Source organism: Xanthomonas sp. NCPPB 2866 (assembly GCF_041475745.2).
GTDB lineage: Bacteria > Pseudomonadota > Gammaproteobacteria > Xanthomonadales > Xanthomonadaceae > Xanthomonas > Xanthomonas arboricola.
The window spans coordinates 972,675-1,029,655 of sequence record NZ_CM192975.1; the positions used below are offsets into that span (position 1 = coordinate 972,675).

Annotated in this window: 49 protein-coding genes, 1 pseudogene and 1 riboswitch (1 of these 51 only partly in view); of the genes and pseudogenes, 27 read left to right on the forward strand and 23 right to left on the reverse strand. The window is 66.6% G+C overall.

Annotated features, from left to right (window positions below):
* Positions 1-113 precede the first annotated feature (113 nt).
* Positions 114-1,484 carry an alpha-amylase family protein gene (locus tag ACCQ04_RS04085; RefSeq protein ID WP_024938324.1) on the reverse strand — a complete coding sequence of 457 codons (1,371 nt, stop codon included), beginning with the start codon at positions 1,482-1,484 and terminating at the stop codon, positions 114-116.
* Between the two features lie 383 nt (positions 1,485-1,867).
* On the opposite strand from ACCQ04_RS04085, the gene ACCQ04_RS04090 reads away from it, so the two are divergent.
* Positions 1,868-2,413 (forward strand): DUF2058 domain-containing protein, encoded by a 546-nt coding sequence (locus ACCQ04_RS04090; RefSeq protein ID WP_226426798.1) that lies wholly within the window; start codon positions 1,868-1,870, stop codon positions 2,411-2,413.
* Positions 2,414-2,470: 57 nt separating this feature from the next.
* The gene (locus ACCQ04_RS04095; protein WP_226426797.1) at positions 2,471-3,028 is read left to right on the forward strand and encodes a DUF3228 family protein; all 558 of its coding nucleotides are present in this window, start codon (positions 2,471-2,473) and stop codon (positions 3,026-3,028) included.
* Between the two features lie 261 nt (positions 3,029-3,289).
* Here the strand turns inward: ACCQ04_RS04095 and ACCQ04_RS04100 are convergent, their stop codons facing one another.
* From ACCQ04_RS04100 to ahcY, 3 genes are all read right to left on the reverse strand, one after another.
* Complete coding sequence (locus tag ACCQ04_RS04100; RefSeq protein WP_115043109.1) at positions 3,290-3,595, reverse strand: hypothetical protein; 306 nt, start codon at positions 3,593-3,595, stop codon at positions 3,290-3,292.
* Between the two features lie 16 nt (positions 3,596-3,611).
* Positions 3,612-3,860 (reverse strand): SHOCT domain-containing protein, encoded by a 249-nt coding sequence (locus ACCQ04_RS04105; protein WP_226426796.1) that lies wholly within the window; start codon positions 3,858-3,860, stop codon positions 3,612-3,614.
* Positions 3,861-4,187: 327 nt separating this feature from the next.
* Complete coding sequence (gene ahcY, locus ACCQ04_RS04110) at positions 4,188-5,630, reverse strand: adenosylhomocysteinase (RefSeq protein ID WP_016902210.1); 1,443 nt, start codon at positions 5,628-5,630, stop codon at positions 4,188-4,190.
* A 31-nt stretch (positions 5,631-5,661) separates the two neighbouring features.
* Positions 5,662-5,775: riboswitch (S-adenosyl-L-homocysteine riboswitch) on the reverse strand.
* Positions 5,776-5,964: 189 nt separating this feature from the next.
* On the opposite strand from ahcY, the gene ACCQ04_RS04115 reads away from it, so the two are divergent.
* The 7 genes from ACCQ04_RS04115 to ACCQ04_RS04145 all read left to right on the forward strand — a co-directional run bounded on the left by ACCQ04_RS04115 (position 5,965) and on the right by ACCQ04_RS04145 (position 18,744).
* Positions 5,965-8,439 carry a S9 family peptidase gene (locus ACCQ04_RS04115; RefSeq protein WP_372358771.1) on the forward strand — a complete coding sequence of 825 codons (2,475 nt, stop codon included), beginning with the start codon at positions 5,965-5,967 and terminating at the stop codon, positions 8,437-8,439.
* Positions 8,440-8,838: 399 nt separating this feature from the next.
* Positions 8,839-11,553: a phosphoenolpyruvate carboxylase gene (gene ppc, locus ACCQ04_RS04120; protein ID WP_226426794.1), complete on the forward strand. Its 2,715-nt coding sequence runs from the start codon at positions 8,839-8,841 to the stop codon at positions 11,551-11,553.
* 124 nt (positions 11,554-11,677) lie between these two features.
* On the forward strand, positions 11,678-12,250 hold the full coding sequence (locus tag ACCQ04_RS04125) for a TetR/AcrR family transcriptional regulator (RefSeq protein ID WP_016902213.1): 573 nt from the start codon (positions 11,678-11,680) through the stop codon (positions 12,248-12,250).
* The gene (locus ACCQ04_RS04130) at positions 12,247-13,284 is read left to right on the forward strand and encodes a DUF4105 domain-containing protein (protein WP_054591390.1); all 1,038 of its coding nucleotides are present in this window, start codon (positions 12,247-12,249) and stop codon (positions 13,282-13,284) included. Before ACCQ04_RS04125 ends, ACCQ04_RS04130 begins: the two co-directional genes overlap by 4 nt.
* 44 nt (positions 13,285-13,328) lie before the next feature.
* Entirely contained in the window at positions 13,329-15,305 is a 1,977-nt protein-coding gene (locus ACCQ04_RS04135) for an esterase/lipase family protein (protein WP_255618449.1), read from the forward strand.
* A 325-nt stretch (positions 15,306-15,630) separates the two neighbouring features.
* Positions 15,631-16,833, forward strand: coding sequence for an OmpA family protein (locus tag ACCQ04_RS04140; protein ID WP_345778018.1), 1,203 nt, complete (start codon positions 15,631-15,633; stop codon positions 16,831-16,833).
* Between the two features lie 684 nt (positions 16,834-17,517).
* On the forward strand, positions 17,518-18,744 hold the full coding sequence (locus ACCQ04_RS04145; protein WP_226426792.1) for a histidine-type phosphatase: 1,227 nt from the start codon (positions 17,518-17,520) through the stop codon (positions 18,742-18,744).
* Positions 18,745-19,434: 690 nt separating this feature from the next.
* Here the strand turns inward: ACCQ04_RS04145 and metK are convergent.
* On the reverse strand, positions 19,435-20,646 hold the full coding sequence (metK, locus tag ACCQ04_RS04150) for a methionine adenosyltransferase (protein WP_024938312.1): 1,212 nt from the start codon (positions 20,644-20,646) through the stop codon (positions 19,435-19,437).
* A 448-nt stretch (positions 20,647-21,094) separates the two neighbouring features.
* On the opposite strand from metK, the gene ACCQ04_RS04155 reads away from it, so the two are divergent.
* Together ACCQ04_RS04155 and ACCQ04_RS04160 are read left to right on the forward strand one after the other, a co-directional pair.
* The gene (locus tag ACCQ04_RS04155) at positions 21,095-21,901 is read left to right on the forward strand and encodes a UDP-2,3-diacylglucosamine diphosphatase (protein ID WP_226426791.1); all 807 of its coding nucleotides are present in this window, start codon (positions 21,095-21,097) and stop codon (positions 21,899-21,901) included.
* A 233-nt stretch (positions 21,902-22,134) separates the two neighbouring features.
* Positions 22,135-23,223 carry a metal-dependent hydrolase gene (locus ACCQ04_RS04160; protein WP_167763043.1) on the forward strand — a complete coding sequence of 363 codons (1,089 nt, stop codon included), beginning with the start codon at positions 22,135-22,137 and terminating at the stop codon, positions 23,221-23,223.
* 59 nt (positions 23,224-23,282) lie between these two features.
* Here ACCQ04_RS04160 and ACCQ04_RS04165 read toward each other — a convergent pair whose 3' ends face one another.
* The 4 genes from ACCQ04_RS04165 to ACCQ04_RS04180 form a co-directional block, all read right to left on the reverse strand.
* Positions 23,283-24,110, reverse strand: coding sequence for a class I SAM-dependent methyltransferase (locus ACCQ04_RS04165; protein ID WP_024938309.1), 828 nt, complete (start codon positions 24,108-24,110; stop codon positions 23,283-23,285).
* 28 nt (positions 24,111-24,138) lie between these two features.
* Positions 24,139-25,137 carry a tRNA dihydrouridine synthase DusB gene (gene dusB / locus ACCQ04_RS04170; RefSeq protein WP_016903835.1) on the reverse strand — a complete coding sequence of 333 codons (999 nt, stop codon included), beginning with the start codon at positions 25,135-25,137 and terminating at the stop codon, positions 24,139-24,141.
* Positions 25,138-25,528: 391 nt separating this feature from the next.
* Positions 25,529-26,485 carry a ribokinase gene (locus ACCQ04_RS04175; protein WP_039523617.1) on the reverse strand — a complete coding sequence of 319 codons (957 nt, stop codon included), beginning with the start codon at positions 26,483-26,485 and terminating at the stop codon, positions 25,529-25,531.
* Between the two features lie 78 nt (positions 26,486-26,563).
* Positions 26,564-27,862, reverse strand: a complete 1,299-nt coding sequence (locus ACCQ04_RS04180; RefSeq protein WP_054591385.1) for a NupC/NupG family nucleoside CNT transporter — start codon at positions 27,860-27,862, stop codon at positions 26,564-26,566.
* Positions 27,863-28,732: 870 nt separating this feature from the next.
* On the opposite strand from ACCQ04_RS04180, the gene ACCQ04_RS04185 reads away from it, so the two are divergent.
* The 6 genes and pseudogenes from ACCQ04_RS04185 to ACCQ04_RS04210 all read left to right on the forward strand — a co-directional run.
* Complete coding sequence (locus ACCQ04_RS04185) at positions 28,733-29,701, forward strand: potassium channel beta subunit family protein (protein ID WP_046345736.1); 969 nt, start codon at positions 28,733-28,735, stop codon at positions 29,699-29,701.
* Between the two features lie 328 nt (positions 29,702-30,029).
* Positions 30,030-30,269: a hemin uptake protein HemP gene (hemP, locus tag ACCQ04_RS04190; RefSeq protein WP_024938306.1), complete on the forward strand. Its 240-nt coding sequence runs from the start codon at positions 30,030-30,032 to the stop codon at positions 30,267-30,269.
* 156 nt (positions 30,270-30,425) lie between these two features.
* A complete protein-coding gene (locus ACCQ04_RS04195) occupies positions 30,426-32,657 on the forward strand; it encodes a TonB-dependent hemoglobin/transferrin/lactoferrin family receptor (protein ID WP_226426789.1) in 2,232 nt (743 codons plus the stop codon).
* A 5-nt stretch (positions 32,658-32,662) separates the two neighbouring features.
* Positions 32,663-33,295 carry a ChuX/HutX family heme-like substrate-binding protein gene (locus ACCQ04_RS04200; RefSeq protein ID WP_226426788.1) on the forward strand — a complete coding sequence of 211 codons (633 nt, stop codon included), beginning with the start codon at positions 32,663-32,665 and terminating at the stop codon, positions 33,293-33,295.
* A 27-nt stretch (positions 33,296-33,322) separates the two neighbouring features.
* Positions 33,323-34,246, forward strand: coding sequence for a DUF6607 family protein (locus ACCQ04_RS04205; protein WP_184457066.1), 924 nt, complete (start codon positions 33,323-33,325; stop codon positions 34,244-34,246).
* Between the two features lie 117 nt (positions 34,247-34,363).
* A pseudogene (locus tag ACCQ04_RS04210) lies at positions 34,364-34,492 on the forward strand (DUF6607 family protein); the annotation flags it as partial.
* 374 nt (positions 34,493-34,866) lie between these two features.
* Here ACCQ04_RS04210 and ACCQ04_RS04215 read toward each other — a convergent pair.
* From ACCQ04_RS04215 to ACCQ04_RS04245, 7 genes are all read right to left on the reverse strand, one after another.
* Positions 34,867-35,220: a DMT family protein gene (locus tag ACCQ04_RS04215; protein WP_024938302.1), complete on the reverse strand. Its 354-nt coding sequence runs from the start codon at positions 35,218-35,220 to the stop codon at positions 34,867-34,869.
* A gap of 186 nt (positions 35,221-35,406) precedes the next feature.
* Complete coding sequence (locus ACCQ04_RS04220; protein ID WP_046345740.1) at positions 35,407-36,291, reverse strand: ABC transporter permease; 885 nt, start codon at positions 36,289-36,291, stop codon at positions 35,407-35,409.
* A complete protein-coding gene (locus ACCQ04_RS04225; protein ID WP_102252746.1) occupies positions 36,288-37,127 on the reverse strand; it encodes an ABC transporter ATP-binding protein in 840 nt (279 codons plus the stop codon). The genes ACCQ04_RS04220 and ACCQ04_RS04225 overlap by 4 nt, the downstream gene beginning before the upstream one ends.
* Positions 37,128-37,130: 3 nt before the next feature.
* A complete protein-coding gene (locus ACCQ04_RS04230; protein WP_226426787.1) occupies positions 37,131-38,177 on the reverse strand; it encodes an ABC transporter substrate-binding protein in 1,047 nt (348 codons plus the stop codon).
* Positions 38,178-38,262: 85 nt separating this feature from the next.
* The gene (locus ACCQ04_RS04235) at positions 38,263-39,180 is read right to left on the reverse strand and encodes a TauD/TfdA dioxygenase family protein (protein ID WP_226426786.1); all 918 of its coding nucleotides are present in this window, start codon (positions 39,178-39,180) and stop codon (positions 38,263-38,265) included.
* Positions 39,181-39,374: 194 nt separating this feature from the next.
* On the reverse strand, positions 39,375-41,858 hold the full coding sequence (locus ACCQ04_RS04240) for an ABC transporter permease (RefSeq protein ID WP_184457059.1): 2,484 nt from the start codon (positions 41,856-41,858) through the stop codon (positions 39,375-39,377).
* Positions 41,855-42,454, reverse strand: coding sequence for an ABC transporter ATP-binding protein (locus ACCQ04_RS04245; protein ID WP_024938296.1), 600 nt, complete (start codon positions 42,452-42,454; stop codon positions 41,855-41,857). The genes ACCQ04_RS04240 and ACCQ04_RS04245 overlap by 4 nt, the downstream gene beginning before the upstream one ends.
* 109 nt (positions 42,455-42,563) lie before the next feature.
* Between ACCQ04_RS04245 and ACCQ04_RS04250 the strand changes: the two genes are divergently transcribed.
* From ACCQ04_RS04250 to ACCQ04_RS04260, 3 genes are all read left to right on the forward strand, one after another.
* Complete coding sequence (locus ACCQ04_RS04250) at positions 42,564-43,232, forward strand: arylesterase (RefSeq protein ID WP_181106135.1); 669 nt, start codon at positions 42,564-42,566, stop codon at positions 43,230-43,232.
* Between the two features lie 104 nt (positions 43,233-43,336).
* The gene (locus tag ACCQ04_RS04255) at positions 43,337-44,050 is read left to right on the forward strand and encodes a response regulator transcription factor (protein ID WP_002811889.1); all 714 of its coding nucleotides are present in this window, start codon (positions 43,337-43,339) and stop codon (positions 44,048-44,050) included.
* A gap of 144 nt (positions 44,051-44,194) precedes the next feature.
* The gene (locus ACCQ04_RS04260; protein WP_226426785.1) at positions 44,195-45,466 is read left to right on the forward strand and encodes a sensor histidine kinase; all 1,272 of its coding nucleotides are present in this window, start codon (positions 44,195-44,197) and stop codon (positions 45,464-45,466) included.
* A 235-nt stretch (positions 45,467-45,701) separates the two neighbouring features.
* On the opposite strand, the gene ACCQ04_RS04265 is transcribed toward ACCQ04_RS04260, so the two are convergent.
* Positions 45,702-46,403 carry an SGNH/GDSL hydrolase family protein gene (locus ACCQ04_RS04265; protein ID WP_226426784.1) on the reverse strand — a complete coding sequence of 234 codons (702 nt, stop codon included), beginning with the start codon at positions 46,401-46,403 and terminating at the stop codon, positions 45,702-45,704.
* A gap of 318 nt (positions 46,404-46,721) precedes the next feature.
* Between ACCQ04_RS04265 and ACCQ04_RS04270 the strand changes: the two genes are divergently transcribed.
* The 7 genes from ACCQ04_RS04270 to ACCQ04_RS04300 all read left to right on the forward strand — a co-directional run bounded on the left by ACCQ04_RS04270 (position 46,722) and on the right by ACCQ04_RS04300 (position 52,054).
* Positions 46,722-47,102: a diacylglycerol kinase gene (locus ACCQ04_RS04270; protein ID WP_184381326.1), complete on the forward strand. Its 381-nt coding sequence runs from the start codon at positions 46,722-46,724 to the stop codon at positions 47,100-47,102.
* A gap of 263 nt (positions 47,103-47,365) precedes the next feature.
* Positions 47,366-47,986, forward strand: a complete 621-nt coding sequence (locus tag ACCQ04_RS04275; protein WP_024938291.1) for a LemA family protein — start codon at positions 47,366-47,368, stop codon at positions 47,984-47,986.
* 383 nt (positions 47,987-48,369) lie between these two features.
* Positions 48,370-49,266, forward strand: coding sequence for a TPM domain-containing protein (locus ACCQ04_RS04280; protein ID WP_046345748.1), 897 nt, complete (start codon positions 48,370-48,372; stop codon positions 49,264-49,266).
* The gene (locus ACCQ04_RS04285; RefSeq protein WP_024938289.1) at positions 49,266-49,757 is read left to right on the forward strand and encodes a TPM domain-containing protein; all 492 of its coding nucleotides are present in this window, start codon (positions 49,266-49,268) and stop codon (positions 49,755-49,757) included. The genes ACCQ04_RS04280 and ACCQ04_RS04285 overlap by 1 nt, the downstream gene beginning before the upstream one ends.
* 54 nt (positions 49,758-49,811) lie before the next feature.
* The gene (gene lgt / locus ACCQ04_RS04290) at positions 49,812-50,702 is read left to right on the forward strand and encodes a prolipoprotein diacylglyceryl transferase (protein WP_024938288.1); all 891 of its coding nucleotides are present in this window, start codon (positions 49,812-49,814) and stop codon (positions 50,700-50,702) included.
* Positions 50,699-51,493 carry a thymidylate synthase gene (locus ACCQ04_RS04295; RefSeq protein ID WP_226426783.1) on the forward strand — a complete coding sequence of 265 codons (795 nt, stop codon included), beginning with the start codon at positions 50,699-50,701 and terminating at the stop codon, positions 51,491-51,493. The genes lgt and ACCQ04_RS04295 overlap by 4 nt, the downstream gene beginning before the upstream one ends.
* A 66-nt stretch (positions 51,494-51,559) precedes the next feature.
* Positions 51,560-52,054, forward strand: a complete 495-nt coding sequence (locus ACCQ04_RS04300; RefSeq protein ID WP_226426782.1) for a dihydrofolate reductase — start codon at positions 51,560-51,562, stop codon at positions 52,052-52,054.
* Between the two features lie 207 nt (positions 52,055-52,261).
* Here ACCQ04_RS04300 and ACCQ04_RS04305 read toward each other — a convergent pair whose 3' ends face one another.
* The 6 genes from ACCQ04_RS04305 to lptD form a co-directional block, all read right to left on the reverse strand.
* Positions 52,262-53,221, reverse strand: coding sequence for a symmetrical bis(5'-nucleosyl)-tetraphosphatase (locus ACCQ04_RS04305; RefSeq protein ID WP_226426781.1), 960 nt, complete (start codon positions 53,219-53,221; stop codon positions 52,262-52,264).
* 28 nt (positions 53,222-53,249) lie between these two features.
* A complete protein-coding gene (gene apaG / locus ACCQ04_RS04310; RefSeq protein ID WP_039523655.1) occupies positions 53,250-53,633 on the reverse strand; it encodes a Co2+/Mg2+ efflux facilitator ApaG/CorD in 384 nt (127 codons plus the stop codon).
* A 36-nt stretch (positions 53,634-53,669) separates the two neighbouring features.
* Positions 53,670-54,458, reverse strand: coding sequence for a 16S rRNA (adenine(1518)-N(6)/adenine(1519)-N(6))-dimethyltransferase RsmA (gene rsmA / locus ACCQ04_RS04315; protein ID WP_047125971.1), 789 nt, complete (start codon positions 54,456-54,458; stop codon positions 53,670-53,672).
* Between the two features lie 116 nt (positions 54,459-54,574).
* Positions 54,575-55,543 (reverse strand): 4-hydroxythreonine-4-phosphate dehydrogenase PdxA, encoded by a 969-nt coding sequence (gene pdxA, locus ACCQ04_RS04320; RefSeq protein ID WP_226426780.1) that lies wholly within the window; start codon positions 55,541-55,543, stop codon positions 54,575-54,577.
* A 4-nt stretch (positions 55,544-55,547) separates the two neighbouring features.
* Entirely contained in the window at positions 55,548-56,948 is a 1,401-nt protein-coding gene (locus ACCQ04_RS04325) for a peptidylprolyl isomerase (protein ID WP_046345755.1), read from the reverse strand.
* Positions 56,945-56,981 carry the final stretch of an LPS-assembly protein LptD gene (gene lptD, locus ACCQ04_RS04330; protein WP_184457048.1) on the reverse strand. Its footprint extends 2,396 nt past the window's final position, so 37 of the gene's 2,433 nt are visible here — the last part of the coding sequence; the start codon falls outside the window, past its right edge; its stop codon occupies positions 56,945-56,947. The genes ACCQ04_RS04325 and lptD overlap by 4 nt, the downstream gene beginning before the upstream one ends.

Genomic DNA, 56,981 nt, shown 5'->3' on the forward strand with positions numbered 1-56,981 from the left:
TGTTGCAGCATCCACAACACCGGCGATAAGCCGGTGTTTTTTGTGTCAAAGGCCGGGTGTCTTTACGATCGGGCTTCAACCACGCTGCGGACGCCTCGTGCTGGCCAGACAGCTCAGCGGCGCCACATGCGTGCACCGCGCGCCGGCAGCGTGAAGGTGTAGGAGCCGCTGGAAATGCGCACCACGCTGCCCGAGCCCAGTGCATCCACATAATCCGCATTCCAGTACAGCACGCTGCCATTCATCGCCACGGTGGTGGTGACCGGATTGCCGCACTTGTTGATGCCGACGATGCCCAGGCTGCCGCGCCGGAACAGCACATGGCAGGAGCTGGACGACAGCACCTGCATGTCGCTGCCCTGCACGCCGTTGTGGAAGCCGATCATGCGGCGCAGGTCGTCGCGCAGATAGGCGTTGACCCAGCGGTTGTCGCCGCTTTCGTTGTTGTCGGTGTAGACCATCGGCATGCCGCCGTTGCGGCCGATCAGATACGCGTATGCCAGCGTCTCGTCGACGGGGTCGAGGATGGCGTAGCGGAAGCCGGCATTGTTGGGGATGTCGTGGGTGACGGCGAAGGTCACCGCGCGATTGCCCGGCAACGCCTGTCCGGTGGACGCGGGATCCACCAGCTGCTGCAGGCTGGCGCCAATGGCGAATGCATTGCGCACCGCGTTGAACAACGGGAAATCGTAGGCCGCATGCGGCGTGGACTGCAGGTACGGCGCCAGGAACTGGTCGTAATCGCCATTGCCGCTGCCGCCGCCGGTGATCACTTCGCCGAACACATACACGCCGGAGCGAATGCCCGCATCGAAGACCCGATTGAGATGGTCGAAGCTCATATGCTTGGCCGCATCGACACGGAAGCCGGTCACACCCAGGCCCTTCAGCGCTTGCAGATAGGCGCGCTGCTGCTGCACCACCCAATCGTTGCCGACCAGGTCGGGCAGGCCCGGATCGCTGCCGCCACCGCAGATGCGATAGGTGCGCACCTGGTAGGCGTCGTTGTAGTTGGTGATGCACTGGGCCGGACCGAAATCGCTGGCGCTCAGGAAATTCGATTGCAAGGTGCCGAACAGACGCAAGGTATCGTAACGACCTGGATTTGCAGCGTATTGTGCGAGCACGGCGCTGCCGGGGTAGTTGAGATCCGAGCGTGTCGCGGCCTCGTTGGCCATGTGGTTGAGCACCACGTCGGCATAGGTTTCCACGCCGTTATTGGCCAGCGCCTGCACCATGCGCGAGAACGCGGCGGTGTCGCCCAGCGGGCCATCGATCACGCGCAGATCCTGCGGCTGGTAGCGTGCCCACCACGCGCTGCCTTGCGAGCGATAGGCGGGAGCGACCAACACCTTGCGATAGCCGGCATCGGCAATCTGCTTGGCGCGTGCTTCCACGGTGGCATACGGCCAATTGAAGGCATGCAGGATCACATCGGCCTGCACATTGGCGGTGGTCAGCAGCAGCACCAGCGCGGCGAGCAGCAGCCGCGAGCTGCGTTGAAGCCGTGAGGGTGGGGGTGGAGTGTGCGTATCGCGCATCGGATGGATCTCCAGTCGGTAAGCGCGAGCACACGCATGCTGTGCGATGCCCGCATCAAGGCCTCCGGCCCCTGTTCCGGAAAGCGCGCGCACGGCGTGCAGCGCGCGGTGATGCTAAGCGTGCATCGCGGCGCAACATCGCTGTTGTGCATACGTATTCAATGCGAGTACCCGCGAAAACCCCGATGCAGGTCGCGCTTTGCGCGGTGCGGGTGGATCGCGGTACCGCGGTACGGCGCGGTGCTGCAGCCGGGGCGGGCTTGGGCAGTCAGGCTGGGTGGCGCGGGGCGCGGTAAACTGGGCGCACATTCACCGGTTCCCCTCCCATGCGCAATCCGCTGCAAGAACAACTGCTCAAGGCCGGCCTGGTCAAGAAGGCCCAGGTGGACAAGGTCGCGCGCGAGCAGAACAAGCAGCGTCATGCCAAGGGCGCGGCCGTGGCACCGGCCGAGGTCGACAAGGTGGACGCGGCCCGGCTACAGGCCGAGCGCGCCGAGCGCGATCGCGCGCTGGCCGAGGAACGCAAGCTGCAGCTGCGGCGGCAGGAAGTGCTGGCCCAGGTCCGGCAGATCGTGGAGACCAACAAGGTCAAGCGCGATGGCGAGATCGACTACCGCTTCAACGACGGCCGCGTCATCCGCAGCGTGCTGGTCAATCCCACGCTGCGCAGCCAACTGGCCAGCGGGGCGCTGGTGATCGTGCGGCATGGCGATGGCTTCGAGCTGATTCCGCGCTCCGCCGCCGACAAGGTCTACAGCCGCGATGCGGACACTGTGGTGCTGGATCATGGCCGTAGCAGCACGCCTTCGGCGCCGGACAGCGACGACGACTATTACAGCCAGTTCAAGGTGCCGGACGATCTGATCTGGTAAGTGGTCGCATGGCAGGGCTGCAGGCTACCCTGGCGTTCTTTGCCACCCACCACCGTCATGTCCATCGTTCTCACACCGTTTGCCCGCACCCGTCTGTTTCCCTGCGATGGTCGTCGCAACGCCATCCAGGACTGCACGCCCGAGCAGTTCATCCAGCGGCTCAATGAAGAGGCGCCGGTGCGCGTGATCGAAGGCTATGCGCCGTTCTGCCAGCTGCATGTGCACCGCAACTGGACCTCGACGCGCTGCCTCACTGCACCGATCACCGACGACAACCGCCACCAGCTGCGCTCCGGCTACGAGGCACGCAGCACGCAGGAGTTACCGGTGCTGGTGCGCTGGTTCGAAGGTGTGGAGCCACCGGTGGCGACGTATCTGCTGCCGATCCTGTATAGCCGCGATCAGCTGGCCAAGGAGGGCGCGCCGATCGACGCCGACTGGGGCGTGGTCGGTTGCCTCTACACCACCGAGCCGGAAGAAATTCCAATGGCGCCCATCACCATGCTGCGCAATGCACTGGGCGTGGACGAGGGCGGCTCCGGTGTGGCACTGGACCGCGATGCGTACCGGCGCAGCGTTGCGTTCTGGGAACGCAATGCGAACTGGCGGCCGTAGCGCGCGGATAGCCACGGCGTGTCGTGCAATTCTTCCGCGTGGCAGGGAACGCAGCGCTGCTCTTGAACTCTGGCGTGGCGGTGCGGTGCCGCTCGCCACCGCGAGCGCTTGTTTTCGTCGAGCACAAACGTAGCTGCAGGTGGGACTGCAGAGCCGAGCTGCGTCTGCAGTTTTCGGACTTGCCGCAGCGCAACATTCTCAAGCGCGGCATTGCGTGGATTGCACCGGATCAGCTGCCGGCACCCCTGGCGCAGATGCGTGCTAGCCGACGCCGAGCACGGGCATGTCCGGGGCGACCCATGCGACGGTAGTGATCGTGCCTTGCACCAGTCCCCGATCCCTGAGCTGCGCGAAGACGGCCGCAGGCGGCCAGCCCGCAGGTGCGTCGGCAAAGGGAATCTGCAGTGATTGCAGCAGGCTGAGGATTTCGGCAAGTTCCTCAGAGCCCTTGAAGCTCAGACTGATGCGGTCTTGCATCGAACTGCCGCGCATCAGCAATCGCTGGCGCAGGGCACTGTCGCAGATCACATGGACATGTTGATCCAGGACAGCGGAAACATGGTTCATGCGTTGCAGCCGCTGCTCAGATCTCGCTGAGGATATGGCTGCGGCGCTGTTGGTACTCCGCATCGGTGATCAACTGCTGAGACCTCAGCGTGTCCAGCTCCAGCAGTCTGGCTTGAGCGCTCTTTTGCGCTGCTGACCCTGTCGTTGCCACAGTCGATTTGCGCGACGCGCGCTTTGCGACCCAGACGATCAGGCTGATCACGGCAGCAATGCTGCAGAAGAAGAAAAGAACGATGATCCAGTGCCAGATGCTGAAGCCGCCCATGTTGGTTCCTTTTGACGATGGGTGTTACCTAGTGGTTGACCGGTCTTGCTGCCACGCAGGTAAGTCGCAAGCCTTGGCCAAGTATCGCACACGGCAACAGCTGCCATGCCGACGGCAAGGCTACCCGGCGTGCTGGATTCAATGGTGCCTTGCTTGAGGCGTTGCATCCATGCGATGCATGTCGATGCCGCATGGCACGAACGCAAATTGGTCGCCATGTGGGTCCGCTTGCACGCGGGGCCATCCAGCATCCTGCAAAGAAACGGGCGCCTTGCGGCGCCCGTTCTGTTCAAGCGGTGACATGCGGGCAATCAACCGCCCGGTTGATCAGTAGCGGTAATGATCCGGCTTGTACGGGCCGGCCACGTCCACGCCGAGGTAGTCGGCCTGGTCCTTGGTCAGGGTGGTCAGCTTGACGCCGATCTTTTCCAGGTGCAGACGTGCCACTTCTTCGTCCAGGTGCTTGGGCAGGATGTAGACCTTCTTCTCGTAGCTGTCGCGCTTTTCCCACAGGTCGATCTGCGCCAGGGTCTGGTTGGCGAACGAGTTGGACATCACGAAGCTCGGGTGGCCGGTGGCGCAGCCCAGGTTGACCAGGCGGCCATCGGCCAGCAGGAAGATCGCATTGCCGTTGCCGAACACGTACTTGTCGACCTGCGGCTTGATGTTGATCTTTTCCACGCCCTTGAGTGCGTTCAGCGCATCGACCTGGATCTCGTTGTCGAAGTGGCCGATGTTGCAGACGATGGCCTGATCCTTCATCGCCTGCAGGTGCTCGACGGTGATGATGTCCTTGTTGCCGGTGGTGGTGACGTAGATGTCGCCGCGGCCCAACGTGGATTCGATGGTGTTGACCTCGAAGCCTTCCATCGACGCCTGCAGGGCGCAGATCGGGTCGATCTCGGTGACGATCACGCGAGCACCGTAGGCACGCAGCGAGGCGGCACTGCCCTTGCCGACGTCGCCGTAGCCGCAGACCACCGCGACCTTGCCGGCCAGCATCACGTCCATCGCGCGCTTGAGGCCATCGGCCAGCGACTCGCGGCAGCCATACAGGTTGTCGAACTTGCTCTTGGTGACCGAGTCGTTGACGTTGATGGCCGGGATCAGCAGCTTTCCGGCTTCGGCGATCTGGTACAGGCGGTGCACGCCGGTGGTGGTCTCTTCGGAGACGCCCTTCCAGTCCTTGACCACGCGGGTCCAGTAACCCGGACGCTCGACGGCCACGCGCTTGAGCAGCGCCTTGATCACGCCTTCCTCGTGCGAGGAGGCCGGCTCGTCGACCCAGGTGGAGCCGTTTTCGAGCTCATAGCCCTTGTGGATCAGCAGGGTGACGTCGCCGCCGTCGTCCACCACCAGCTCCGGGCCGGTCTGGGTGCCGTCGGGCAGGGTGAAGGTCAGCGCGTCCAGGGTGCAATCCCAGTACTCTTCCAGCGTCTCGCCCTTCCAGGCGAACACCGGCGTGCCGGAGGCGGCGATCGCGGCGGCCGCGTGGTCCTGGGTGGAGAAGATGTTGCACGAGGCCCAGCGCACGTTGGCGCCGATGTCCTTGAGCGTTTCGATCAGCACCGCGGTCTGGATGGTCATGTGCAGCGAGCCGGTGATGCGTACATCCTTCAGCGGCTTGGTCTGCGCATGCTTGCGGCGGATCGACATCAGGCCCGGCATCTCGTGCTCGGCGATGTCCAGCTCCTTGCGGCCCCAATCGGCCAGGGAGAGGTCGGCGATCTTGTAATCGGTATGTGGGGCGATTTTCGTGACAGCGTTCATGCAATAGCTCCGGTAAGCAGACCAATGTCTGCAATGCGGGGCGCCGTTGAACGATGAATGCTTGTCGAGCCTGGCCGTATTTCCTGCACTTTTCGTGCAGTTGGCGGATCAGTCCGCCATACCGGTCGCAGCGCCCCTCGACGAGAGCATTGATTATATCGGCAGCACCCCCCTCCGGCATGAATTGGCCGGCTTGAATCGGCACGCGCCCCAACCAACGGCAGGGGAGCGGGGGAGCGCGTGGCTGCTATGGTCCGGAGTCGATCGACACTGGGGATGGACAATGCAGGCGACACCCGATGCACGGCACGGCAGGCGGCAGCAGCGATGGGCCCTGGCAGGCGTACTGGCGCTGAGCGCACCACTGGCTGCGGCCGCAGCCGTCGCGCCGGCTGGCCCGCCTGCCGCTGCGGCAAGCACTGGCTACCAACTGCCCTCCAAGGCGCTGCAGGCAGTGGTGGACGCCCCGCGCGCGCCGCTGCTGCACCTGTCGCCCAACCGCGACCTGGGCGCGATGGTGCAGTTGCCGGCGTTGCCGGACATCGCCGAGGTGGCCCAGCCCGAACTCAAGCTGGCCGGCCTGCGCATCCATCCCAAGACCTTTGCCAGCAGCCGGTTCTCCTTTGCCGACAAGCTATGGCTGCTGTCGGTGGCCGACGGCAGCGAGCGGCAGATCGCCGGGCTGCCGTCACCACTGTCGCTGGCCACGTTGAGCTGGTCGCCGGATCAGCGCTACCTGGCGTTCCGCCGCGAGGACGCGGCCAGCGGTGCCAACGAGCTGTGGCTGGTGGACGTGGCGGCCGGGCAGGCGCGGCGTCTGGTGGCCGGTTTGAACACCAGTGTCAACGACGATCTGCGCTGGTTGCCCGATGGCAGCGGCCTGCTGCTGCAGCAGCAAGTGGCCGGGCAGGGCGCGCCGCCCACCCGCGATGCGGTGCCGGACGGCCCGGCGATCCAGCAGACCAGCGCCGCTGCCGGCGTGCGCTCGCTGCCGACCTATCAGGACCTGCTGCGCAACGAGGCCGATGCGCGCGTGTTCGAGTACTACGCCACCGGCCAGCCCATCATCGTCAGCGTGAGCGGGCAGGTGCGCCCGATCGCCACGCCCGGCATCTATCTCAATCTCTCGGTGTCGCCGGATGGCCGTTACATCCTGAGCGAACGCAGCGAACGGCCGTTCTCGTATCTGGTGCCAGTGGACAACTTCGCACGCCGTATCGAGGTGCTGGACCTGCAGGGCAAGCTGGTGCGCCAGATCGCCCGGCTGCCATTGGTGGAAGGCCTGCCGACCGGCAACGATGCCGTGCCCACCGGCGTGCGCGACATTGCCTGGCGCGTCGATGCGCCGGCCACGCTGGTCTGGGCCGAGGCGCAGGACGGCGGCGACCCGGCACGCGAGAGCAAGGTCCGTGATGCGGTGATGATGCAGGCTGCGCCATTTACGCGTGCGCCGGTCACGCTGGCGCAACTGGGCAGCCGCTTCGAAGGCATCCAGTGGGGCCGCGGCGATCTGGCCATCCTCAGCGAAAGCTGGTGGAAAACCCGCCGCACCAAGCAGTGGCGTATCGCACCGGACCAGCCGCAGCGCGCGCCCGAATTGCTGTGGGACCGCTCGTCGCAGGACCGCTACAACGATCCCGGCACGCCGGCGACCGTGGCCGACGGCAAGGGCCGCACGCTGCTGCAGACCGGCGCCGATGGCAACAGCCTGTTCCTGCTCGGCAAGGGCGCCTCGCCGGAAGGCGACCGCCCGTTCGTGGATCGCTTCGATCTGCAGAGCAGACGCGCCACGCGCCTGTTCCATTCGCAGGCGCCGAGCTATTCCGCACCGCTGGCATTGCTGGATGCGCAAGGCACGCAGTTGCTGCTCAGCCGCGAGTCGCCCGAGGAGCCGGCCAACTATGTCGTGCAGGCATTGGGCGATGCAGCGCCTGCGCCGCGTGCGTTGACGCATTTCGCCCATCCGCTGCCGCAGTTGCGTGGCGTGCAGAAGGAGCAGATCCGCTACAAGCGCGCCGATGGCGTGGACCTCACTGCCACGCTGCTGCTGCCGCCCGGTTACGACCCCAAGCGCGACGGCCCGCGGCCGCTGCTGATGTGGGCTTATCCGGGCGAGTTCAAGAGTGCCAACACCGCCAGCCAGGTCACCGACTCGCCCTATCGCTTCAATGCGATCAGCTACTGGGGGCCGCAGGCGTTTCTGGCGATCGGCTATGTGGTGCTCAACAACCCGACCATGCCGATCGTCGGCGAAGGCGATGCCGAACCCAACGACACCTATGTGCCGCAGCTGGTCGCCGATGCGCAGGCCGCGGTGGACGAAGTGGTGCGGCGCGGGGTCACCGACCGCGAGCACATCGCCATCGGCGGGCACTCCTACGGCGCTTTCATGACCGCCAACCTGCTCGCGCACACGCGGCTGTTCAAGGCCGGCATCGCGCGCAGCGGGGCCTACAACCGCACGCTCACCCCGTTCGGGTTCCAGGCCGAGGAGCGCAACTACTGGCAGGCGCAATCGGTGTATCAGGCGATGTCGCCGTTCAACTACGCTGACAAGATCAAGGATCCGCTGCTGCTGATCCACGGCCAGGACGACAACAACACCGGCACCTTCCCGATCCAGAGCGAGCGCATGTTCGCCGCGATCAAGGGCCTGGGTGGTAACGCGCGGCTGGTGCTGCTGCCCAACGAATCGCATGCGTATCGCGCGCGGCAGTCGATCCTGCAGATGTTGGCCGAGAGCGAGCAGTGGTTGAAGACCAATCTCGGCGAGCCGGTGAAGGAGACCGGCGCTACGCGCACGCGTTAATCGGTGGTGCGTTGGGACCGGTAGGAGCGCGCTTGCGCGCGATGCGGCTTTATCGATAACGCCTCGTCGCGCCCGGGTGCGCTCCTACCGGTGATCGCGGCAATCGCGTGGACGGCGCAGCGAATCTACCCGGGACGCGAGGCGGACGCATTCACCGTAGGAGCGCACCCGGGCGCGACGCAGCATGACCAGAACAGCCACCTCGCGTAGCAGCGGACCTGCCCGCGATGGGCATCACCGGGAAAACCCCATCGCGCGCCAGCGCGCTCCTACGAGGGCCATCGGCAGGGAGCGCCAGCACACGATGGTTGGTGTTGAAACCGTCGTGCCGGTCGCGATCATCTAATCCTTTTGGGTTAGTCTTCGACGACTTTGCGCTTGAGAGGGTGTGCGTTTCCGATGAACGAGTACCGCAGCAGTCTTGTGTTCGCTACCCCCGATCTTGCCTTGCGCGACGATGTGCGTCGGCTCGGTGCACTGGTCGGTGACCTGCTCGCTGAGCAGGTCTCTGCGGAATTTCTCGATGAGATCGAACGCGTCCGCACCACGGCGATTGCGCGCCGCGAGAGCGATGCCCCGCCGTCGACGCTGAGCGAGCAGCTGGCCGGGCGCGAGCCGCGCGAGGCCGAGTCGCTGGTGCGCGCCTTCAGCACCTATTTTCAGGTGGTCAACATCGCCGAGCGCGTGCACCGCATCCGCCGCCGCCGCGAATACCAGCGCAGCGGCACCGACACGCCGCAGCCGGACGGGTTGCACGATGCCTTGCGCCGGCTCAAGGCGCAGGGCGTGACGCTGGACGAACTCAGCGAGTGGTTGCCGCGGATCGACGTGGAGCCGGTGTTCACCGCGCATCCCACCGAAGCGGTGCGCCGCGCGCTGCTGGAAAAAGAGCAGCTGATGGTCGCCAGCCTGGTCGACAACCTGGACGGCATGCGCACGCCCAACGAGCGCGCCACCGACGCGGCGCGCTTCCGCATGGCCTTGACCGCGTCCTGGCAGACCGCCGACTCCTCGCCGGTGCGCCCCACCGTGGAGGACGAGCGTGAGCATGTGGGCTTCTATCTCACCCAGGTGCTGTATCGCGTGGTCCCGGTGATGTACGAAACTCTCGAACACGCCATTGAAGAAACCTACGGCAGCGTGCCGACCCTGCCGCGGCTGCTGCGCTTCGGCACCTGGGTCGGCGGCGACATGGATGGCAACCCCAACGTGGATGCCGTCACCATCGCCGGCACGCTGGATGCGCAACGGCGTGCGGTGCTGGACCGTTATCAGAAGGAACTCTGGCAACTGGCCAGCCTGCTCAGCCAGTCGACCACGCTGGTGGCGGTGAGCCCGGCGTTGAGCGAGCAACTGCAGCGCTACCGCGCGCTGTTGCCGGAGGACGCCGCACGCTCGCGTCCGCGCCACGGCGACATGCCGTACCGGCTGCTCAACGATCTGATGCGCGCGCGCCTGCAGGCCACGCTGGACGATGCCGAGGGTGCCTACGCCAGCCCGTCCGAGCTGGAACACGACCTGCAATTGATCCTGGACAGCCTGGAGGCCAACAAGGGCCTGCACGCCGGTTGGTTCGCGGTGCGCCGCCTGTTGTGGCGTGTGCGCACCTTCGGCTTCCACCTGGCGCGGCTGGATGTGCGCCAGGAATCGAGCGTGCATGCGCGTGCAGTGGCCGATGCACTCGGCCAGGCGGATTGGGATGAACAGGAGGCCAGGCAGCGCGCTGCATTGCTCGGTCCGTATGCAGCAGGCGAGCAGGCATTGCCGCGCGTGGATGACGAAGGCAATGCGCGGCTGGATGCGGTGTTTGCCGCGCTTGCCGATGCGCGCAGCCGCCACGGCGCCGATGCGCTGGGCAGCTACATCATCTCGATGGCGCACAACCGCGCCGACGTGCTCACCGTGCTGGCGCTGGCGCGCCGTGGCGGCCTGGTCGACGACACCGGCGCAGTGCCGCTGGATATCGTGCCGCTGTTCGAAACCGTGGACGATCTGCGCGGCGGTACCGGCACCGTGCAGGATCTGCTGGCCGACCCGGTCTACCGCCAGCATCTGGCCGCGCGCGGCGATACGCAGATGGTGATGCTCGGGTATTCGGACAGCGGCAAGGACGGCGGCATCACCGCCTCGCGCTGGGGGCTGCAGCGCGCGCAGGTGGAACTGCTCGAAGCCGCCGCCGAGCTGGGCGTGCGGCTGACCTTCTTCCATGGCCGCGGTGGCTCGATCGCACGTGGCGGCGGCAAGACCAGCCGCGCGCTGGATGCCGCACCGCGCGGCAGTGTCGATGGCCGGCTGCGCGTGACCGAGCAGGGCGAGGTGATCCATCGCAAGTACGGCATCCGTGCCCTGGCGCTGCGCTCGCTGGAACAAATGACCGGCGCGGTGCTGCTGTCCAGCCTGCGCCCGCGTGCGCCCGAGCCGCGCGAGGATCGCTGGCGGCCGGTGATGGACCTGGTCGCCGAACGCAGCACCGTGGCGTACCGCGCCTTCGTCGGCGCGCCGGATTTCATGCAGTACTTCCGCCGCGCCACGCCGATCGATGTGATCGAACGCATGACGCTGGGCTCGCGCCCGTCGCGCCGGCTCGGCCAGGACGCGGCCTTGTCCAACCTGCGCGCGATTCCGTGGGTGTTCGCCTGGAGCCAGGCGCGTGCGGTGATCCCGGGCTGGTACGGCGTGGGCAGCGGCCTGCAGGCGGCAGTGGAAGCCGGGCACGAAGACACCTTGCGCGAGATGGCGCAGGACTGGCCGTTCTTCCGCACCTTCCTCGACGACGTGGCGATGGTGCTGTCCAAGGGCGATCTCACCATCGCCGAGCTGTTCTCGCGGCTGTCGGGCGACCTGCACCAGCGGTTCTTCCCGACCATCGGCGCCGAGCTGGCGCTGACCAAGGGCTGGGTGAAGGCATTGACCGGCCAGCAGTCGCTGCTGCAGCACGACCCGCGGCTGGCCTTGTCGATCCGTCTGCGCAACCCCTACATCGACCCGATCAGCGTGCTGCAGGTGGACCTGCTGCAACGCTGGCGTGCCACCGATGGCGAGGACGACGAACTGCTGCGCGCGCTGGTCGCTTGCGTCAACGGCGTCTCGCAAGGCGTGCAGAACACCGGCTGATCCGGTTCGCTGATTGGACCGTCGGATTCGATGGTCCAATCCGATCCGACCGTTGGTCGGAGAGGGCGCGGAATCGACAAGCGGACTCTGGCGTAACCGGACAAATCTGTCCGATAATGCCGCGATGACGACTTCCCGCCCTGATGCCGCGCTGCGCCGCCGGCAGATACTCGATGCCGCCGACGAAGTGTTCAGCGAACACGGCGTCAATGCCCCGCTGGAACTGGTGGTCGAGCGTGCCGGCCTTGGCCGCGCCACGCTGTACCGCAATTTCCCCGACCGGCTAGCGCTGATGACCGCGCTGATGACCCGCGGCCTGGATGGCCTGGAGCGGCTGGCCGCCGATCTGGCCGAGCGCCCGGACGGACTGGCCGTGTTGCTGCACGACGTGGCCGAGCACATCGCCCAGTCCGCGCCGCTGGTGGATTTCTGGCGGTCCATCGAACGCGCGCACCCGGCGGTGGAAACCGCCGACCGGCGCGTGGTGAGCATCTTCCTGCCATTCGTGCATCGCGCCCGCGACGCCGGCCTGTGCCGTGCCGATGTCGACGACGAACAGCTGCTGCTGGTGATCGACATGCTGGGCAGCTGCCTGCGCGGCAATGACGAGTCCGAACGCAAACGCCTCGCCCATCGTTCGGCCGATCTGTTGATGCACGCATTGGGCATGCAGGTGCCGGAAGGCGGCACCCGATGAAATCGGCCACGCGTTCGCGCATCGGGCGCTGGGCGTTGCGGGTGGCGCTGGTGCTGGCCGCGCTCTGGGGCGGGCTGGCGATCTACTTCGCACTGACCGGCAATGCGTTCGTGCGCGCGGCGTGGGTGGGCTCGTGGTGCGCGATGGCAATCGCGGCGTTGTGGGGCCTGCGCCGTGGCCGCGAGAACTGGGCCTTGGTGGGCATCTTCAGTGCGGCATTTGCGGTGCTGGCGGTGTCGTGGTGGATGATGCAGCCCAGCCAGGACCGCGACTGGGCCGACGATGTCGCCCAGCGCCTGCAGCCGGAGGTGCACGGCAACATCGTCACGCTGCACAACGTGCGCAATTTCGACTGGCATAGCGAAACCGACTACCAGCCGCGCTGGGAAACCCGCCAGTACGATCTGGACCGTCTGGTCAGCGCCGATCTGGCGCTGTCGTACTGGATGGGCCCGGCGATCGCGCACACCCTGGTGTCGTTCGGTTTCGACGACGGCTCGCACGTGGTGTTCTCGCTGGAAATCCGCAAGGAGCGCGACGAGTCGTTCTCGGCATTGGGCGGGTTTTTCCGCAGTTTCGAAGAGACCCTGGTAGCCGCCGACGAGCGCGACATCCTGCGCGTGCGCACCAATGTGCGCGGCGAGGACATGTATCTGTATCGGCTGGCGATTCCCAAGGCCGGGCTGCGCCGCATGTTCATGGGCTACGTGGGCCTGGCCAACGACTTGAATCGCGCGCCGGCGTTCTACAACACGCTCACCAGCAACTGCACCACGATCGTGTTTGCGTTGGCGCGGCAATTGCAGCCCACATTGCCGCTGGATCATCGCCTGCTGCTGTCCGGATACGCCGACGAATACGCCTACGATCACGATGGGTTGATGCCCGGCTACGACTTCGCCACACTGAAGCAGCGTGGGCATTTCACCGCACGCGCGATCGCTGCCGACAAGGCGGCCGATTTTTCCGAGCGCATCCGCGCCGGCATGCCGCAGGCACCGGCGCCTGGGGCCACCGCGAGCGCACCCCGGTGACGCCGCGCCTGCGTGGATGTCGTACCGCCGCGGTGCTGGCGGGCATGCTGGCGAGCCTGTGGCTGAGCGGCTGCGCCATGGTCACGGTGCAATCGCACAGCAGCGGCGACTTCATCGCGCGCACGCGTGGCGATGTACTCAGCACTGGCGCGTTGAGCCAGGCCAGCGGCGAGACGGTGCAGGTGGCCGGTCTGCAACCCAAGGCCTGCCGCAGCGACCCGCTGCCCTGCCTGCAGCAACTCGCCACCGTCGCAGGCATCGGCGATGAGCGCCGGCTGGCAACGCAGGCCGAGCTATGGACCGCGCATGCGATTGCGCTGGGCGGGCGCGACCCGACAACCATGAGCGATGCCGCAGTCGACGCCTGGCTGGAGGCCGCGCGGCATGCGTACGCGTATCTGTTTTTCACCGATCGGGCGCCCAGCGCGCGTGCGTTCGAAAATCGCCAGACGCAGGTGCGCGACTACTACAACTACGCCGTGCAGCAGGTGATCGAACGCCTGTTCGCACGCGCGCAGCAGACCGGCCAGAGCGAGCGCGAACCGACCAGCATAGGCCGCTGGCAGGTGGGTATCGACATGTCTGCATATCGGTTGCCGGGCGGCGGCAACACGCCGCGCGCGATCTTCGCCGCCTCGGCATTGCGCTTCGATGGGCTGCGCAGCACGTATCGACGCGACGGCTTCGGCGCCGAACTGGTGGCCGAGGTGGACCCGCAGGTGGTCGGCGACCCTGCCGGACTGGCCTTGCAACAATCTGCTGCCGCTGTCGCGACACCTGAGCGTCCGCTGCCCACCTTCAGCGAGATGCCGTATGCACCGGCAACGCTGCTGCTGCGCTTCGAGGGCGATACGCTGGATGCGGTGCTGCGCGGTCGTGCCGTCACCGTGGTGCCTTACGACCCGTATCGCCAGAACGAAGTGGTACTGCATGGCCAGCGCGTGCCGCTGGCGGCCAACTTCACCGCCGCGTATGGCCTGTGGCTTGCCAGGTCCGGGTTTGCCGCGCAGTCCCTGCGCTCGATGCTGGGCAGCGCGCGCGGCATCGACCGCCCGCATCTGTATCTGATGCAGCCCTACGACCCGAACCGACGCGTGCTGCTGATGCTGCATGGCCTTGCCAGCAGCCCGGAAGCCTGGGTCAATGTCGCCAACGAAGTGATGGGCGATGAAGCGCTGCGCCAGCGCTACCAGATCTGGCAGGTGTACTACCCCACCAATGCGCCGGTGGCGGTCAACCGCGCCGAAATCCAGGCCCTGGTGGAGCGCAGCCTGCAGCACTTCGATCCGTCCGGCACGGCGATCGCATCGCACGACATGGTGTTGATCGGCCACAGCATGGGCGGGGTGATCGGGCGCCTGCTGGTGTCTTCGTCGGGCGAGCGCCTGTGGAATTCGCTGCTGGAAGACTACCGGCTGGACGGCGAGCGCGGCGCACGCATCCGCGCGAAGTTGTCGCCGTTGCTGCATTTTTCGCCAATGCCGCAGGTCGACCGCGCCATCTTCATCGCCGCGCCGCATCGCGGCACGCCCTTGGCCGAAGGTGGTCTCGGGCGTTTTGTCGGCCGCCTGGTGCGTTTGCCGATCACCTTGCTGGATCGCTTCGGCGATGTGTTTCAGGACCTGGCCAGCAGCGAGCGTGGCGGCCAGGGCGACGACCCGCGACGCAAGCGGCGCCTGCTGCCGCCGACCAGCATCGACAACCTGCGCGATACCGACCCGTTCGTGCGCGCCAGCATGGACCTGCCGATCTCCCCGCAGGTGCATTACCACACCATCGTCGGACGCGAAAAACCGCAGGTGCCGCTGGCCGATTCCGACGATGGCCTGGTGCCGTATCGCAGCGCGCATCTGGACGGTGCCGAGTCGGAGCTGGTGGTGACCTCCTGGCATAGCGTGCAGGAAACCCCGCAGGCGATTCTGGAGATTCGCCGCATCCTGCACGAGCAGCTGCAAGCCGAAGCGGCAGACACAAACCAGGCGCAGGCCGCGCGTCCGGCTGCGACGCCTGCGACGTTCTGAGTGCGCTGCACCCTCGCTGGAAGGTGTGGCTACTAGTCACGCACCGCGGGGTGTGGAGTTTGCCCGCTGCCAATGCGCACCATTGTCCGGTACGCGTCCCGGCGTTGCGATCGCTCACGCCTGGGCCGGCAAACCTGGGCAACACGCGGTCATCCGGTGGGTGCGGACGACGCGCAGGAGGCGGAGTGCACGAGCAAGCCGATCCCGGCACCGACCGCACTGCCTGACGGTCGCGCAGTCGTTGCGTTGGCCGCGTTTAGCGCGTTGTTTACCTGGCCCGTGCTATCAGGCGGTTCTCGAACACGCTCGAACCAGGGAAGACGCAATGCGCAAGACGCTGTCGGCAGTGATCTGGGTGCCCTTGCTGCTGGCCGGTTGCGGCCGCGGCGAAGGTCAACGCGAGGCGGCCGACCCTGTGGGTGCCACGCCGCCGGCAGCGCAGACCGCAGCGCCTCCATCTGCATCGCCACCGGTCGCTGATGAAGCGGTGCCCGAGTTCCCGGCCATCCCGTCGATTGTGGTGCCGGAGATTGCTGGCGTCACCCCGGCGCAGCGCGCACTGGAGGCCTCGCTGCAGGACATTCTCGACCCGATCGAAGGCGTCAGCGTGACGCCGGCACGCTGCGGCGATGGCGGCAGCTTGATCAACGACGCCGGCATCACCAGTGTCGATGCCAACGGCAATCTGCTGCGCAACGGCGACGGCGGGCTGTTCGACCTCAAGGCCGATGGCAGCGGTACCGCCAACTTCGACGGCGGCCTGATCCGCGTCAATGCCGACGGCAGCGGCACCATCAACGCCAGCGGCGCCGGTGGCGACGACGCGATCATCCAGGTCCAGGCCAGCGGCGCCGGTACCTACAACGGCCCGGCCGGCCTGATCAGTCTGGATGGCAAGGGGGCGGGAACCTGGAACAGCGACAAGAGCGGTTTGGTCGACAACCACGGCGATGGCAGCGGCACCTGGAACGGCCCGCGCGGTCTGATCACCATCAACGCCGACGGCTCGGGAACCTGGAACGGCCCGGACGTGCTGGTGCAGAACCGCGGCAATGGCACCGGCACCGTTGGTACCCCGCCGCGCGAAGTGCGCATGCCGCCGCTGCCGAAGGTGCCGCCGGCCGGGCGCTTTCCGCTGCTGCAGAAGTTCGCACTTCCCGGCGCACCGTGCGGCTATCTGATCACCTTGAACGAGCGCATCCTGTTCGACTTCGACAAGGCCGAAATCCGCCCCGACGCCGCGCGCGTGCTCGACGTGCTGGCGGCCGCACTCGGCAAGGTCAGCGCCAAGGACATGGAGGTTCGCGGGCATACCGATGCCAAGGGCAGCGACGCCTATAACCAGGCGCTGTCCGAGCGCCGCGCCGAGGCGGTGCTGGCCGCATTACGCACCCGCGGTGCCGCGCAGTCGGCCGGCGCAAAAGGCTATGGCGAATCGCAACCGGTGGCACCCAATACGCTGGATGGGCAGGACAACCCCGGCGGGCGACAACTCAACCGACGCGTGGAAATCTTCCTGCGCACCTGAGTGGGCCGATCTGCACGCATACAGTCGCATGCAGGCGCAGGAGCACGACGGTCCCGGATAGCTGGCGCGCCGCGCAGGCGTGTGTCGATGGACGGATGCCGGTCCACCTCATGTCAGCGCGGCGCGGCCTCGCGCAGTGCGTCCTGATGGTCGGTGCGCGGGGGATCTGCTCAAAGCGGCGCACCATGCGGTGAGTTGCAGGTGGAAAAGACTGATGCCGCACTTAGAGCGGCCAACACATCGACTGAGCCGCCGTCAGGTGAGGCGCTGCCGGTGCTAGGAAGCGGCACGGACCACTCGTACATTTCAATTCTGGGCGCGCGTCCGCTCCCACCTGACGACCGCCAGCTTTCATGTGTTGGCCGCTCTGGTACCGCAACCGTTCGGCTGCTGCCGAGCATTTATCGCCGCGTGGTGGCTACCCGGACATGTTGGATAAGTTCCGCCAGGTGTCGTCTGCCTTGCACATTGGCCCGGTAAATTCCGCGATGACCAACGGGATGACCGACAGGTATGGGTTTCAGGCAAGCGAAGAAAACGGGGCAGGGTGGTGAACAGACGCCCGCAGGCGATGACGGCAACGACGCGATGGGGATCGCGTCGTTGCCGTCGTGCGGGATCAATGCGCCGTTGCACGCAGGCGTCAGGCAACGTTCGACGACAGCACTGCGGCTACGATGGCGGATGCCGGCACTCGCACTCGGCGCGCTGCTGCTGATCGGCTGCACGCCGCGTCCGTCCGGGCCGCCCGCAATCGCGCAGACCGCGCAACTGGAACGCGTGGTGGCTGTCTTCCGGCACGGCGTGCGCGCACCGCTGCAGGGCGAAGCCGCCGCAGCGCACTATGCCGATGCGCCGTGGCCGCAATGGTCCACACCGGCCAGCCTGCTGACGCCGCACGGGCGCATCGGCGTGCAGTTGAGCGGTGACTATCTGCGTCAATGGCTGGCGCAGCAGGGCGTGTTGCCGCGTAGCGGCTGCCCGGCAGCAGGCAGCGTCTCGGTCTGGGCCAATACCGATCAGCGCACCATCGACAGCGGCGCTTTGCTGGCCGAGGCGCTGGCACCGGGGTGCGGGATCGTCGCCGGACATCGCCCGGCCGGCAGCAACGATCCGTTGTTCCGCCCGATCGAAGCCGGCGCGGTGCCGTTCGATGGCACGGCGGCGGTTGCGGCGATCGAAAGGCAAACCGGTGGCCCCGCCGCATTGCTGCGAGGGCACGCAGCCGAGTTGCAGGCAATGCAGCAGATCCTGGGTTGCACGCGCACCCCCTGCGACTTCGCGCAGATGCCGTCCACGCTGGCACCGTCGGCCAACGGGCGCGGCCTGGCCCTGGGTGGGCCGATCGACCTGACCTCCGGCACCGGCGAGGTATTGCTGCTGCAATACGCCGAAGGCCTGCCGCTGTCGCAGGTCGGCTGGGGCCGCGCCACACCCGAGCGGCTGGCGCAGGTCTCGCGCCTGCACGCCTTGTTGTTCGACATCTACGCGCGCCCGCATTACATGGCCTCACGTTCGGGCGCACCGCTGGCGCGCGAAGTGCTGCAGCGCTTCGGCGATATGCAGGCGCCAAAGGTCTCGGTCTTCGTTGGCAGCGATACGCATATCGCTGCCTTGAGCGGTTTGCTGGGCGTGCACTTTCATCTCCCCGGCTACGGTGCCGACGATCCGCCGCCGGGCGGCGCGTTGCTGCTGGAGCTATGGCGCGAACCGAATGGGCAGCAGGTGGTGCATGCGCGGTATCTTGCGCAATCGCTGGATCAACTGCGGACGCTGGCGCCATTGGATCTAGCGCACCCGCCGTTGCAGCAGGAACTGGCCTTGGGTCTATGCACGGACGAGCAACGGATGGCGTGTCAGTTGAAGGCGTTCGCTCAGGCGTTGGAGCAACAGTTGCAACGTGAGCCTTGAACGCAATGCCGGGGCTTCGATGTGCAGGCACCTTCAGCTCGTCGAAGCATCCGCATGGAACCGATGGAACAAGATCCAGGCCACGACCAGTCAACCGAAGGCCGCTTTTCTCTCAGTTGCCGACAACGATCGGTGGTGCTTGCGCGGGTGCCGGCGTGGGACCTTGAGCGGCATGGATGCCGCGCCAGAGCCTACATGGACGTACTTGCGGCGTGTCCCACACCGGTACGCGCGCAAGCGCCCGCAGCAAACCGAAGCAGATGCATGAAACGCAGGGTGTCGTGCGCAAGATCGATCGGTGTACGGAGTCGGCCGGCAGCGCGGCGGCGCACCCGGTGTCGGGACACGCCGTAAATCCGTCCCTGGAGGCTCGGTGGCGGCATCCATGCCGCCACACGGTCCCGCGCTCCCAGTATTGCCACTGCTGATCGGCAGACACTACGCGTGCAAGCGCCTTCAGTGGCCGAAGCCCTCAGTAACAAAGCATCAGTGACCGGAGCATTCGCACAACCCCACTAGACGTCCAACACGGAGATTCGTCGCCACGCGGTGGCCGCATCAAAAAACCGGACACGCATTGAATCCATCCGTGGAACTCCGTTGGAAACATCCATTCCGCCAAAACGCACATGGGCCGCATCAGCGGCCCATGTGCAATTCACTATATTCGCTCCCGCAGGAGCAGCTGGCTTACTTCAGCTTGGCGTCGGCGCGCAGGGCATCGGCACGGTCGGTCTTTTCCCACGAGAACGCGGTGGCGGTGTGCTGCGCGCCGGTTGCGTCGGTGTAGGAGAAGTCCTTCGGCTTGCGGCCGAAGTGACCGTAGGACGCGGTCTGCTGATACATCGGGTGGATCAGGTCGAGCATCTGGATGATGCCGAACGGACGCAGGTCGAAATGCTTGCGGATCAGCTTTTCGATCTGCTCGTCGGCGATCTTGCCGGTGCCGAAGGTGGTGACCGAAATCGAGGTCGGCTCGGCCACGCCGATGGCGTAGGAGACCTGCACTTCGCAACGGTCGGCCAGGCCGGCAGCCACCACGTTCTTGGCCACATAGCGCGCGGCGTAGGCTGCCGAGCGATCGACCTTGGACGGATCCTTGCCGGAGAACGCACCGCCACCGTGACGCGCCCAGCCGCCGTAGGTGTCGACGATGATCTTGCGACCGGTCAGTCCGCAATCGCCCACCGGCCCGCCGATCACGAACTTGCCGGTCGGGTTGATGTGGAACTTGGTGCCCTTGTGCAGCCACTTGGCCGGCAGCACCGGCTTGAGGATTTCCTCGCGCACGGCCTCGACCAGATCCTTCTGCTTGATGCCCGGATCGTGCTGGGTCGACAGCACCACCGCGTCGATCGCGGTCGCAACGCCGTCTTCGTAGCGCAGGGTGACCTGCGACTTGGCGTCCGGACGCAGCCACGACAGCGCCGAGTTCTTCTTCTTGCGGATCTTGGCCTGCTGCTCGACCAGGCGGTGCGCCAGATGGATCGCGGCCGGCATGTGGCTGTCGGTCTCGTTGGTCGCGTAGCCGAACATCAGGCCCTGGTCGCCGGCGCCCTGCTGTTCCGGGTTCTTGCGATCCACGCCCTGGTTGATGTCCGGCGACTGCTTGCCGATCAGGTTGAGCACGCCACAGGTCTCGCCGTCGAAGCCGACGTCGGAGCTGTTGTAGCCGATGTCCAGAATGACCTTGCGGGTCAGCGCTTCCAGGTCGATCCAGGCACTGGTGGTCACTTCGCCGGCAACGATCGCCACGCCCGTCTTGACCATCGTCTCGCACGCCACGCGGGCGCGCTTGTCCTGGGCCAGGATGGCATCCAGCACTGCGTCGGAGATCTGGTCGGCGATCTTGTCCGGATGGCCTTCGGAGACCGATTCGGAGGTGAACAGGTAGCTGGACATCAGGCTTATATCCCTTGATTCGGATGAAAAGATGGGTGCGGATGATACACCGTCCGACAACCCTGTGCATTGTGCGCCTGAACAGCCCGCTGTGGCGTTAAACCCGTGTCGTGGCGGGGGTTTGCACGGTCATCCGGGTGTCGTCAGCTTGCCATGCAGCGGTCGTACTGACCGGTCAGCATGCGCGCGTGCCTGGCGGCATGGCTGCGTGCAGCCACGGCGCTGGAGGGGAATGAGCCATATCGTCGGACAGCGTGCCGGGGCGAGGGGCGCATGGCTGCCATGGCGACCACGATCCGGGATGCGCGCGTCCGATTGCAGTGCTACGCCGCGGCTTGCTGCGGGGCGCATCTGTGTCAGCGCGCTGCCGATGCCCGCGGGCGGCGCACGCAGCCTGCCTGCGCAGCGCCCGATCGCGGCCGACATTTTTTGCCCTGGAGATGTCCGCATGCACGTGTCCACATTGCACCCTCCCGTCCGCGCCCTGTTCCTGTCCGACCTGCACCTGGGCTCGCGGCACTGCCATGCTGCCGAGATCGCCGCGTTCATCGGCCGCCAGCGTTGCCAGACCCTGTATCTGGTCGGCGACATCATCGACCTGTGGTGGATGTCGCAGCGGCGCGCGGTCTGGGATGCGGCGCATCAGCAGGTGATCGTCGCCCTGCATGCGCAGGCCAGGCGCGGCACCGAGATCATCTACGTGCCCGGCAACCACGACCGTGCCATCCGCCGCTTCTGTGGTCTGGTAATGCCGGCCATGCAGGTGCGCCGACGCAGCGTCCACACCTTGCTGGACGGGCGCCGGCTGCTGGTCACCCACGGCGACGATTACGACGCGCAAACCCATTTCGGCGGCTTGCAGGAACGATTTGGCGACTGGCTCTATTACCGCATCCTCACCGGCAATCAGCTGACCAATCGTCTGCGGCGGCGCCTGGGCATGCGCTACTGGTCGCTGGCCGAGTTTCTCAAGCGCCGCAGCGGTGCGGCCGAGCGCTACATCGGCCGCTTCGTGGCGGCCGGCCTGGCCGATGTGGTGCGTCGCGATCTGGACGGCATCGTCTGTGGGCACATCCATCGCGCCGCACTGCGCATGCAGGCCGGCCATGTCTACGCCAACACCGGCGACTGGGTGGAGAGCCTGACGGCGCTGCGCGAGACACAGTCCGGCGCACTGCAACTGGTCAACCATCACGGCGACGTGCTGGCCGAGCTGGCGCCGCAACCTCATGCCGCGCAGCAGCGCGCGGCGTGAGGTTGACCAGGCGCAGCAGCTGCCGGCAGACCGCAGCTGCCGGTATGTGCCATCGGACGTGCGCGGCGTGCAGCGTTCGCTGTCCTGGTGCAAGGACTGCGGACGGCGGCTGCAGCGCCGTTTTCGACCGCGAGCCGCAGCGCGATGCGAGCACTGCGGCTGCTGGCTGACTGCCGGCCGGCCGGAACGCACGTGATGGCACTGGACGATGCCCGTCCTGCTAGCATCGGCCGATGGATTCATTGACCCAGATCGTTCTTGGTGGCGCCGTCGCTGCCGCCATCGCACCGGCCGGACAGCGCCGTGCAGCCCTGTTGGCCGGCGCCGCCCTGGGCACCTTGCCCGATCTCGATGCGCTGGTATTGCTGCCGCTGACCGACGATCCGGTCACGCTGATGACGGTGCATCGCAGCGCCAGCCATTCGTTGTTCGTGCTGCCGTTGCTGGGCTGGCTGATCTGGTGGCTGTTTCGCCGTTACGGCAATGGGCGCGTGGCCGCTGCGCCCAAGCGCTGGTTCTGGGCGATCCAGCTGGCGTTGATCACGCATCCGCTGCTGGATGCCTTCACCGTCTACGGGACCCAGCTGTGGTGGCCGCTGCAGCCGCATCCGGCAATGTGGTCGAGCGTCTTCATCATCGACCCGGCCTACACGCTATGGCTGTTGCTGGCCTGCGCGGTGGCATGGTTTGCGCGCGCGCGGCCGCTCGCGCAGCACGCGCTGGTGATCGGGCTGGCGCTCAGCTCCGCCTACCTGGGCTGGTCGTTGCTGGCCAAGCACCTGGTCGACCAGGAAGCAGACCGTGCGCTGGCCGCGCTCGGCTTGAAGGATGCGCCGCGCTTCTCGGTGCCGATGCCGCTCAACACCTTGCTGTGGCGCGTGGTGGCGATGACGCCCAACGGTTATGTGATCGGCGAACGCTCGCTGGTGGCCGACAAGGGCCCGATGCAGTTTCGCGGCTATTCCAGCAACACCCAGGCCCTGGGCGAGGTGGCCGGTTTCGACGCGGTGCGCCGGTTGACCTGGTTCAATCGCGGCTTCATGCGCGCACGCCTGGTCGACGACGAGCTGATGCTCAGCGACCTGCGCATGGGTCTGGAGCCGGACTACAACTTCAACTTCGTGGTGGCCCACCGTCAAGACGGGCAGTGGCAACCGATTACGCCCCGGCAGATCCAGGCCGCCTACCGCGCGCCGGTGGCGCGCGATCAAATTGGTGAGGTACTGGCGCAGATGTGGCGCCGTATCTGGCACGAGCCCACCGGCACGGTACTGACCGGCGACCTGGAACATGCCACCACGCCTGCTCCGGCAGCTCGGTAGGCCTGCTTGGCGGTGGCGCTCGGCAACGCGGACGTAGTAAGCCCGAGCAGCCCGCCGGCTCAATACACCGTCGCGCGCGCCTGCACGAACGAGTAGAAGAACACCGCGTTCGGGTCGCTGTGCACCTGCGCCAGTTCGCGGCGCATGCCATCCACGGTGTCTGCGTTCACCGCACCGGCCTCGCGCAACTGGTCGGCCGCCGACAGCAGCACTTCTTCCCAGAACCCGATCATGGTCTTGCGCCGGCCCGGCTCGCGGTTGTCCAGATGCAGCGTCTTGATCTCGGTGTGCACATCGCGAAAGCCGCCGGCCAGCAGCAGGTTGCCCAGCTTGGCGCCGACGAACGGGTCGCCGCCCTGGTCGTGCTGGAAATCGTTGAAGGCCATCCAGTAGCGCCACAGATTGGGCGAATACGGATGCAGCAGGAACGAGGCGTTCATCACCTCGGTGACATACACCGGCGAGCCCGGCAGCAGCACACGCCGCACCTCGTTGAGCACGCGCGCAGGCGAGGGCACATGCTCGAGCACCCAGCACAGGAACGCCGCATCGAACTGACGCGCCTCGAACGGCAGATCGCTGGCATCGGCCTGCTGTAGCGTGTAGCGCTCGCGGCACCATGCCAGCCGTTCCAGATTGGCGCGTGCCGCGCCCAACTGCGCCTCGCTCAGGTCCACGCCGGTGACATGCAGGTCGGGAAAGCGGCGCAGCAGGATTTCGGTCTGCGCGCCCACGCCGCTGCCCACTTCCAGCAGCCGGCGTGCGCCGCTGTAGTCGATCTGGTTGAACAGCGTGGCTTCCAGCAGGCGCGCCTGTTTGAGCAGGCGTGCCTGTTCGGTGGACGAAAACCCATGCAGATAGGTCGGGGTGTCGCTTGGTGCGGTCATGGCTGCAGCTCCAACAACGCAGGAAAACTCAGGCGGCAACCGACAGCGCTGGCGGCACACCGGCGATCAAGGCGTCGAAATACGCGCGGGTCAGTTCCAGCTGCGCTTCCGGCGTTTCGGCGCGATTGACCACTGCACGGAAGTCGGCGCTCTGCGGGTGATCCTTGGCGTACCAGCCCAGATGCTTGCGCGCGATGCGCACGCCCTGCGGCTGCCCGTAGAACGCATGCAGTGCTTCCAGATGGCCGAGCAGGGTGTCGCGCACGAACGCCAACGACGGCGGCGGCAACAGCTCGCCGGTGGACAGATAATGCGCCACCTCGCCGAAGATCCACGGGCGCCCCTGCGCGGCACGCCCGATCATCACCGCATCCACGCCGGTCTCGCGCAGCACCTGCGCCGCCTTCTGCGGCGAGTCGATATCGCCATTGGCGATCACCGGAATCTGCAGCGCCGCCTTGATCTGCGCAATCGTGGCGTACTCGGCAGTGCCGGTGTAATGCTGATCGCGGGTGCGCCCGTGCACGGCCAGCGCGGCGATCCCGCAATCCTGCGCGATGCGCGCGATGGTCGGGCCGTTGCGGTGATCGCAGTCCCATCCGGTGCGGATCTTCAGGGTCACCGGCACATCCACCGCCTGCACCACCGCGCTGAGGATGCGTGCCACCAGGTCTTCGTCGCGCATCAGCGCCGAGCCGGCCCAGGCGTTGCAGACCTTCTTGGCCGGGCAGCCCATGTTGATGTCGATCAGCTGCGCACCGTGGTCGACGTTGTAGCGCGCCGCCTCGGCCAGTTGCTGCGGCTCGGTGCCGGCAATCTGCACGCTGACCGGATCCGGCTCGCCGGCATGATCCATGCGGTGCAGCGATTTGCGCGTGCCCCAGAAGCGCGGGTCGGAGATGGTCATCTCCGACACCGCCAGCCCGGCGCCCAGCCGCTTGCACAGCAGCCGGAACGGCTTGTCGGTGACGCCGGCCATCGGGGCCAGGATCACTTTCGGGTCGATGGAGTAGGGGCCGATCTGCATGGTGGCATTGTAGCTGGGTGGGGATTCGGGATTCGGGATTCGGGATTCGGGAATCGGGATTCGGGAATCGGGAGAGCGTTTTCGGCCTTCGGTCTTGCGGGGTTCGGGAGAGGGGCTTCTATTCCTTCTCCCGTCGGGAGAAGGTGTCGCGTCAGCGCCGGATGAGTGTACGAGTGCCCGACGCGGCATCACGCCAGGTCCTGCCGCCCAGACTGCTATCCGATGAAGAAGATCGAAGCTCCGGCGCAGCGGGTCTGGCGGCGTCCGTCGATGGACAGGCCTCGACATGCCGTTCGCGGATCGAAGCAGTCCCATGGGATGCCGACTCCCTGAACGTAAAAGGCGACCGCATCGCTGCGGTCGCCTTCGTTGTTTGCTTGAAGCGTGCGGATCACACGGCCGGTTCGGGCACCATGCGCGGCATCGAGGTGGCGGCGCCTTCCACTTCGGTGGAGCGCGCGGCGTAGCGGGTGGCAAAACGCACGTGGGTGATGAAGCTGGCAGTGGGCGCCTGTGCCAGCGAGGCCACCAGCGCGCCGTTGAAGGCGTCGCCGGCGCCGGTGGTGTCCACCGTCTGCGCGCTTTCCGCGCCCACGCGGTAATGCGCGGCCGTGTCGCCGCGCAGCTGCTCTTCCGCATGCGAGATGAAGGCGCCCACCGATCCCAGCGTCACCACCACGGTACCGCCCGGCAGCAGCTTGCGGCACAGCGAATGCAGCGTGTTGCCGTCCAGCGCCGCCACATCGTCGGCATTGATGCGTTCGCCCACATGGCGGCCGAGCAGGGCCGCAAATTCGGTTTCGTTGGGCGTCAGCACATCCGACAGCTTGAGCAGGCTGATCGAGGTCGGCGCGTTGGCCGGTGCGGCGTTGAGCACGGTCAGCACGCCGCATTCGCGTGCCAGCGCCAGCGCCGATTCGATGGTCTCCGCCGGCGATTCCAGCTGCGCCAGCAACACGCCGGACGAGGCCACCAACGCGCGCTGGTTGTCCACAAACGCTGCGCTCAGCACCGAGTTGGCACCGGCGCCGATCACGATGGTGTTGCGGCCGTGCGCGTCGACATAGATACCGCCGGTGCCGGTCGGCTCATTGCTGGGCTCGGCGATCAACGCAAAGCCGTCGTGCGCAGCCAGCGAGCGCGCCAGCGCGCCGCCGGCATCGTCGCCCAGCGCGCACAGGAAGTGCGTCCTGGCGCCGGCACGTGCGGCCGCGACCGCCTGGTTGAAGCCCTTGCCACCCGGGCCGGTGCTGTAGCGACCGGCGATGGTGGCACCCGGCGCAGGCAGGACATCACAGCGCCACACGTGATCGACATTGAAGGACCCGACAACGACGACCGAACTCATAAATACCCTTGACTTGAATGACTGAATGAAACGTGGCGTGCGGCGATTAGACCGTCACGCCGATGAACCCGCGCCGCCTCAACCGAAATGCGAGAGCACGCCGGCAATGGTAGCGGTCATGAACGTGGCGATCGAACCGCCCAGCACTGCGCGCAGGCCGAATTTGGCCAGATCGTGACGGCGTTCCGGTGCCAGCCCGCCGATGCCACCGATCTGGATCGCAATCGAGCTGAAGTTGGCAAAGCCGCACAGCGCATACGTGGCAATCAGCCGACCTTCCGCGCTCAGGCCAACGCCCGGTACTTCGCCCTTCACGATACGCGACAGCTCGCTGTAGGCGACGAACTCGTTGATCACCACCTTCTGCCCGATCAGCGAACCGACCGTGGTCGCGTCCACCCACGGGGTGCCGATCACCCAGGCGATCGGCGCCAGCACGTAGCCGAAGATCGTCGACAGGTTGGTCGGCCGGCCCAGCAGCGCGGCGGCGCCGGTGATCTCGCCCAGCCAGGTCAGCGGTGCGTTGATCAAGGCGATTAGCGCAATGAAGGCCAGCAGCATCGCGCCGATGTTCAGCGCCAACCGCAAGCCATCGCCGGCGCCGGCGGCCGCCGCATCGATGACGTTGCTGGTGGTCTTTTCCACTTCCATCTTGACCGTGCCGCGGGTTAGCGGGGTGCCGGTCTCCGGCACCAGCAGCTTGGCCACCACCAGGGTGGCGGGCGCGGCCATGATGCTGGCAGCGAGCAGATGCTTGGCATAGAACGCCTGCTGCACGGGGTCGCTGCCACCGAGCATGCCGACATAGGCGGCCAGCACGCCGCCGGCGATATGCGCCATGCCGCCGATCATCATCGTCAGCAGCTCTGACTGGGTCATTTTGGGGATGTACGGACGCACCGTCAGCGGCGCTTCGGTCTGGCCGATGAACACGCTGGCGCATACGCTGGTGGTTTCGGCACCGGACACGCGCATCACCTTGGTGATTGCCCACGCCATCGCGCGGACCACCACCTGCATCACGCCCAGGTGGTAGAGCACGCCCATCAGCGCCGAGAAGAAAATGATGGTGGGCAGCACCTGGAACGCAAAGATGAAGCCGTAGCTGTCGATGTTCATCAGGTTGCCGAAAATGAAGGTGGACCCCTCATTGACGAAGCTCAGCACCTTGACGAAGCCCTTGCCCAGCGAGTCGAACACATCGCGTCCGCCCGGCACCAGCAGCACCAGCGCGGCGAACGAAATCTGCAGCGCCAGACCGGTGGCGACCAGTCTCCAGTCGATCGCGCGGCGGTTGCTCGAAAACAGCCAGGTGATGCCGATGAGCACCGCCAGACCGAACAGGCCGAAACCGATCCTTCCCAAACCTTCGACCATTCCAATCCCCGGGGCTGCTGACGGCAAAACGAGAAGCCTAGAGCAGGGGGTGACCGTGGGCAAGGCGAGCAGCATTCAGGGCCCGCCCGTTGGCCCGCAGGCGAGCCGGGGCGGGCGCGGGCAGTTGCCTGCGCGCGGGCGGGCGAGCCGCGCTTGCGCAAGGTCATTGATCGGGGGGGCGTCGATTCGCTGCCGAGCGTCGCCCGCAAAGACCGCGCCCGAAGCACGGTCACCCGACCGGATGCCGCTTTTCCCGTCAGCCGTCGACGAAAACCGGTGCTACCTGCGCGCGTAGCGGGGTGGGACCTTGAGCGGCATGGATGCCGCGCCAGAGCCTACATGGACGTACTTGCGGCGTGTCCCACGCCGGTACGCGTGCAAGCGCCCTCGGTAGACCGGAGCTTGCACTGAGAACCTGAAGATCTCATGCGCGTGGTTGGTCGGCGGCGCGGCGCCGCATCCGGCGTCGGGACACGCCGTGAATCCGTCCCTGGAGGCTCGGTGGCGGCATCCATGCCGCCACACGGTCCCGCCCCCGGACGCGACACCACGCTTCCAGCATTGCCACTGCTGATCGGCAAGCAATGCGTCAAGACACGTGTTGATCTCTGCGGACTCCGTGGCCGCTGTGATCGGTAAGCGATCCATCTGGCGTCACGCGCCAGGAATGAACGCTAGGAAGAACGTGCAGTTCATCTGGCTGTTCGCACTTCTTTCCGGAACCGATAGAACCGGTGGTACCTGCGCGTGCCGGCATGGGACCTTGAGCGGCATCGATGCCGCGCAACCCTGTCGCCCCGGCAGCACCACGTCCTACACTGCGCACGCCGATCCGGGGCAGGGCGCCGCGGAGGTTGCTGGAGTCTGCCAATGCAATACCGTCGTCTGGGGTCCACCGGGCTGCAGCTGTCGGCCCTGTCGTTCGGGGCCTGGGTCACCTTCGGCAAGCAGATCGGGCGCAGCGAAGCGCGCAACCTGATTGCCGCCGCCTGGGACAACGGCATCAATTTCTTCGACAACGCCGAGGTCTACGCACGCGGCCGCGCCGAAGAAGTGATGGGCGATGTGATCGCCGACCTGCGCCTGCCGCGCGATGGTTACTGCGTGTCGAGCAAGGTGTTCTTCGGCGCGGTGGACAGCCCGCGCCCGACCCAGCGCGGACTCTCGCGCAAGCATGTCACTGACGCCTGCCATGCCGCGCTCAAGCGCCTGCGCGTGGACTATCTGGACCTGTACTTCTGCCACCGGCCCGATCCGGACACGCCGATCCGCGAAACCGTGCGCAGCATGGATGCCCTGATCCGCCAGGGCAAAGTGTTGTACTGGGGCACCTCCGAGTGGAGCGCCGAGCAGTTGCGCGAGGCCATCAGCATCGCCGGGCAGGAACACCTGCACGCTCCGGCGATGGAGCAACCGCAGTACAACCTGCTGCACCGCGACCGGCTGGAGCGCGAATACGCGCCGCTGTGCGAGGGCGGGCTGGGCACCACGATCTGGTCGCCGCTGGCCTCGGGCCTGCTGACCGGTAAGTACAACGCCGGCGTGGACGCGGACAGCCGCCTCGGCCAGCCTGGCAATCAGTGGCTGCAGGACGAAGTGCTGGGCGCACCGGAAGCGCGCCGCCTGGAACGCGCCCGCGCGTTCTGTGCGTTGGCCGCCGAGCTGGGCCAGTCGCCCGCGCGCCTGGCGATCGCCTGGTGCCTGCGCAACCCGCACGTGTCCACGGTGATCCTGGGGGCCAGCCGGGTCGCGCAGCTGGAAGAAAATCTCGGCGCGCTGGAGACCCTGACCCAGGTCGATGCCGACGGTTGGGCACGGGTGGAGGGGGCGACGCGCTGAGGAGTGCCCTGTGCGGTGCATGCGTGCGGGACAGTCGACTGCGCTGCGTTGGTTTGTTGGTTCTCAACGCGAACAAGAGGCTGCACCTGGCAGGTCGTGCACGCCAGCCAAATCCATGCATCGCAAAGTGCTGCCGTCCGCTCAGTCCTCGCTTGCCCAGCGTAGTCCTCACCACCGATGTGATCAGCAAGGCCACGAGCTCTGCACCGAAAACCCCAATCAGAAATCGCGGCTGAATCTTTTCAATAGGATTGGTGAATCGAAATCGTCTGATCCATGCAAAGGTCGTGTCAAGAAGATGAGAATGGCTCTTGATCATTAAATGAGAATGGTTATTATTTGTCTGGCCAACCGACTGGAGATCCAGATCATGACCGCTCATCCCGTGCTGCTCCGCTCCGAACCGGTCAACCTGCGCGACCGCGCTGCTCCGCGCGCCGTCCCCGCAGAAGACCTCATCAGCAGCGAGGCGCTGCTCAAGGGCCGTCGCGAAGTGCTGATCCAGCATGGCGACCGCGTCTATCGCCTGCGCCACACCAGCAACGACAAGCTCATCCTGACCAAGTAAGTTTTTACCCTCCGATTCCGCGCAGTGGCGCCGGGGATCGGGTTGTCTGCCGCGGGCGTTGCCGCCGCCGTCCGCGCATCCCACGCTCTTTCCCGGCGGCCGGTCGCGGCCTAGTCTGCAGCACACGCTGCCGGGAACTTCCCTCAAAGGTTCCCGATGATTCGCCTGCATCCGCTGGTGGTCGCGCTGTCGCTTGCGCTGCCCGCTCTTCCGTTGAGTGCCCACGCTGCCGACCTTGCCGCCAATGGTGACGCCGCGCGTGAGGTCCACGACTTCGACCGGTTGCAGGTGACCGCCACGCGCACCCAGCGTGCCCTGGTCGATGTGCCGAGCACCGTGGATGTGATCGATCGCGAACAACTGGACAACCAACTGGTGCGCGAGCTCAAGGATCTGTTCCGCTACACGCCCGGCGTGTCGGTGACCAGCACCAGCGGCCGCTTCACCGGCGCCAACGGTATCCGCATCCGCGGGCTGGACGGCAACCGTGTGGCGATCCTGGTCGACAACGTGCCGGTGTCGGACACCTTCAGTTTCGGCAGCTACCTCAACGCCAATCGCAACTTCGTCGATCTGGAAACGCTCAAGCGCGTCGAAGTGGTGCGCGGGCCGGCCAGCTCCCTGTACGGCTCCGACGCGCTGGGCGGCGTGGTGGCTTTCGTCACCAAGGATCCATCCGATTACCTGAGCGCCGACAAGCACAGTTATGTCGGCCTGAAATTCGGCTACGAAGGCGACTGGAACGGCCTGTTCGCCGGTGCCACCGGCGCATTCGGCGGCGAGCGCTGGAGCGGCATGGTGGCTGTCAGCCATCGCCAGGGCCAGGAGGCACAGAACCAGGGCGACAACCGCAGCCGCGATTTCACCCGTACTGCGGCCAACCCGCAACGCATCGATGGCCGCAGCGTGCTGGCCAAGCTGGTGTACGCGCCCAGCGCGCAGCAGCGCTTCAAGCTCACCGTGGAAGGTAACGAAGACTACGGCAGCATCGAGGCGTTGACCGGCATCGACCCGCGCGTGACCACGCCATCGCTGCGCATCCTGTCGCAGGACGGACGCGACCATCAGACCCGCGCGCGCGTTTCGCTGCGCCACGAGCTGGATGCATTGGATTGGGCACTGGCCGACGACCTGCAGTGGCAGCTGTATCGCCAGGACAGCGAGAGCCTGCAGCGTACCGACGAGCTGCGCGGCAACAACACCCGCCGTCATAACGAACACAACTTCGATCAGCGCGTCTACGGCCTGCTGGTCAACGCGCACAAGACCATCGACACCGGCACGCTCAGCCACGACATCACCTATGGCCTGGACGGCACCTGGACCGACACCCGCGCCAAGCGCGATGGCTACTCGGTCAATCTGGCCAATGGCGCAATCACCAACCGCGTCGGTCAGGACGTGTTCCCGGTGCGCGATTTTCCCAAGAGCGAGACCACCAAGCTCGGGCTGTATGCGCAGGACGAGATCCGCCTGTTCGATGGCCAGCTGTCGCTGACGCCCGGGGTGCGCGTGGATTACTTCCGGCTGTCGCCGCAGGTGGACGACATCTTCCGCGAAGACAATCCCGGCGTTGCCGCCGAGACCATCGACGAGACCCAGGTGTCTCCCAAGTTCGGTGTGGTGTGGCGGTTTTCGGACGCGTGGTCGGCGTATGCCAATTACGCGCACGGCTTCCGCGCGCCGCCGTACAACGACGTCAACATCGGCTTCACCAATCTGCAGGCGCGCTACACCGCCATCGCCAATCCGGATCTGAAATCGGAGACCAGCCGCGGTGGCGAACTCGGGCTGCGTTTCAATGATGCAGTCGGCTATCTGGGTGTCAGCGTGTACTACACCGACTACCGCAACTTCATCGAATCGTATGCGCCAGCCGGCTTCAATGCCGAAGGGCTGATGCTGTTCCAGTCGCGCAACGTTGACGATGTGGTGATCAAGGGTGCCGAAGCGCGCGGCGGAATCGATCTGGGCGCCCTGGCCGGCTGGCAGGGTTGGTCGCTCAACAGCGCCGTGGCGTATGCGGAAGGCGACAATCTCACCGACGACACTCCGCTCAACTCGGTCGACCCGCTGCGCGGCACGCTCGGCGTGGCCTTCGACAGCGATGCCTGGGGCGCGGAGCTGATCGGCACCTTCGTCGCGCGCAAGCGTCGCCCGCAGCTGGACAGCTATTACACCCCGGCCGGCTATGCCACGCTGGACCTGATGGGGCACTGGCAGTTCGCACCCGGTGCCAAGGTCACCGCAGGCATCTTCAATCTCGCCGACCGCCGCTATGTGGACTGGAATGCGCTGCCCAACGGCACGCTGGCCAGCAGCACGGTGCTCGATCGCTTCACCGGCGCCGGGCGCACCGCCTCGGTCAGCCTGGCGGTGAGCTGGTAGCGGCCATGCCCATCGCCCGCCCGCTGCCGTCGTTGTCGCATGCACGTGCCACCCGCGCTGCGCTGCCGCGTCCGCAGCAGTTGGCGGCGTTGGGCACGGTGCTGTGCCTGTACCGGCCCGCATTGGGCAACGAACTGGATGGCTGGCAGCACGCGGTGGATGCGGCGGCGTGCCGGCAGGTCGACAGCGATGGCGTGCGTGAGAGCATCTGGTTCTTCGATGCCGAGGGGCAGTGCTGCTGGCGGATCTGCCTGCTGCCTGACAGCGATTTCCTGATCTGGGATCGCCTGGTCTCGCGGCTGCCGCCATTGCCGATGGAAACTCATGAGCTGGGCGTCGGCGAGCGGCTGTGGCGTCGTCTGGCCGGGCGCATGCGTGGGGAGGCATGGCGATTGAGCGCATTGCGCCTGCAGGCGGCCGCCGCCCGCGAGCAACCGTTTGTCGCCAGCCTGGCAACCGTGTCGGCGCTGGGTGCGGAGGTTGCCGCACGCCTGGCGCGCGAAGAGGGCATCGACGGCCGCGTGGCGGTGGACGATTGCTGCTGCGCGCGCGCTGCCGCCTTGCGCACGGCCTCCGCCATATCCAGCAACAACAACCCATCCGACATGACCACGTCGCTGGTGCGCCTGCGCCGCTGACGTCTCCCACCACTCCCGAGAGCTACGATGAGCCGAACGTTTTCCCGTTGTATCGCACTGACGCTGAGCCTGTTGCCGTTGATTGCCGCCGCCGACGCCCAGCGCGACCGCCAGAGCATCCTGGCGATGCAGGGCGAATACGCAGTGGACTTTGCCTTCGACGAGACGGTGTTGCTCAAGCCCGGTTACGAGCGTGCATCGGCCATGCGCAGCGGCGCCAGCGAAGTGGTGATCGTGGTGGAGGATTCACCGCGCAAGCTGGTGTTGCAGCATCTGCTGGTCGACGAGAAGAGCAGGCACGTGACCAAGCATTGGCGGCAGGACTGGATCTACGAGGCGCCGCAGCGTTTCGAATTCAGCGCCGATCAGACCTGGACGGTGCATGCGCTGCCGCCGGCAGTCACCGCCGGCGCCTGGACCCAGTGCGTCTACGAGGTCAGCGACGCGCCACGCTATTGCGGCACCGGTCGCTGGGACTATGCCGACGGCCATCCCACCTGGACCAGCGATCTGAGCTGGCGCCCGTTGCCGCGCCGCGAGTACACCAAGCGCAGCGACTACAACGCGCTCGCGGTCATCAATCGCCACACGCTCACGCCCAACGGCTGGACCCACGAACAGTTCAACACCAAGGTGCTGCGCAAGCCCGACGGCAGCCAGGAAGCGATCGCGCGCGAGTTCGGCTTCAATGATTACCGCAAGACCACCGAGGTCGACTTCGCCCCGGCCTATGCGTACTGGAAGGGCACCCAAGGCTACTGGGCCAAGGTGCGCACGCGCTGGGCAAGGTTCCTCGATACGCCACCCGGCCTGCATCTGAAGACCAAGCCGGACGGCATGGCGATGATCATGCCGATGTTCCAGCAGGCCGAGGCGGTGCAGAACGGCAAGCGGATCAAGGACGCGCAGTTGGACGCGGTGTTCGCGCAGTGGGTCGAACCGGCGAACTAAGCACCCGCATGCCGTAGGAGCGCACCCGGGCGCGACGTGGCATTCCCGAGAAGGTCCATCGCACCGCAGGACGCTTCTGCGAGGTCGCGCCCTGGTGCGCTCCTACGAGCGAGACGGCGGGGCGCCCAGAGCGATGGGGCCAAGGTGCGCACGCGCTGGGCCAGGTTGCTCGATACGCCCCCCGGCCTGCATCCGAAAACCAAGCAGGACGCGGTGTTCGCGCAGTGGGTCGAACCGGCGAACTAAGCACCCGCATGCCGTAGGAGCGCACCCGGGCGCGACGTGGCATTCCCGAGAACGCCCATCGCGCCGCAGGACGCTCTTGCGAGGTCGCGCCCGGGTGCGCTCCTACGAGCGAGACGGCGGGGCGCCCAGAGCGATGGGGCCAAGGTGCGCACGCGCTGGGCCAGGTTGCTCGATACGCCGCCCCGGCCTGCGTCCGAAAACCAAGCAGGACGCGGTGTTCGCGCAGTGGGTCGAACCGGCGAATTAGCCACCCGCATGCCGTAGGAGCGCACCCGGGCGCGACGTGGCATTCCCGAGAAGGCCCACCGCGCCGCAGGACGCTCCTGCGAGGTCGCGCCCGGGTGCGCTCCTACCGGCGAGACGGCGCTTGGTCGTTATTCCTTGAACATCAGGAATGCCGCGACCAGGATCAAGCCGAATGCGGCCCAGTGATTCCACTTCAACGACTGGCCCAGGTAGAAGGTCGAGAAGCCGGCGAACACCAGCAGCGTGATCACTTCCTGCATGCCCTTGAGCTGCGGCGCCGAGTACACCGCGCTGCCCAGGCGGTTGCCCGGTACCTGCAGGCAGTATTCGAAGAACGCGATGCCCCAGCTGACCAGGATCGCGATCATCAGCGGCGTGCTCTTGTACTTCAGATGCCCGTACCAGGCAAAGGTCATGAACACGTTGCTGGCGATCAGCAACAGCACCGGATACAGATAGGCAGTGAAGGGGGCGGTAGGCATGACGGCAGACGGCAGGTAAGGGGCCGGCAGCATAAGCCAGCCCCGTTAAGCGCACGCGACCGTGCCGATGAGCCCGGCACGCGGGCTCAGGCCGTTGGTGGCAGGCGCAACACGTTCATCTGCAGCGTGGCCAGGCAAAACGCCTGGCCACGCATCGCTGCGCTCGCAGCGCCTGCGGTCATCCCGCTAGCGCTGCATGCCCCAGCGGCGCACGGTCAGCCGCTCGATGGCCTGGAACACCACGCCCTCCACCAGCAGGCCCAGCACGATCACCATCGCCAGGCCGGCGAACACCCGGTCGGTATACAGCTCGTTGCGGTTCTGGAAGATGTACCAGCCCAGGCCGCCCTGGCCGGAGGTGGCGCCGAACACCAGCTCGGCGGCGATCAGGGTGCGCCAAGCGAAGGCCCAGCCGATCTTCAACCCGGACAGGATCGCCGGCAGCGCAGCGGGAATCAGCAACTGCGCCACGTAGCGCGGCCCACGCAATCCGTAATTGCGTCCAGCCATGCGCAGGGTCTCTGGCACTGCCTGGAAACCGGCGTAGGTGGTCAGCGCCAGCGGCCACAGCACCGAATGCACCAGCACGAACACCAGGCTGCCGGTGCCCAGGCCGAACCACAGCAAGGCCAGCGGCAGCAGCGCGATCGCCGGCAGCGGATTGAACATGGCGGTCAACGTGCCGAGCACGTCGCGGCCCCAGCGCGTGGAAGCGGCCAGCGCGGTCAGCACGAAGGCCAGCACCACGCCGAGCGCATAGCCCTGCGCCAGTACGCGCAGCGAAGCGCCCACGCGGCGCAGCAGCTCGCCGGACAGCAGCCCGTCGTAGAACGCGCGTGCGGTCTGCAGCGCGCTGGGCAGCATCAGATCGTCGCCGACCACGCGTGCGGCGATCTCCCACACCGCGACCAGCACCACCAGCACCAGCGCCTTGCGCAGCCACGGCGGTGCCTGCCAGCGCGTCGGCGCGGCGGCTGCAACCAATGCCGGGTCCAGCGGCTGCAGGGCGACTTCGTACTCGGCCCGCACCGGTGGCAGTGGCGGCAGCGCGGTGGCGTTGCTGCGGCTCATGGCAGCGCCTCGCGTTGGCGCTCGGCCGGGCGACGCAGCGGCGCCACCTTGGCGTCTTCCAGGGCGTCGTCGGGCAGGTCGAACAGCAGCCGATGAATGCGCTGCGCGGTCTGCTGGAACGCCACGCTGCCGGCGCTGTGCGGGCCGAACGCATGCGCGTTGAGCTCGGCGCGCACCTGGCCCGGATGCGGCGACAACAGCAGCACGCGATTGCCGACCACCAACGCCTCCTCGATCGAATGGGTGACGAACAACAAGGTGAAGCGCGATTGCTCCCACAGCTCCAGCACCTGCTCCTGCATGCGCGAACGCGTCAGCGCATCGAGTGCGGCGAACGGCTCGTCCATCAGCAACACGCGCGGCCGCATCGCCAGCGCGCGTGCAATCGCCACGCGTTGCTTCATGCCGCCGGACAAGGTGTGCGGGTAGGCCTGGGCAAACGCGCTCAGCCCGACCTGCGCCAGGCTGTCGTCGGCACGTTCGCGCGCCTCGGCACGCGACAGCCTGCGGGCTGCGCGCAGGCCGAACACCACGTTCTCGCGTACGGTCTTCCAGGGCGCCAGCTGGTCGAATTCCTGGAAGACGACGACCCGGTCCGGCCCCGGCCCGGTGACCGCCTTGCCATCCAGACGGATCTGCCCCTCGCGTGGGGTGACGAAGCCGGCCACCGCCTTGAGCAGGGTGGATTTACCGCAACCCGAGGGCCCCAGCAGCACGAAGCGGTCGGCTTCATGCACATCGAAACGCACGCGGTGGGTGGCGCGCACCACGCGTTGCGCCGAGGCGTATTCCAGGCTGACGTGATCGACCTGCAGCAATGGTGTGGACGGACTCATCGCTCAGCTCCCGCCCGCAATCAGCGGATCGTCGAAGAAGTAGTCGCCCAGCTTGCCCGGGGTCTGCTTGATCGCGCCGCTGTGCTGCATGAACTTGCCCAGCCCCAGTGTGTTCTGCGGCACCACGGTGAACTGCACTTTCGGGTCCTTGAGGATCTGCAGCACCAGCGCGCGATCGATGCTCGAGCCATTGCGACGCAGGAAGATATCCGCTGCCTGCTCCGGATGCGCGGTGACGAAGCGTGCGGCCTGATCCAGCGCCGCGACGAAGGCGCGATAGGTCTTGGGATTGTCGCGGCGGAATTTCTCGGTGGCATACAGCACGGTGGCCGAGGAGGGACCGCCCTCGATCTCGTAGGAACTGGTCACGATGTGCGCGGCCGGGTTGCGCGCCAGTTCCTGCTCCTGGAATGGCGGGCTGGCGAAATGCGCGGTGATCTCGGTGCGGCCACGGATGATCGCGGCGGCCGCGTCCGGGTGCGGCAAGGCGACCTGCAGCGGATCCAGCTGGTGGGTGCCCTTGTCGCCCCAGCGTTGCTGGGAGGCATGCTGCAGGAAACGCGACTGCACCGACACGCCGGTGGCCGGCACCGCGATGCGGTCCTGCGGGGTGAAATCGCCGATGCTCTTGATGCGCGGATTGTTGCTGATCAGGTAGTACGGGAAGTTGCCCAGCGACGCCACGCCGCGCACGTTCTGGCGGCCATGCGTGCGGTCCCAGATGGTGAACAACGGCCCGACACCGGCACCGGCGATATCGATCGAACCGGTCAGCAAGGCATCGTTGACGGCCGCGCCACCGGATAACTGCAGGAACTGCACGTCGATGTCCACGCCGGCCGCCTTGCCCTGCTGCTCGATCAGCTTCTGATCCTGCGCCACGTCCAGCAACAGATAGACGATGCCGAACTGTTTGGCGATGCGCAGCTTTCCTTCGGCCTGCGCATGCGTGCTGTGCAGCAACGGCAATGCGGCCAGGAGCAGCAGCGTGACACGTCGGGAAAAACGTCGGCGCTGCGGACGTGCGTGAGAGGTGACGGTCAAACGCATGCGGCGCTCCAGTCGAGGGGGGAGGAAGAAGGCGCGTTTCCCAGCGCATTACGTGTTGCGAAACGCGCGCGAGGCAGCACCTTGGCTAGAACGGCGCATCGCCTTCGATGGTGGTGCGGTTGAGCCGGCGACGCAGGTGATCGGGCGTGCCGGCGGCCAGATGCATGACCGAGCGGTTGTCCCAGAACACCATGTCGTGCGGCTGCCAGCGATGCCGATACACCAGCGCATCGCCGGTGCTGTGTTCAAACAAGGCCTGCAGCAGTGCAGCACTTTCGTCGTCGGGCAAGCCGACGATGCGGGTGGTGAAATGCTCGCTGACAAACAGCGCTTTGTGGCCGGTTTCCGGATGGGTGCGCACGATTGGATGCTGCACCGGCTTCACTTCGGCAATCTGCTCCGGCGTCAGCGCCGGGCGCCACGGATTGCGCGCGCGCAGTTCTTCGTACTTGGCCAGATAGCTGTGCTCGGCACGCAGGTCCTTTGCCGCGTGCTTGAGCGCGTCGGGCAGGGTCTGCCAGGCCAGGTGCTGGTTGGCGAACAAGGTGTCGCCGCCTTCGCTGGGCAATTCCTGCGCATGCAACAGCGAGCCCAGGCTGGGGGTGTCCTTGTACGACAGGTCCGAGTGCCAGTAGTGGCCGGCATCACCCAGGCCGATCGGCTCGCCGTTCTCCTTGATGTTGGACACCACGAGCACTTCCGGATGTCCGCGCAACTGGAAGTTGCGCAGCACATGGATCTGCAACGGGCCGAAGCGACGGCTGAAAGCGACCTGCTGCGCCGGCGTGATGCGTTGCTCGCGGAACACCAGCACGTGGTAGTCCAGATGCGCCTGATGGATGCGCGCGAAGGTGTCTGCATCCAGTGGCCGTGACAGATCCAGGCCGATCACTTCGGCGCCCAGCGGGGCGTCGAACGGCACGATCCGGACGCTGGAAGAGTGCTGTGGGGAAACCGCATCGCGCGGCGGCTGCGCACGCGCAGCGGAAGTGATGCTGGCCATGACGGTGGCACCTCGACGGCAACGGATGGCCGCCTGGGCCGGCGGCCGGACACACCACTGTAGGCAGTCCGGTCGCCGCTGCGAACGTACGATTGGCAAGGTGCTTATGCGCTGCCGGTATATGCAGCGGTGTGACGGAACGCGAATGGGCGCCGCCTGCGCGCCGCCCGTCCGCGGGTTCAACCGACTCAGCCTTAGTCGGTCCGCAGTGCCAACGCCGGCGGCGTGGACAGGATGCGTCGCGTGCCCGACCAGCCGGCCAGCAGGCTCAGCGCAAGGCCAAACGCGCCGCCGAGCAGCAGGCGCGGCCAGTCCGGCGTCAATGCGATCTCGAACGCCTTTTGCCCGACCACCGCACCGATCACCGCGGCGGCGGTCACCGCCAGCGTCGCCGCCAGCAGGCCGAGCGCGCCGAACTCCACCAGCACCGCACCACGCAACTGGCCGCGACGCGCGCCTAGCGTGCGCAGCACCGCACTGTCATAGCGACGCTCGCCGGCGGTGGCCTGCAAGGCCGCCAGCAGCACCAGCACGCCGGCCAGCAGGCTGAAACCCATCACCAGTTGCACCGCCTGCGCCACCTGATCGATCACCTCGCGTACGCGGCCGAGGATCGCATCGATGTCCAGCACCGAAATGTTGGGGTAGTCGCGGCTCAGCGCCGCCAGCTTGGGTGCATTGCCGGGCGGCAGGTGGAAGCTGGAAATCAGGTTGTACGGCGCATCGCCGACCGAGCCCTGGTTGAGCAGTAGGAAGAAATTGACCCGGAACGAGTCCCAGTCGGCCTTGCGGATGCTGGTGACGGTGAAGCTGCGCTGCTGCTCGCCCAGCAGCAGGGTGATGCGGTCGCCCAGTTTGAGCTGATACCGCTGCGCCCAGCCTTCTTCCACCGAGGCCTCCGGCGCGGTGCTGTCGGCCGCCCAGAACTTGCCTTCCAGCAAGGTGTTTGCCGGCGGAAATGCATGCCGCCAGGAGAAATTGACCGGCCGGTTGTCGCCGTCGCCATCGTCGGCCGGATCGCGGTCGCCGCGCAGTGGCGGCTTGTCGTTGATCGCCACCAGGCGCCCGGTCGAAAACGGCTCCACGGCCGCATCCTGCACACCCAGGCCGCGCAGCGTCTGCAGCACCGGTTCGGTCTGCTCGGGCTGGATATTCATCAGGAAATAGTTGGGCGTGTCCGCCGGCAGCCGATCGCGCCATTGCCCGAGCAGGCCGGGGCCGACCACCGCCAGCAATAGCAGCGCGCACAACGACAGCGACAGCCCGACCAGCTGCACCACGCTCAGCCCGCGGCGCCGCGTCAGCGAGGCCAGGCCCAGCTTCCAGGCGCCGCGCAGGCGGTGCTGGATCGGCCGCAGCAGGGCCAGCAGACCCAGTCCCAGCGCCATCGCCACCAGCGCCAATGCGGCCAGGCCACCCAGCACCCAGCCGGCCAGCACCAGGTTGCCGGTCGCGTACACGGTCAGCGCCAACGTGGCCGCCAATGCCGCGGCGTAGACCAGCAAGGAACTCGGCGGCACCGCGGCAAAGCTGCGGTTGAGCACGCGCATTGGCGGCACGTTGCGCAGCCGCAGCAGCGGCGGCAGGCCGAAGCCCAGCAACAGCACCAGGCCGATGCCTGCGCCCGCCAGGGCAGGGGTGGCCTGCGGCAGCGGCAGCCGGTTCGGGATCAGGCTGCCCAGCGCCTGCACCAGGCCTTCCTGCGCGAGCATGCCTAAGCCGATACCGACCAGGCAGGCAGGGATCGCGGTCAACAGCAATTGCAGCGACAGCATCGCCAGGATGTCGCGCTGACGTGCGCCCAGGCAGCGCAACACCGCCACGGTGTCGATACGCCGCATCGCAAAGCGGTTGGCTGCCAAGGCAGTCGCCACACCTGACAACAGCACCGCCAGCAACGCCGACAGGGCCAGAAAGCGCCCCGCGCGATCGAACGCCGCGCGCATGCCGCGCTGGGTGTCCTCGATGCCGACCAGGCGGTATTCGCTGGCGCGCGGTTTCAGCCAGGCACGCAAGTCGGCGATGGCCTCCGGCGCGCCGGAGAACATCAGCCGATACGAAGCGCGACTGCCCGGGCCGAGCAGGCCGGCACCAGCGATATCGGCGCGATTGACCAGCAGCGGCGGCGACAGCTGCATCAGCTCGCCGGAGGCATCCGGTTCGGCACGCAGCACGCCGGTGATGGTGAGATGGCCGGCGCCGAATTCCAGCTGTTCGCCCACGCGCAGGCCCAGGGCCTCCAGCAGGCGGGGATCGGCATAGGCCTGGCCCGGCGGCGGTGCGCCCGCAGGCTTGCCCTGCATGCCGGCACTGTCCGCGGACACCAGCAATTGCCCACGCAGCGGGTAGCCCGCGCCGACCCCGCGGATATTGGCCATCTGGCTGGCGTCGCCATGGAACAGCACGCTGGGGAAGCTGACCATGCGCGTGCTCTGCAAGCCACGCCGCTGCGCTTCCGCGGCGAAGTCGGCCGGAATCTCCTGGCGGCCGGTCACGCCCAGATCGCCACCGAGCACCTCGGCCGCGCTGGAGGTCAGCGCCAGGGTCACCCGATCGACCAGCGTGCCGACGGCCGTCATCACTGCCACGCCCAGTACCAGCGCGGCAAACACGGTCAGCAGGTCGCCGGCCAGGAATTCGCGGCGCACCGCGCGCGCGGCTTGGCGCAGCACGTTCATGCGGCCGAACCGGGCTGGGCGTGCAGGCGGCCGCTGTCGATGCGGTAGATGTGGTTGCAGCGCTGCGCCAGCGTCATGTCGTGGGTCACCAGCACCAGGGTGGTATCGCTGGTGGCATTGAGCGCAAACAGCAGGTCGCTGATCTGCGCGCCGGTGGCCTGGTCCAGGCTGCCGGTGGGCTCGTCGGCAAACAGGATGCGCGGTTTGGCCACGAAGGCGCGTGCCAGCGCCACACGTTGCTGCTCGCCGCCGGACAGCTGGCGCGGGTAGTGGCGCGCGCGCGCGCTCAGGCCCACCGCCTCCAGCACCTCGCGCACCCGCGCCGGGTCCTCGCGCCCGGCCAGTTCCAGCGGCAGTGCGATGTTTTCTTCGGCGGTGAGTGCCGGCAGCAGATGGAAGCTCTGGAACACGAAGCCCACCTCGCGCGCGCGCAGGGCGGCACGCGCCTCTTCGTCCAACTGGCCCAGCTGCTGGCCGGAGAGCGCGATGCTGCCGCGGCTGGGCAGGTCCAGCCCGGCCAGCAGGCCGAGCAGGGTGGTCTTGCCCGAGCCGGACGCGCCGACGATGGCGATACTGTCGCCTTCACTGACCGTCACGCTGATGTTGTCGAGGATGTGGAGTGTTCCCTCCGGTCCGCTGACGGACTTGCCGACCTCGCGGACGTCGATGGCGGTGCGGGTGCTGGAGCGGGGGGCCAGACTGTCGATGAGGAATCTCCGAATGCGTGAAAGAACACTGCGATATGGCGCGCTGGTCCTGTGGCTGCTGACACTGTCCCTGCTTGCGCCGGGAATTGCCTCTGCCAAAAGTCCGGTGGCGACCGCACCGATCCTGGTGGTCGGCGACAGCCTGAGCGCTGCGCACAACATCCCGGTGCAGTCCGGCTGGGTCACCTTGCTGGACCAACGCCTCAAGCGTGACATGGCGACGCCACCGGCGGTCGTCAATGCCAGCATCAGCGGCGAAACCACCTCCGGTGCGCTGACGCGGCTGCCCGGCCTGCTGCAGAAGCACCGCCCCGGCGTGGTGGTGATCGAACTCGGCGGCAACGATGCGCTACGCGGCCTGACCCCGGCCCAGCTCAAGGGCAACCTGGAAAAGATGATCCAGCTCAGCCAGCAGGCCGGGGCGAAGGTGCTGTTGTTGGGCATCGATGTGCCGCCCAACTACGGCCCCGCCTACCGCGAGCGCCTGAAGGCGAGCTACGCCGACCTGTCCAGGCAGTACAAGACCGCCTTGGTGCCGTTTTTCCTGGAAAAGGTCGCGCTGCAGCCAGGCCTGATGCAGGCAGACGGCCTGCATCCCACTGCCGCTGCCCAGCCCAGGGTGCTGGAAACGGTGTGGCCGGCGCTGCGTCCGTTGCTCGGGCGCTGACAACCGGCGGCCACCGCGCACCGTCACAGAACGTTAGTTGGTCTTCACGCCCTTTCCACTGCCGATCCGGCATGTTTCACAAAGCTGAAGACCGAGGAAAGTCCATGCGTCAGACCAAGGAAACGTCCGGCCTCGTGCTGGTCGTCGAAGACAACCGCAATATCTCTGAAATGATCGGCGAGTACCTGGAAGGCCGTGGCTTCGAGGTCGACTATGCGCAGGACGGACTCGACGGCTACCGTCTGGCCGCCGAGAACAGCTACGACGTGGTCGTGCTGGATCTCATGCTGCCACGTCTGGACGGCATCGAAGTGTGTCGCCGCCTGCGTAACGACGCACGCAAGTCCACCCCGGTACTGATGCTGACCGCCCGCGACACGCTGGACGACAAGCTCACCGGTCTGGGTTTCGGTGCCGACGACTACCTGACCAAGCCGTTTGCGATCCAGGAACTGGAAGCGCGCCTGCGTGCCCTGATCCGCCGCGAGCGCCGCCAGGTCGGTTCGGAAGTGCTCAAGGTCGCCGACCTGGTGCTCGATCCGGTCAGCATGCGCGCCACCCGCGCCGGCACCGAGCTGCAGCTCTCGCCGATCGGCCTGCGCCTTCTCACCATCCTGATGCGCGAGTCGCCGCGGGTGGTCACCCGCCAGGAAATTGAGCGCGAGATCTGGGGCAACGGGTTGCCGGATTCGGACACCCTGCGCAGCCATCTGTACAACCTGCGCAAGATCATCGACAAGCCGTTCGACCGTCCGTTGCTGCACACCGTGCAGAGCGCCGGCTACCGCATCGCCGACATCGCCCAGCCGATGGCCTGATGTCACCGGCCGGCCGCCGTTCTGGCGGCCGGTCACCTCCTTTAGGCGCCCACGCGCCTGTCGCTTCCGCGTGCTGCCGTCTGGCTGCACGACGGGCTTACGGAAGCGTTGCCTATAATCCGGCGCTCTCCCCTGGATGCAGCAATGCCGCACGGGCTTCCACGAAAAATACGTCTCGCCTTCCTGCTGCAGGTCGCCCTGGCGAGCCTGGCGATCGTGCTGGGCGGCTATCTGCTGTCCTTCGTGATCAAGTACAGCCTGGTGCGCACCGTGCTTGCCGACGAGGCAGTGCATTTCTGGCGCCTGCACAAGAGCGCGCCGAGCAATCCGCCGCCGAATACACGCAACATCCAGGGTTATTTTTCCCCTTCCGGCCAGGGCCGCGATCCTGCGCCCGCGGCGTTGCGGCAGTTGTCGCCGGGCTTCAGCGAAGTGGCCGCCGCCGACGCCCTGGTGTATGTCGATCAACGTCCGGAAGGGCGCTTGTACCTGGTGTTCCCACGCTCGCGCGCGGCGCACCTGACACTCTGGTTCGGGGTGGTGCCTGCGATGCTGGTGCTGCTGGCGATCTATGGCGTGTTCTGGGTGACCTACCGGATTTCCAAGCGGCTGGTCTCGCCGATCAGCTGGCTGGCGCGGCGCGTGTCGCAGTGGGATCCGCGCAATCCCGATGTCGACGAACTGGCGCCGGAGCGGTTGCCTGCCGATCTGCAGGGTGAGACGCGGCAATTGGCCGCCGCGCTGCATGCGCTGGGGCAGAGGGTCAGCGACCATGTCGCACGCGAGCGCAATTTCACCCGCGATGCCAGCCATGAGCTGCGCACACCGTTGACGGTGATCCGGGTGGCCAGCGACATGGCGCTGGCCGACGACGAACTGTCGCAGCGCACCCAGCGCAGCCTGCGCCGGATCCAGCGTGCCGGCCGCGACATGGAAGCGGTGATCGACGCCTTCCTGATCCTGGCGCGCGAGGCGGAGATCGACCCGCAAAGCGAAACCTTCGATGCCGCCGAACTGGCCAGCGAGGAAGTCGACAGCGCCCGCGAACTGCTGGGCGACAAGCCGGTGTCCCTGACGATGGTCGGCGACCGCAGCCTGCAGATGTTCGCCCCGCCGCGGGTGATGCGGGTGGTGCTCAGCAACCTGCTGCGCAACGCCTGTGCCTATACCGACACCGGCAGCATCGAGGTGGAAGTCGCCCAGGACCGTATCATCGTGCGCGACACCGGCATCGGCATGAGCGAGGAAGCGCGCGCGCGCGCATTCGAGCCGTTCTTCCGCGCCGATCCCACCCGCCCGCAGGGCACCGGTCTGGGCCTGTCGATCGTGCGCCGGCTGTGCGATCGCTTCGGCTGGCGGATCGAGCTGCATAGCGAGTCCGGTGTCGGCACCTCGGTTGCAGTGGTGGTGGCCTGAGGTAGTGGTGGCGTTAGCGACATGCGGGTCGCCTGGAATCGTCTGCTGACGAGGCAGGCGCGCTGCATGCGCCTGGGGCGCCGTTTGCGGTTGCGATGATGGTGTTTTCGACTGCGCTGCATTGATCCCGCGCGCCGTGGCGATCCACCGCAGACGCCAGCTGCATCTGCGGGATCGCTTGCTGCAATTGATCGACCGATCTGGCAAGCGCCTCGCCAGATCGACCTGCAGGGCGCTACTTCTGCTCCAACACCGGGGCCACCGCCTTGCGCCAGATGGCGTAGCCATCGGCGGTCATATGCAGCATGTCCTGGCGAAACAGCTCGGCGCGCGGTTTGCCGTCGGCGTCGAGCATCGGCGTGTAGACGTCCACGTAGTCCACGTGCGGCAGCGGCGCGAGTGCGTCTTTGATCAGGCGATTGGCATTGACGATCGAAGGCAGCAGATGCGCGCGCGACGGGCTGGGTTTGATCGACAGATAGCTGATGCGCGCGGTGGGCAGATCACGGCGGATGCGCTGCACGAATGCCAGCACGTCATCGCGCACCTGCTGCGGCGTGCGGCCGCTGTTGAGATCGTTGTCGCCGGCATACAGCACCACCTGGCGCGGCGCATACGGGACCACGATGCGGTCGGCGTACCAGGTGCTGTCGCGCACCTCCGAACCGCCGAAGCCGCGATTGATCACCGGCATGCCGGGGAAATCCTGGGCCAGCGTGTCCCAGAAACGGATCGACGAACTGCCGACGAAGACGATGCCGTGCTTGGGCGGCGGTTGTTGCGCATCGCTGTCGGAAAAGCGCCGCATGTCGTCTTCCCAGGCGGGATTGGACACCTGCGCCGGTATCTGTGGCGCGGTGTGCGGGGCGGCGGCGTGGACGTGGCCGGACAACAAGGCAAGCGCGCACAGCAGCGTGCGCAAGGGATGTTTGGTCATGCGAAAGAACCTGCGACAGTGAAGCGGACCACCATGGTGCGACAGGCTGGAAGCCGAGGGCAAACCGGCGGGCGTTCAGCGCCTGCCACGGGTTGCTCGCAGAGCCTGCCGCCGGGCCTGCACCGGCAATGTGGAAAAGACTGCGCCATGCGGCAGCATCTGACGGCCTTGCAGGCCCAACGCCAGCTGTTGCGGCACTCGGTCACGCCCTGGCGGCGCGCTGCACGACGGTGCAAGATTCGCACTTTCCCCAGCAGTGACCACGCCATGCGTTCGAGCCGTCCCCAGATATGCCCTTGCGGCCGGAAGCACTGACGCATGGCCGATCAACTGGGACACGTGCCACGCGGTCCGCGCCGCATGCTCAAGGCAGCGGTCTGGTCATGGCAGGGCCTGCGCGCGGCATGGCTGCACGAATCCTCGTTTCGGCTGGAGGTGTGCCTGGCGGCAGTTCTGCTGCCGCTGGGGCTGTGGCTTGGCCAGTCCGGCCTGGAACGCATTGCGCTGATCGCGCCGTTGCTGATCGTGCTGGCCGCCGAACTGCTGAACTCGGCCATCGAGGCGGTGATCGAACGTTACGGCCCCGAGCACCACGTGCTGGCCGGCCGCGCCAAGGACATGGGCTCGGCTGCGGTGTTCCTGCTGCTGATCAATGTGCTGCTGTGCTGGGGGCTGATCCTGCTGCCGCGCTTGCTCTGAAGAGTGTGGGCTGCGCGACGCGCAGCTGCCAGTCGGCTTCTGTAGGCGACTGGATTGGCAGGTGCATGGAGACCTTCGTTGCGATGGGACGCACCGGATCGCGCCAGCTGACGTATCAACCTGTCACGCGGCATGCCGCGACTGCTTCTGCCGATGGCCGGGCGTAATAGTGCCTGGTCGAATCGCCTGCCAGGCGCACGCGTGCATGCCGGCTTGACTCGCCGCGTGGCATGCTGCGGCTCTCTTTCAACGGAATCGCCTGCATGCCCGTCCTGATTCGCGCCCTGGTGTTGCTGATCCTGACCGTCTCGCTGTCCGGTTGCGGCTACAACGCGATCCAGCAGAAGGAAGAAGGCGTCAAGGCAGGTTGGTCGGAGGTGCTGAATCAATATCAGCGTCGCGCCGACCTGATTCCCAATCTGGTGCGCACCGTGCAGGGCTATGCCCAGCAGGAGCGCCAGGTGCTGACCGAGGTGACCAATGCGCGCTCGCGGGTCGGGCAGATCCAGGTCAATGCCGACGACGAAGCCTCGCTCAAGCAGTTCCAGCAGGCGCAGGGCGAACTCGGCAGCGCACTGTCGCGCCTGTTGGTGGTCAGCGAAAACTATCCGCAGCTGAAATCCGACCAGTCGTTCCGCGATCTGCAGGTGCAGCTGGAAGGCACCGAAAACCGCATCACCGTGGCGCGCGGTCGCTACATCCAGACGGTGCAGGAGTACAACACCTACATCCGTTCGTTTCCGCAGGTGATCACCGCCAAGATCTTCGGCTACCAACCCAAGCCCAATTTCAGCGTGGAAAACGAGGCGCAGATTTCGCGCGCACCGCAGGTGGATTTCGGTAATCAGCAGGCGCCGCAGCAGCAGCCCGCGCCTGCGCAGTAAGCAATCGCAAACTGCGCGCCATCAACTGCTGCGTGTCGTGCATGGCATGGCGTGGGACTGTTAGCTGGGCCATGTCGACCTATCCATCGTTCGCTGGAGCAATCGACTTCAGACGCGGCACATCAAGCCTCTGCCCTCGGGGCGATAAGGCACGGCTTGCGCGCCGCTGGCGCACGTGCCCTGGAGCGCCCGCGCTGCTAACGAGGGCCGGGTGGCGGAGCGGGGGAGGGGAGGATATGGGGTGAAGTCCTCGTGCTATTCCAACTGGACGAAGCTTCGCTCGCACCCTCATCCGCCCCTTCGGGGCAGCTTCTCCCGCAGGGAGAAGGATCAGTCAAGCCAGTGCCGATGACGTGTCAGTGCTAATCAGCCAGGAGTTGCGAATGCGGAAGAACTACATGCGGGTGTTCTGGATGTTGGCGCTGTTGCTGTTGCCGGCCTCGCTGCTGGCGCAGGATCTGGCAGCCATTCCGCCACTGCGCTCGCCCGTGGTCGATACCACCGGCACATTGGACGCAACGCAGACCCGGCAACTCGAGCAGCAGGCGCTGGCCTTGCAGCAGCGCAAGGGCGCGCAGTTGCAGGTCCTGATCGTGCCGACAACGCAGCCGGAGCCGATCGAGCAGTACACCCAGCGCGTGTTCGACCAGTGGAAGATCGGCCGCAAGGGCGTGGACGACGGTGTGTTGCTGCTGGTAGCCAAGGACGACCGCCGGGTGCGGATCCAGCCCGGCTACGGCCTGGAAGGCGCGATCCCCGACATCACGGCCAACCGCATCATCCAGGAGTATCTGGCGCCGCGCTTCCGTGAGGGCGACTACGCCGGTGGCATCAGTGCGGCGACTGCGACGCTGGCCGGCCTGATCGAGGGCGAGGCCTTGCCCGCGCCGGTCAGCGGGCACGCCGATGGCGGCGCGGGCAATGGCTCGGGTGGCGGCGGCTGGATCATGGCCTTGTTCATCGGTTTTGTGGTCGCGATGGTGGCGCGCGGCATTCTTGGTGCCCTGCCACGGCCGCTGCGCGCGCTGCTGACCGGCGTCGCCGCCGGTGGCGCCGCCTTGCTGTTTACCTCGCTGCTGTTCGCCAGCGCCGGCGCTGCGGTGATCGGGCTGCTGGCCGGCCTGGCGTCCGGTTCGCCGGGGCGCTTTGTCGGCGGCGGTGGCTGGGGCGGTGGCGGATTCGGTGGCTTTGGAGGCGGTGGCCGCGGCGGTTTCGGCGGCGGCGGCTGGGGTGGTGGTGGCGGATCATCGGGAGGCGGTGGCGCCTCGGGGAGCTGGTAATGCGGTGGCTCAGGCATGTCTTCGCGCCCTCGGCGCAGCGCAGTTTCCCGGCCGGCTGCATGGACGCGATCGCGGCGGCGGTTGCCGCCAGCGAGCGCACCCATACCGGCCAGGTCATGGTGGCGGTGGAAGCCGACCTGCCGCTGGACGCGCTATGGCGCGGGCACACCGCGCGCCAGCGTGCCGAGCAGGCCTTCGCGCAATTGCGCACCTGGGACACCGAAGCCAATAACGGGGTGCTGCTGTATTTGCTGCTGGCCGACCACGCCATCGAAGTGGTCGCCGACCGTGGGCTGCGCAGCCGGGTGCCGGAAGCGCAGTGGGCCGAGGTGTGCCGGCGCATGCAGCAGTTCCTGCGCGAGGGCGAGCACGAGGCGGCGGTGCTGGCCGGGATCGAGGCGGTAACCGAGCTGTTGACCGAGCATTTTCCTGCCGCTGCCGGCTCCCAGCATGAAGATGAGCTGCCCGATCGTCCCCAGCTCTTAGGCTGAACGCGTGCGAGGTGTCAGAATAGACGCCTCGCTTTTTCGTGATCCGCGGTCCGCATGATCTATCTGCACGCCATCGACCCCATCGCCTTCTCGCTTGGACCGGTGCAGGTGCACTGGTACGGGTTGATGTACCTGGCCGCATTCTTCTCTGCCTGGGCGCTGGGGCGCTCGCGCATCCTGCGCGGCCGCCTGCCGGGCGTGGACATGGACGGATTTTCCGACCTGTTGTTCTACGGCATGCTCGGCGTGGTGCTGGGCGGGCGCATCGGCTACATGCTGTTCTATGCGTTCGACAGCCTGCTGGCCAACCCGTTGATCCTGTTCAAGGTGTGGCAGGGCGGCATGAGCTTCCACGGCGGCCTGCTGGGCGTGCTGATCGCCTGCGGGCTGTGGGCGCGCAAGCACCGGCTGCACTTCTTCGACGTGATGGATTTCGTGGCGCCGCTGGTGCCGCTGGGCCTGGGCTTCGGGAGGCTCGGCAATTTCGTCGGCGGCGAGTTGTGGGGCAAGTTCACCGATGCTGGCTGGGGCGTGATCTTCCCGCTTGCGCCGGAACTGGCCGGCAAGTTGCCGGCAGAACTCCAGGCGCAGTACGCCGCCGGTGCATTGAACCAGTTTGCGCGGCATCCTTCGCAGCTCTACGAGGCGGCGCTGGAAGGCGTGGTGATGTTCGTGGTGCTGTGGACCTTCTCGATGAAGCCGCGCGCACGCTATGCGGTGTCGGGGATGTTCGCGCTGCTGTACGGCGTGTTCCGTTTCATCGTGGAATTCGTGCGCGTGCCGGACGCACCGATCGGCTACCTGGCCTTCAACTGGCTGACGATGGGGCAGATCCTGAGCCTGCCGTTGATCATCGGCGGCCTGGTGTTGCTGGCGATGTCGCGCCGCGCGCCGGTGCTGCAGCCGATGCTGGCGCAGACCGCGGGCGCGGAGGCGGCCAAGTGAAGCCCTATCTGGACCTGCTGCAGCATGTGCTGGAACACGGCGCCGAGAAGTCCGATCGCACCGGTACCGGCACGCGTAGCGTGTTCGGCTGGCAGATGCGCTTCGACCTCAACGATGGCTTTCCGCTGGTCACCACCAAGAAGCTGCACCTACGCTCGATCATCCACGAGCTGCTGTGGTTCCTGCAGGGCAACACAAACATCGGCTATCTCAAGGACCACCAGGTCCGCATCTGGGACGAATGGGCCGATGACAACGGCGATCTCGGCCCGGTTTACGGCAAGCAGTGGCGGCGCTGGACCGGCCCGGACGGCGTCGAGATCGACCAGATGCAATGGCTGGTGGACGAGATCAAGCGCAACCCGGATTCGCGCCGGCTGGTGATCAGCGCCTGGAATGTCGGCGAGCTGCCGCAGATGGCCTTGATGCCGTGCCACAGCCTGTTCCAGTTCTATGTGGTGAACGGCAAGCTCAGCTGCCAGCTGTATCAGCGCAGCGGCGACATCTTTCTCGGTGTGCCGTTCAATATCGCCAGCTATGCACTGCTGACGCATATGGTGGCGCAGGCCACCGGCCTGGGCGTGGGCGATTTCGTGCACACGCTGGGCGATGCGCACCTGTATTCGAATCACTTCGCGCAGGCGCGCGAGCAACTGACCCGCACACCGCGCGCGCTGCCGCGCCTGCGCCTGAATCCCGCCGTGAACGACCTGTTCGCGTTCCGCTTCGAGGACATCGCCATCGAGGGTTACGACCCACATCCGGCGATCAAGGCGCCGGTGGCGGTGTGAGCGTCGCTTCACTGGCTGAGTGATGCCACACATTGATTTGATGTTCGAAGGGATATCGTCCGCTGCATGAAACTTATCCTGATCGTCGCCTTCGACCGTAACAACGCCATCGGCCGCGACAACGAATTGCCGTGGAAGTTGCCGGACGATCTCAAGCGCTTCAAGGCGCTGACCGTGGGCAAGCCGATCCTGATGGGGCGCAAGACCGCGCAGTCACTGGGGCGTGCCTTGCCGGGGCGATTGAACCTGGTGCTGACGCGTTCGGGGCAGGTGCCGTTCGCAGACATGCAGGCGGTGGCGTCGCTCGATGAGGCGATTGGGCAGGCCGAGGCGGCAGGTGCACCGGAGCTGTGCGTGATCGGTGGCGGCGAGGTCTATCGCCTGAGCATGGAGCGTGCGGACCTGCTGGCTGTCACCGAGGTGGACACCACCGTGGAACGGGCCGACACCTACTTTCCACCGATCGACCCGGCCGTGTGGGAACCGGTGCAACGCGCGTCGCATGCGGCCGATGCGCGGCATGCCTTCGCATTCGATTACGTGGACTATCAGCGGCGCTGAGCTCACTTAGCCGCGCATGCACGATGGTGCTGCCGAGGGCATGCAGTCCGGCGGTTTCGAGACAGCGATGCAAATCGATGCGCTTGCGTGCCGAAAGGCCCAATGTGCAAGCGTGCCAGTCACGTGGCGGATGCAGGATCAGGCTGATTCGCAAGCGCCGAGGCATTACCCCGGCATGCTGCGGCGGTGCGCCGCCACGCCCGTTACTTAGTCCGCAGTGGCAGCGGGCGGGGCGGCACTGGAAGCGGCGGAGCCGGTGCCTGCGTTCGCATTGTCTCCGCCACCGCCGCGCTGGCGTTGCCGGCGGCGCGGTGGCCGGCTGCGCTGTGCGGTCTTCTGCGGCTGCGTGATCGGAATTCCCGGCACCTGCACCACGCGCAGTTCGTCGGTATCCAGCTGCAAGGCGGTGAGTTTGCCGCCCCATACCGCACCGGTATCGATGGCATGCACGCCCTGGGTGATGGTCAGCCCGAGTGCGGACCAATGCCCACAGACGATCTTGAGATCGCGCTCGACCCGGCCCGGTACTTCGAACCAGGGATACAGGCCCTGCGCCTGGGTACCCGGCGTGCCCTTGTCGTCGGTGGCGATGCGCCCGCGCGGGGTGCAATAGCGCATGCGCGTGAACAGGTTGATGATTGCGCGGCTGCGGTCATACCCGCTCAGGCCCGGCGACCAGCCCGGCTGATCGCCGTACATGTTGCGCAGCAGTTTGCGATAGCCGCCGCCCTGCAGTTGCTGCTCGACCTCGCGCGCATGTTTCTCGGCCATCTGCGTGGTCCATTTCGGTGCCAGCCCGGCATGGATCATCATCCAGCCCAGTTCGCGGTCCACATGGGCCAGCTTCTGCATCCGCAGCCAGTCGAGCAGCACGTCGCGGTCCTCGGCCAGCACGATGCGCAGCAGATCCGGGTTGACCTTGCGTTGTTCCTCTTCCGAACGCGCGCCGATCGCCAGCAGCGACAGGTCATGGTTGCCCAGCACCACCACGCTATGCGCGCGCAGCGAATGCACCAGGCGCAGCGTTTCCAGCGATTGACCGCCGCGGTTGACCAGGTCGCCGCAGAACCACAGCGTGTCCTGCGCGGGGTCGAAGTTGATTTTTTCCAGCAGGCGCTGGGTGATGTCGTAACACCCCTGCAGGTCGCCAATTGCCCAGACGCTCATCGCGTGCGCTCCATCAGTCCAGCATCCATCAGTGCAGCGTCCTGGGTACGCTCAGCACGAAGGCGGCGATCGGGGCGGTGAATTCGGTGCCATCGTCGGCCACCATGTCGTAATGACCTTGCATCTGTCCCTGCTCGGTCTCCAGCAGCACGCCGGAGGTGTAACTGAACGCCTCGCCGGGACGCAGCCAGGGCTGTTCGCCGACCACGCCTTCGCCATCCACCCGTTCGGTGCGTCCGTTGGCGTCGGTGATCTGCCAATGGCGCGCGATCAGACGCGCAGGCACGGCCCCCGCGTTCTGGATGCGGATGCTGTAGGCGAAGGCATAGCGGCCTTCGTCGGGGGTCGATTGGTGGGCGAGGAAGCGGGGCGACACCTCGACCTCGACCCGGTAGCGCGGATCATCGTGCATGCGGAAAGTCTAAATAAAACCGTGTGGGAGCGGCGCTCAAGCCGGCTCGACATTGGCCAGGCGGATGAAATCCGCGACCTCGAGTTGTTCGGCGCGAGCATCCGGACGCACCTGCGCGGCCTCGAAGTGGGCGGGCTCGCAGACGTTGGACAAGGCATTGCGCAGGGTCTTGCGACGCTGGCCGAAACCGGCGCGCACCACGTCGGCAAAGCGCCGCCGATCCCTGATCTGCACCGTGGCCGGATCGCGCGGCACCAGCCGTACCACCGCCGAGTCCACCTTCGGCGGCGGCCGGAATGCGCCCGGCGGCACCACGAACAGCGCGGTGACCTCGCAATACGCCTGCAGCATCACGCTCAAGCGCCCGTACACCTTGCTGCCGGGGCCGGCGGCCATGCGGTCGACCACTTCCTTTTGCAGCATGAAGTGCATGTCGGCCACCGCTGCGGCGTGGTCCAGCGCATGGAACAGGATTGGCGAGGAGATGTTGTAGGGCAGGTTGCCAACCAGCCGGATCGGCGTGCCATCGGCCAGTGCAGTGAAATCCACACTGAGCACATCGCGATGGATGATGCTCAGCGCGCCGATCGGTGCGGCCGCGTCGGTCAGTGGTGCGATCAGGTCGCGGTCGAATTCGATCACGGTCAGTGCGCCGTGCTTGCGCAGCAGCGGAAAGGTGATCGCGCCCTGACCAGGGCCGATTTCGACCAGGTGCTGGCCGGCGCGCGGGTCCACTGCCTGCACGATGCGGTCGATGTAATACCGGTCGGCAAGAAAGTGCTGGCCAAGCGACTTCTTGGCCGGTGCGCTGAAAGAATGATTCATGTGCGCAGTTTAACGTGGCAGCGCCTGCACGCGGTGCCGGTTCTGCGCATCGCCGGCACGCCAGACGGGCTGCGTGCACGCTGTGCCCCGTCCAAGGCCGGCAATCGCCGCCTCGCTCAGCCGCGTGCCGCCAGGCGCGCGCACAGCTCGGTCGCCGCCATCAGGCTGGACGGGTCGGCGATACCGCGCCCGGCCAGCTCCAGCGCGGTGCCGTGATCGACCGCCACGCGTGGATAGGGCAGGCCGAGCGTGATGTTGACCGCCTGCTCGAAGCCGCTGTACTTGAGCACCGGCAGGCCCTGGTCGTGATACATCGCCACCACCGCATCGAAGCCGGTGAGCTTCTGCGGCAAGAATGCGGTGTCGGCCGGCAGCGGGCCGATCAGCTGCATGCCGTCGCCGCGTAGCTGCTCCAGTACCGGGATGATGACGTCCAGCTCCTCGCGGCCCAGGTGCCCGTCTTCGCCGGCATGCGGGTTGAGGCCCAGCACCGCGATGCGCGGGCGTTCCAGGCCGAAGTCGCGTCGCATCGCGGCGTCGGTGATGCGAAGGCAGCGCGTTACCGCGTCGGCAGTGATCGCATCGGCCACTGCGCGCAGCGGCAAATGGGTAGTCACCAGGGCGACGCGCACAATGGCATTGGCCAGCATCATCACTACCGGGCAGCCCGCCTGCTCGGCCAGCAGCTCGGTGGTGCCGGTGTAGGGAATGCCGCCGGCATTGATCACCGCCTTGTGCACCGGGCCGGTGACGATGCCCTGCAGCTTGCCGGACAGGCAGTCGCCGGCAGCGCCACGCAGGCCGGCAATGACCGCCGACGCATTGGCGGGGTCCGCGGTGCCGAAACGGGTCGGCACTGCCTGGCGGATCGGATGCAGCGGCAGGTCACCGGGCGCGCGCGCGCGCTGGTCCGGATCGAGCAGCCGTACAGACAACGACAGCGCCTTTGCGGCGCTGTGCAGGGTGTCCGGATCGGCGTAGGCGATCAGGTGGGCATCCGAGCGCGGCCGCTGGGCGAGCCGGACGCACAGTTCCGGCCCGATCCCGGCCGGCTCGCCTGGCACCAGCGCGAGCGACGGGAGCATCGAATCAGCGCGTCGGCTGTGCCGGCGGCGGCGTCGGCGCGGCAGGCGCTGCAGGGTCGGCTGGCTTGGCCGGAGCGGCACTGGCATCGCCGTCGGCGCGGTCGCCGGTGCGGAAGCTCACGTAGGCTTCGCCACGCAGTTCCTGCAGATAGCGGTTGTACTCTTCTTCCAGCTTGCGGCGGCCGATCGTTTCACGGATCTGCGCACGCTGGCTTTCGGCGCTGACGTCGGTCTGACGGCTGCCCACGCGCTGCACGATGTGCCAACCCGCCTGGGTGCGGAACGGCTCGGACACCGCGCCGTCGGCCAGGCCTTCGACCTGCTTGCCGAAGTCCGGGCCGAATGCGTCGGCCGGAAACCAGCCCAGATCACCACCCTGGCCACGGCTGTTGGTGTCTTCGGACGACTCCTTCGCGGTGGCCTGGAAATCGGCGCCACCGACGATGCGCGCACGCAGCGTGTCGATCTTGGCCTTGGCCTGCGCTTCGGTCTGGCTGTCGTTGATGCGCACCAGGATGTGGCGTGCGTTGTATTCGGTGACCAGCTTCTTTTCGCCGCCGGCATTGGCGTCACGCATTTCCACCAGCTTGAGCAACTGGAAACCGCTCGGGCCGCGCAGCGGACCGGCGACCTGACCGGGCTGCATGTCGCGGATCAGCTGGGCGAATGCGTTGGGGATCTCGTCCAGGCTGCGCCAGCCCAGGTCGCCGCCTTCCAGCGCGTTCGGGCTGTCTGAGTACCGCACTGCCGCTGCCGAGAAATCCAGCTCGCCCTTGTCGATCAATGCCTTCACGCCATCGACCTTTTTCTGGCCGGTGGCGATCTGATCGGCCGTCGCGCCTTCCGGCAGGCCGACCAGGATGTGCGCCAGGTGATATTGGCTGCCGGTGGTGGCCTGCTGCGCCAGCGCAGTGTCCACTTCACCTTCGCTCACGCTGATGCGGCTCTGCGCAAAGCTCTGACGCAGGCGCTGCACGATGATTTCGTCACGCACCGAAGCGCGGAAATCGCCATAGCCCATGCCGTCGGCCGCCAGCTTCTGGCGCAGGCCATCGACGGTGGTGCCGTTCTGCTGGGCGATGCTGGCGATTGCCCGGTTGAGTTCCTCGTCGCTGACGCGGATACCGCTGCCATCGGCACGACCGACCTGCAATTTGACCAGGACCAGACGCTCCAGCACCTGGCGCTGCAGGACATCGTCCGGCGGCAGCTGGTTTTCCCGGCCGGCGTACTGCGACTTGACGTTGCGTACGGCGCGATCGAGCTCACTCTGCAGCACCACGTCTTCATCGACGATGGCGGCAATGCGATCCAGCGGCTGGGATTGCTGTGCCGAGGCCAACGGCGAGAGCGTGCTGGTGAGTACCAGCAGCGAGGCAAGAACAACAGAGAAAGGCTTGGTCATGGAATCAAGTTCGGATCGTAATCGTCCGGATTA

Bases quoted from the DNA above. Each gene is read 5' to 3' on its own strand.
- ACCQ04_RS04175 (WP_039523617.1), bottom strand. From the start codon at position 26,485: ATGAGTTCGGTCGTCGTTGTCGGGTCCTTCAATGTCGATCACGTGTGG.
- lgt (WP_024938288.1), top strand. From the start codon at position 49,812: ATGATCTATCTGCACGCCATCGACCCCATCGCCTTCTCGCTTGGACCG.
- ACCQ04_RS04165 (WP_024938309.1), bottom strand. From the start codon at position 24,110: ATGACCGCACCAAGCGACACCCCGACCTATCTGCATGGGTTTTCGTCC.
- ACCQ04_RS04195 (WP_226426789.1), top strand. From the start codon at position 30,426: ATGATTCGCCTGCATCCGCTGGTGGTCGCGCTGTCGCTTGCGCTGCCC.
- ACCQ04_RS04240 (WP_184457059.1), bottom strand. From the start codon at position 41,858: ATGAACGTGCTGCGCCAAGCCGCGCGCGCGGTGCGCCGCGAATTCCTG.
- ACCQ04_RS04255 (WP_002811889.1), top strand. From the start codon at position 43,337: ATGCGTCAGACCAAGGAAACGTCCGGCCTCGTGCTGGTCGTCGAAGAC.
- ACCQ04_RS04155 (WP_226426791.1), top strand. From the start codon at position 21,095: ATGCACGTGTCCACATTGCACCCTCCCGTCCGCGCCCTGTTCCTGTCC.
- ACCQ04_RS04280 (WP_046345748.1), top strand. From the start codon at position 48,370: ATGCGGAAGAACTACATGCGGGTGTTCTGGATGTTGGCGCTGTTGCTG.
- ACCQ04_RS04145 (WP_226426792.1), top strand. From the start codon at position 17,518: ATGCCGGCACTCGCACTCGGCGCGCTGCTGCTGATCGGCTGCACGCCG.
- ppc (WP_226426794.1), top strand. From the start codon at position 8,839: ATGAACGAGTACCGCAGCAGTCTTGTGTTCGCTACCCCCGATCTTGCC.
- ACCQ04_RS04220 (WP_046345740.1), bottom strand. From the start codon at position 36,291: ATGAGCCGCAGCAACGCCACCGCGCTGCCGCCACTGCCACCGGTGCGG.
- ahcY (WP_016902210.1), bottom strand. From the start codon at position 5,630: ATGAACGCTGTCACGAAAATCGCCCCACATACCGATTACAAGATCGCC.
- ACCQ04_RS04185 (WP_046345736.1), top strand. From the start codon at position 28,733: ATGCAATACCGTCGTCTGGGGTCCACCGGGCTGCAGCTGTCGGCCCTG.
- ACCQ04_RS04130 (WP_054591390.1), top strand. From the start codon at position 12,247: ATGAAATCGGCCACGCGTTCGCGCATCGGGCGCTGGGCGTTGCGGGTG.
- ACCQ04_RS04135 (WP_255618449.1), top strand. From the start codon at position 13,329: ATGCTGGCGAGCCTGTGGCTGAGCGGCTGCGCCATGGTCACGGTGCAA.
- ACCQ04_RS04200 (WP_226426788.1), top strand. From the start codon at position 32,663: ATGCCCATCGCCCGCCCGCTGCCGTCGTTGTCGCATGCACGTGCCACC.
- dusB (WP_016903835.1), bottom strand. From the start codon at position 25,137: ATGCAGATCGGCCCCTACTCCATCGACCCGAAAGTGATCCTGGCCCCG.
- ACCQ04_RS04305 (WP_226426781.1), bottom strand. From the start codon at position 53,221: ATGAGCGTCTGGGCAATTGGCGACCTGCAGGGGTGTTACGACATCACC.
- ACCQ04_RS04160 (WP_167763043.1), top strand. From the start codon at position 22,135: ATGGATTCATTGACCCAGATCGTTCTTGGTGGCGCCGTCGCTGCCGCC.
- ACCQ04_RS04300 (WP_226426782.1), top strand. From the start codon at position 51,560: ATGAAACTTATCCTGATCGTCGCCTTCGACCGTAACAACGCCATCGGC.
- ACCQ04_RS04095 (WP_226426797.1), top strand. From the start codon at position 2,471: ATGTCCATCGTTCTCACACCGTTTGCCCGCACCCGTCTGTTTCCCTGC.
- ACCQ04_RS04235 (WP_226426786.1), bottom strand. From the start codon at position 39,180: ATGGCCAGCATCACTTCCGCTGCGCGTGCGCAGCCGCCGCGCGATGCG.
- ACCQ04_RS04090 (WP_226426798.1), top strand. From the start codon at position 1,868: ATGCGCAATCCGCTGCAAGAACAACTGCTCAAGGCCGGCCTGGTCAAG.
- ACCQ04_RS04205 (WP_184457066.1), top strand. From the start codon at position 33,323: ATGAGCCGAACGTTTTCCCGTTGTATCGCACTGACGCTGAGCCTGTTG.
- ACCQ04_RS04125 (WP_016902213.1), top strand. From the start codon at position 11,678: ATGACGACTTCCCGCCCTGATGCCGCGCTGCGCCGCCGGCAGATACTC.
- rsmA (WP_047125971.1), bottom strand. From the start codon at position 54,458: ATGAATCATTCTTTCAGCGCACCGGCCAAGAAGTCGCTTGGCCAGCAC.
- ACCQ04_RS04225 (WP_102252746.1), bottom strand. From the start codon at position 37,127: ATGAGTCCGTCCACACCATTGCTGCAGGTCGATCACGTCAGCCTGGAA.
- apaG (WP_039523655.1), bottom strand. From the start codon at position 53,633: ATGCACGATGATCCGCGCTACCGGGTCGAGGTCGAGGTGTCGCCCCGC.
- ACCQ04_RS04265 (WP_226426784.1), bottom strand. From the start codon at position 46,403: ATGACCAAACATCCCTTGCGCACGCTGCTGTGCGCGCTTGCCTTGTTG.
- pdxA (WP_226426780.1), bottom strand. From the start codon at position 55,543: ATGCTCCCGTCGCTCGCGCTGGTGCCAGGCGAGCCGGCCGGGATCGGG.
- ACCQ04_RS04230 (WP_226426787.1), bottom strand. From the start codon at position 38,177: ATGCGTTTGACCGTCACCTCTCACGCACGTCCGCAGCGCCGACGTTTT.
- ACCQ04_RS04215 (WP_024938302.1), bottom strand. From the start codon at position 35,220: ATGCCTACCGCCCCCTTCACTGCCTATCTGTATCCGGTGCTGTTGCTG.
- ACCQ04_RS04325 (WP_046345755.1), bottom strand. From the start codon at position 56,948: ATGACCAAGCCTTTCTCTGTTGTTCTTGCCTCGCTGCTGGTACTCACC.
- ACCQ04_RS04285 (WP_024938289.1), top strand. From the start codon at position 49,266: ATGCGGTGGCTCAGGCATGTCTTCGCGCCCTCGGCGCAGCGCAGTTTC.
- ACCQ04_RS04100 (WP_115043109.1), bottom strand. From the start codon at position 3,595: ATGAACCATGTTTCCGCTGTCCTGGATCAACATGTCCATGTGATCTGC.
- metK (WP_024938312.1), bottom strand. From the start codon at position 20,646: ATGTCCAGCTACCTGTTCACCTCCGAATCGGTCTCCGAAGGCCATCCG.
- ACCQ04_RS04270 (WP_184381326.1), top strand. From the start codon at position 46,722: ATGGCCGATCAACTGGGACACGTGCCACGCGGTCCGCGCCGCATGCTC.
- ACCQ04_RS04275 (WP_024938291.1), top strand. From the start codon at position 47,366: ATGCCCGTCCTGATTCGCGCCCTGGTGTTGCTGATCCTGACCGTCTCG.
- ACCQ04_RS04180 (WP_054591385.1), bottom strand. From the start codon at position 27,862: ATGGTCGAAGGTTTGGGAAGGATCGGTTTCGGCCTGTTCGGTCTGGCG.
- ACCQ04_RS04105 (WP_226426796.1), bottom strand. From the start codon at position 3,860: ATGGGCGGCTTCAGCATCTGGCACTGGATCATCGTTCTTTTCTTCTTC.
- ACCQ04_RS04250 (WP_181106135.1), top strand. From the start codon at position 42,564: ATGAGGAATCTCCGAATGCGTGAAAGAACACTGCGATATGGCGCGCTG.
- hemP (WP_024938306.1), top strand. From the start codon at position 30,030: ATGGTTATTATTTGTCTGGCCAACCGACTGGAGATCCAGATCATGACC.
- ACCQ04_RS04140 (WP_345778018.1), top strand. From the start codon at position 15,631: ATGCGCAAGACGCTGTCGGCAGTGATCTGGGTGCCCTTGCTGCTGGCC.
- ACCQ04_RS04260 (WP_226426785.1), top strand. From the start codon at position 44,195: ATGCCGCACGGGCTTCCACGAAAAATACGTCTCGCCTTCCTGCTGCAG.